The sequence below is a fragment of the Cohnella hongkongensis genome, assembly GCF_042654645.1.
In the GTDB taxonomy this organism is placed as follows: Bacteria; Bacillota; Bacilli; order Paenibacillales; family Paenibacillaceae; genus Cohnella; species Cohnella hongkongensis.
Map to the genome: position 1 here is coordinate 1 of NZ_JBHSEP010000020.1, position 57,671 is coordinate 57,671.

General features: G+C 57.9%; 48 protein-coding genes (1 of these 48 running past the window's edge). 25 read left to right on the forward strand and 23 right to left on the reverse strand.

All coding sequences use genetic code 11. The annotated features are described in order from the left end of the window. Nucleotides 1-209: 209 nt before the first annotated feature. Entirely contained in the window at nt 210-1,487 is a 1,278-nt protein-coding gene (locus ACFO3S_RS21550; RefSeq protein ID WP_465251410.1) for an IS110 family RNA-guided transposase, read from the reverse strand. Between the two features lie 455 nt (nt 1,488-1,942). Between ACFO3S_RS21550 and ACFO3S_RS21555 the strand changes: the two genes are divergently transcribed. From ACFO3S_RS21555 to ACFO3S_RS21595, 9 genes are all read left to right on the forward strand, one after another. Then, the gene (locus tag ACFO3S_RS21555; RefSeq protein WP_378100302.1) at nt 1,943-2,386 is read left to right on the forward strand and encodes a MarR family winged helix-turn-helix transcriptional regulator; all 444 of its coding nucleotides are present in this window, start codon (nt 1,943-1,945) and stop codon (nt 2,384-2,386) included. Nucleotide 2,387: 1 nt separating this feature from the next. Further along, nucleotides 2,388-3,773: an MFS transporter gene (locus ACFO3S_RS21560; protein WP_378100304.1), complete on the forward strand. Its 1,386-nt coding sequence runs from the start codon at nt 2,388-2,390 to the stop codon at nt 3,771-3,773. 59 nt (nt 3,774-3,832) lie between these two features. Further along, nucleotides 3,833-5,596, forward strand: a complete 1,764-nt coding sequence (locus ACFO3S_RS21565) for a sensor histidine kinase (RefSeq protein ID WP_378100306.1) — start codon at nt 3,833-3,835, stop codon at nt 5,594-5,596. Nucleotides 5,597-5,616: 20 nt separating this feature from the next. After that, the gene (locus tag ACFO3S_RS21570; protein WP_378100308.1) at nt 5,617-7,242 is read left to right on the forward strand and encodes a response regulator; all 1,626 of its coding nucleotides are present in this window, start codon (nt 5,617-5,619) and stop codon (nt 7,240-7,242) included. A gap of 207 nt (nt 7,243-7,449) precedes the next feature. After that, a complete protein-coding gene (locus ACFO3S_RS21575) occupies nt 7,450-8,358 on the forward strand; it encodes an ABC transporter permease (protein WP_378100310.1) in 909 nt (302 codons plus the stop codon). Between the two features lie 16 nt (nt 8,359-8,374). Continuing rightward, entirely contained in the window at nt 8,375-9,280 is a 906-nt protein-coding gene (locus ACFO3S_RS21580) for a carbohydrate ABC transporter permease (protein ID WP_378100311.1), read from the forward strand. A gap of 109 nt (nt 9,281-9,389) precedes the next feature. Beyond that, entirely contained in the window at nt 9,390-11,171 is a 1,782-nt protein-coding gene (locus ACFO3S_RS21585) for a hypothetical protein (RefSeq protein WP_378100313.1), read from the forward strand. A gap of 20 nt (nt 11,172-11,191) precedes the next feature. Continuing rightward, on the forward strand, nt 11,192-12,790 hold the full coding sequence (locus tag ACFO3S_RS21590) for a hypothetical protein (protein ID WP_378100315.1): 1,599 nt from the start codon (nt 11,192-11,194) through the stop codon (nt 12,788-12,790). A gap of 107 nt (nt 12,791-12,897) precedes the next feature. Continuing rightward, a complete protein-coding gene (locus ACFO3S_RS21595) occupies nt 12,898-16,056 on the forward strand; it encodes a glycosyl hydrolase (protein WP_378100317.1) in 3,159 nt (1,052 codons plus the stop codon). 213 nt (nt 16,057-16,269) lie between these two features. On the opposite strand, the gene lspA is transcribed toward ACFO3S_RS21595, so the two are convergent. From lspA to ACFO3S_RS21635, 8 genes are all read right to left on the reverse strand, one after another. Next, on the reverse strand, nt 16,270-16,764 hold the full coding sequence (gene lspA, locus ACFO3S_RS21600; protein WP_378100319.1) for a signal peptidase II: 495 nt from the start codon (nt 16,762-16,764) through the stop codon (nt 16,270-16,272). 120 nt (nt 16,765-16,884) lie between these two features. Next, complete coding sequence (locus ACFO3S_RS21605) at nt 16,885-17,607, reverse strand: amino acid ABC transporter ATP-binding protein (protein ID WP_378100321.1); 723 nt, start codon at nt 17,605-17,607, stop codon at nt 16,885-16,887. Then, nucleotides 17,600-19,063: an ABC transporter substrate-binding protein/permease gene (locus ACFO3S_RS21610; RefSeq protein ID WP_378100323.1), complete on the reverse strand. Its 1,464-nt coding sequence runs from the start codon at nt 19,061-19,063 to the stop codon at nt 17,600-17,602. The genes ACFO3S_RS21605 and ACFO3S_RS21610 overlap by 8 nt, the downstream gene beginning before the upstream one ends. 228 nt (nt 19,064-19,291) lie before the next feature. Continuing rightward, nucleotides 19,292-20,500: a trans-sulfuration enzyme family protein gene (locus tag ACFO3S_RS21615; protein WP_378100325.1), complete on the reverse strand. Its 1,209-nt coding sequence runs from the start codon at nt 20,498-20,500 to the stop codon at nt 19,292-19,294. A 60-nt stretch (nt 20,501-20,560) separates the two neighbouring features. Next, entirely contained in the window at nt 20,561-21,388 is an 828-nt protein-coding gene (locus tag ACFO3S_RS21620) for a carbohydrate ABC transporter permease (protein WP_378100327.1), read from the reverse strand. Between the two features lies 1 nt (nt 21,389). Further along, nucleotides 21,390-22,319, reverse strand: coding sequence for a carbohydrate ABC transporter permease (locus tag ACFO3S_RS21625; RefSeq protein ID WP_378100329.1), 930 nt, complete (start codon nt 22,317-22,319; stop codon nt 21,390-21,392). Between the two features lie 72 nt (nt 22,320-22,391). Next, the gene (locus ACFO3S_RS21630) at nt 22,392-23,738 is read right to left on the reverse strand and encodes an ABC transporter substrate-binding protein (RefSeq protein ID WP_378100330.1); all 1,347 of its coding nucleotides are present in this window, start codon (nt 23,736-23,738) and stop codon (nt 22,392-22,394) included. 162 nt (nt 23,739-23,900) lie between these two features. After that, entirely contained in the window at nt 23,901-24,578 is a 678-nt protein-coding gene (locus tag ACFO3S_RS21635) for a FadR/GntR family transcriptional regulator (protein ID WP_378100332.1), read from the reverse strand. 187 nt (nt 24,579-24,765) lie between these two features. Here ACFO3S_RS21635 and ACFO3S_RS21640 point away from each other — a divergent pair, with 187 nt between their 5' ends. Next, complete coding sequence (locus tag ACFO3S_RS21640) at nt 24,766-25,443, forward strand: aquaporin (RefSeq protein WP_378100334.1); 678 nt, start codon at nt 24,766-24,768, stop codon at nt 25,441-25,443. A 235-nt stretch (nt 25,444-25,678) separates the two neighbouring features. Here the strand turns inward: ACFO3S_RS21640 and ACFO3S_RS21645 are convergent, their stop codons facing one another. The 6 genes from ACFO3S_RS21645 to ACFO3S_RS21670 form a co-directional block, all read right to left on the reverse strand. Then, nucleotides 25,679-26,533 carry a helix-turn-helix transcriptional regulator gene (locus tag ACFO3S_RS21645; RefSeq protein ID WP_378100336.1) on the reverse strand — a complete coding sequence of 285 codons (855 nt, stop codon included), beginning with the start codon at nt 26,531-26,533 and terminating at the stop codon, nt 25,679-25,681. A gap of 138 nt (nt 26,534-26,671) precedes the next feature. Next, nucleotides 26,672-27,802, reverse strand: a complete 1,131-nt coding sequence (locus ACFO3S_RS21650; protein ID WP_378100338.1) for a glycoside hydrolase family 88 protein — start codon at nt 27,800-27,802, stop codon at nt 26,672-26,674. Nucleotides 27,803-27,907: 105 nt separating this feature from the next. After that, nucleotides 27,908-29,503 (reverse strand): hypothetical protein, encoded by a 1,596-nt coding sequence (locus tag ACFO3S_RS21655; protein WP_378100340.1) that lies wholly within the window; start codon nt 29,501-29,503, stop codon nt 27,908-27,910. Further along, a complete protein-coding gene (locus tag ACFO3S_RS21660; protein ID WP_378100342.1) occupies nt 29,496-30,209 on the reverse strand; it encodes an ABC transporter ATP-binding protein in 714 nt (237 codons plus the stop codon). Before ACFO3S_RS21660 ends, ACFO3S_RS21655 begins: the two co-directional genes overlap by 8 nt. Nucleotides 30,210-30,284: 75 nt before the next feature. Continuing rightward, nucleotides 30,285-30,599 carry a hypothetical protein gene (locus ACFO3S_RS21665; protein ID WP_378100344.1) on the reverse strand — a complete coding sequence of 105 codons (315 nt, stop codon included), beginning with the start codon at nt 30,597-30,599 and terminating at the stop codon, nt 30,285-30,287. Next, entirely contained in the window at nt 30,592-30,960 is a 369-nt protein-coding gene (locus ACFO3S_RS21670) for a DUF6864 domain-containing function (protein ID WP_378100346.1), read from the reverse strand. The genes ACFO3S_RS21665 and ACFO3S_RS21670 overlap by 8 nt, the downstream gene beginning before the upstream one ends. Nucleotides 30,961-31,389: 429 nt before the next feature. On the opposite strand from ACFO3S_RS21670, the gene ACFO3S_RS21675 reads away from it, so the two are divergent. Then, a complete protein-coding gene (locus tag ACFO3S_RS21675; RefSeq protein ID WP_378100348.1) occupies nt 31,390-31,893 on the forward strand; it encodes a CYTH domain-containing protein in 504 nt (167 codons plus the stop codon). A 112-nt stretch (nt 31,894-32,005) separates the two neighbouring features. On the opposite strand, the gene ACFO3S_RS21680 is transcribed toward ACFO3S_RS21675, so the two are convergent. The 6 genes from ACFO3S_RS21680 to ACFO3S_RS21705 all read right to left on the reverse strand — a co-directional run bounded on the left by ACFO3S_RS21680 (nt 32,006) and on the right by ACFO3S_RS21705 (nt 41,250). Continuing rightward, on the reverse strand, nt 32,006-32,995 hold the full coding sequence (locus ACFO3S_RS21680; RefSeq protein ID WP_378100350.1) for an ABC transporter substrate-binding protein: 990 nt from the start codon (nt 32,993-32,995) through the stop codon (nt 32,006-32,008). A 92-nt stretch (nt 32,996-33,087) separates the two neighbouring features. After that, nucleotides 33,088-34,701 (reverse strand): ABC transporter substrate-binding protein, encoded by a 1,614-nt coding sequence (locus tag ACFO3S_RS21685; RefSeq protein WP_378100352.1) that lies wholly within the window; start codon nt 34,699-34,701, stop codon nt 33,088-33,090. 529 nt (nt 34,702-35,230) lie between these two features. Continuing rightward, nucleotides 35,231-36,457 carry an MFS transporter gene (locus tag ACFO3S_RS21690; protein ID WP_378100355.1) on the reverse strand — a complete coding sequence of 409 codons (1,227 nt, stop codon included), beginning with the start codon at nt 36,455-36,457 and terminating at the stop codon, nt 35,231-35,233. Between the two features lie 428 nt (nt 36,458-36,885). After that, nucleotides 36,886-37,668: a TerC family protein gene (locus tag ACFO3S_RS21695; protein ID WP_378100357.1), complete on the reverse strand. Its 783-nt coding sequence runs from the start codon at nt 37,666-37,668 to the stop codon at nt 36,886-36,888. Nucleotides 37,669-37,947: 279 nt separating this feature from the next. Further along, entirely contained in the window at nt 37,948-39,477 is a 1,530-nt protein-coding gene (locus ACFO3S_RS21700) for a response regulator transcription factor (protein ID WP_378100359.1), read from the reverse strand. After that, nucleotides 39,478-41,250: a sensor histidine kinase gene (locus ACFO3S_RS21705; RefSeq protein ID WP_378100361.1), complete on the reverse strand. Its 1,773-nt coding sequence runs from the start codon at nt 41,248-41,250 to the stop codon at nt 39,478-39,480. Nucleotides 41,251-41,414: 164 nt separating this feature from the next. Between ACFO3S_RS21705 and ACFO3S_RS21710 the strand changes: the two genes are divergently transcribed. The 11 genes from ACFO3S_RS21710 to ACFO3S_RS21760 all read left to right on the forward strand — a co-directional run bounded on the left by ACFO3S_RS21710 (nt 41,415) and on the right by ACFO3S_RS21760 (nt 52,029). Then, on the forward strand, nt 41,415-42,773 hold the full coding sequence (locus ACFO3S_RS21710) for an ABC transporter substrate-binding protein (RefSeq protein WP_378100363.1): 1,359 nt from the start codon (nt 41,415-41,417) through the stop codon (nt 42,771-42,773). A 54-nt stretch (nt 42,774-42,827) separates the two neighbouring features. Beyond that, nucleotides 42,828-43,697 carry a carbohydrate ABC transporter permease gene (locus tag ACFO3S_RS21715; protein ID WP_378100365.1) on the forward strand — a complete coding sequence of 290 codons (870 nt, stop codon included), beginning with the start codon at nt 42,828-42,830 and terminating at the stop codon, nt 43,695-43,697. A gap of 5 nt (nt 43,698-43,702) precedes the next feature. Further along, entirely contained in the window at nt 43,703-44,521 is an 819-nt protein-coding gene (locus ACFO3S_RS21720) for a carbohydrate ABC transporter permease (RefSeq protein WP_378100367.1), read from the forward strand. 197 nt (nt 44,522-44,718) lie between these two features. Beyond that, entirely contained in the window at nt 44,719-45,621 is a 903-nt protein-coding gene (locus ACFO3S_RS21725) for an aldo/keto reductase (protein ID WP_378100369.1), read from the forward strand. Between the two features lie 259 nt (nt 45,622-45,880). Next, on the forward strand, nt 45,881-46,933 hold the full coding sequence (locus tag ACFO3S_RS21730) for an NAD(P)/FAD-dependent oxidoreductase (protein ID WP_378100371.1): 1,053 nt from the start codon (nt 45,881-45,883) through the stop codon (nt 46,931-46,933). 647 nt (nt 46,934-47,580) lie between these two features. Continuing rightward, the gene (locus ACFO3S_RS21735) at nt 47,581-48,417 is read left to right on the forward strand and encodes a helix-turn-helix transcriptional regulator (RefSeq protein WP_378100373.1); all 837 of its coding nucleotides are present in this window, start codon (nt 47,581-47,583) and stop codon (nt 48,415-48,417) included. Nucleotides 48,418-48,526: 109 nt separating this feature from the next. Continuing rightward, nucleotides 48,527-49,555: an ABC transporter substrate-binding protein gene (locus tag ACFO3S_RS21740; RefSeq protein WP_378100375.1), complete on the forward strand. Its 1,029-nt coding sequence runs from the start codon at nt 48,527-48,529 to the stop codon at nt 49,553-49,555. 98 nt (nt 49,556-49,653) lie between these two features. Further along, the gene (locus ACFO3S_RS21745; RefSeq protein WP_378100377.1) at nt 49,654-49,929 is read left to right on the forward strand and encodes a DUF2277 domain-containing protein; all 276 of its coding nucleotides are present in this window, start codon (nt 49,654-49,656) and stop codon (nt 49,927-49,929) included. A 251-nt stretch (nt 49,930-50,180) separates the two neighbouring features. Then, nucleotides 50,181-50,678: a DinB family protein gene (locus tag ACFO3S_RS21750; protein WP_378100379.1), complete on the forward strand. Its 498-nt coding sequence runs from the start codon at nt 50,181-50,183 to the stop codon at nt 50,676-50,678. Nucleotides 50,679-50,734: 56 nt separating this feature from the next. Next, nucleotides 50,735-51,730 carry a helix-turn-helix transcriptional regulator gene (locus ACFO3S_RS21755; protein ID WP_378100381.1) on the forward strand — a complete coding sequence of 332 codons (996 nt, stop codon included), beginning with the start codon at nt 50,735-50,737 and terminating at the stop codon, nt 51,728-51,730. Then, nucleotides 51,727-52,029: a putative quinol monooxygenase gene (locus tag ACFO3S_RS21760; protein ID WP_378100383.1), complete on the forward strand. Its 303-nt coding sequence runs from the start codon at nt 51,727-51,729 to the stop codon at nt 52,027-52,029. Before ACFO3S_RS21755 ends, ACFO3S_RS21760 begins: the two co-directional genes overlap by 4 nt. Before the next feature lie 125 nt (nt 52,030-52,154). On the opposite strand, the gene ACFO3S_RS21765 is transcribed toward ACFO3S_RS21760, so the two are convergent. Both ACFO3S_RS21765 and ACFO3S_RS21770 read right to left on the reverse strand, forming a co-directional pair. Further along, entirely contained in the window at nt 52,155-52,979 is an 825-nt protein-coding gene (locus ACFO3S_RS21765; protein WP_378100385.1) for an ABC transporter permease, read from the reverse strand. Continuing rightward, entirely contained in the window at nt 52,960-53,967 is a 1,008-nt protein-coding gene (locus ACFO3S_RS21770; protein WP_378100386.1) for an ATP-binding cassette domain-containing protein, read from the reverse strand. The genes ACFO3S_RS21765 and ACFO3S_RS21770 overlap by 20 nt, the downstream gene beginning before the upstream one ends. A 282-nt stretch (nt 53,968-54,249) precedes the next feature. On the opposite strand from ACFO3S_RS21770, the gene ACFO3S_RS21775 reads away from it, so the two are divergent. The 3 genes in view from ACFO3S_RS21775 to ACFO3S_RS21785 are tightly spaced (at most 37 nt apart) and all read left to right on the forward strand, a layout consistent with a single transcriptional unit that may run on beyond the window. Further along, nucleotides 54,250-55,269, forward strand: coding sequence for an ABC transporter substrate-binding protein (locus ACFO3S_RS21775; RefSeq protein WP_378100388.1), 1,020 nt, complete (start codon nt 54,250-54,252; stop codon nt 55,267-55,269). 37 nt (nt 55,270-55,306) lie between these two features. After that, nucleotides 55,307-56,419, forward strand: a complete 1,113-nt coding sequence (locus ACFO3S_RS21780) for an ABC transporter ATP-binding protein (protein ID WP_378100390.1) — start codon at nt 55,307-55,309, stop codon at nt 56,417-56,419. Then, nucleotides 56,416-57,671, forward strand: partial view of an ABC transporter permease gene (locus ACFO3S_RS21785; RefSeq protein ID WP_378100392.1) — the 5' portion only. 400 nt of this gene lie beyond the right edge of the window; only the first 1,256 of its 1,656 coding nucleotides appear in the window; the start codon lies at nt 56,416-56,418; its stop codon lies off the right edge, out of view. The genes ACFO3S_RS21780 and ACFO3S_RS21785 overlap by 4 nt, the downstream gene beginning before the upstream one ends.

A 57,671-nucleotide genomic window follows, 5' to 3' on the forward strand; every position in this document is an offset into this window, starting at 1 on the left:
CTTAATCTGACTGCTTCTTCTTTGAATGCTTTGTCGTACCGTTTCATTGTCTCCCGTCCCCTCGTTAGCTTTCATTTTATTTCATATGAGGGTGTTTTTCGACTGCATTTTTATCGTAGCACTCCAGTGCTTTCTTTGTCTGAATCCTGCGAATGAGTCAATCCTCGTAAGTTCGGGTTAGGCTAGGTCTGGCATCAAAACCGGCAACATTAGTCGGCTGCCGGGCTTTGCTCTTCGGAGCGATACAGTTCCCCATGCTGAACCATCCCCACCAAGATTCGAGCCAGCTTGCCGATCAGCTTGAAGAGGGATGCCTGCTTCTTCATGCCCCTTTTCTGGTTGCGTTCGTGCCATTGCTTGAAGTCTGGATGCTGCCCCACCAAATTCAACATGCCGAAATACAGATGCTTTCGCAATGCGCTGTCGCCGCGCTTGGAGAGCTTGATCTGCCCCTTGTACTTGCCGGAGGCGCACTCGGCCAGATTCAGCCCGGCGCGGCGCAGCAACTGCCGTCCATGCTTGTAATGGCGCAGGTCCCCTGCGAAGCCCAAAATGGCCGCCAGGGTGATCGTCCCCAGTCCGTGAATACTTCGCAGTTGCTTCGCCTGCGGGAGCTCGCCCAGCAGCGCCTCGATCTCTCGCTGCATCTCATCCAGCACCGTCACGTTGTGTTCATACGTGTCCAGCAGACGCTGCAAATCCCGGCGAGCCTCTTCGGTTGCACGGCTATCGCCGATGCTGCTTGCAGCTGTCCTCAACAACTCCACCGCTTTCGCTTTCCCGCTTACGCCCCCGCAGCGTCTCATCCCTTGCTGGCGCCACTGCTCAATGACCTCATCGGCTGTCAAACCCCTTAGATCGCAGGGCAGCGGAAATGCCCGCAGCGACGCCAGCGAACGCAGCACGGTCCAATCCGGGAACACCTTTTGAAACTCCGGAAAGTACTGATCGATCCAGCGAACGATTCGATTGCTCAAGCTACCGTTTTGCTTCACCCAGTACTCCCGGTTGCTCATGATCGTCTTTAATCGTTCGAAAACCGCTGTTTGCGGACTGTATTCGGTGTAGAGGCCGTTGTTGACCAGATCGGCAATCGTGAGCGCGTCTTTGGAATCGTTCTTGGACGGGCTGTTGTCGCGATTTTCCTTGTTTCGATGGGTCAGCACCGGATTGATCAGCACGACCTCTATGCCTTGCTGCAAAAGCCAATTGGCCAGATTGAACCAATAGTGTCCGGTGGGCTCCATGCCGATCAGCAGCGAGGTCAGATGATGTCGGGATTGAACGTCTTGAGTCCAGCGTCGGAGTCTGCCGAAGCCTTCCTCGGTATTGGAAATGGTCAGCGACCGCGGCGTGAGCACGCGTTTGCGATAATCCGTCACTTGCGCAACGTGATTGTCTTTGGCAATGTCGATCCCCACTACCGCATGCATCGATGTAATTTTTTCAATCCGTTGATTTGTTTTCTCCGTTCGAGTAGACTTCATGGTAGGCGCCTCCTGATGGGTTTTTAGGGCATTGACCCGTGACACCCCCATCATACGAGGCGCTCCTGTTTTTGTCCAAGGCCGTTTTTTAGCCCCTACAGGAATGTTTAGCTTTTTCTTTTTCGAGAAAACGATCGATTAAGCGCCACTGCAACCGTTAGAAGTTACAGGCATAATGCACGCCGTCGATCGCATAACATCGACCGCATAACATCGATCGAACACCATCGACCGCACACCATCGACCGCATACGACAACGGAGTAACCTGACAACATCCCTCGGGTCTTTCTCACGAATGCCCAGCCATTCGCAGGATTTGGGGGCGCTCAACCGAAAAAAACGCATTGTTGACAAATCAACTAATATCGCTTATCGTTGACAAATCAACCGAATTCGAATATTGTTGACTAATCAACGATATGGCCCAAACGATAGGACTTGGAGGTGGATTCCGTGCCAGGAGAAAGAGAAAGCGTCGCTCGATGGGTTTCCGTCCTGCACCGGCAATTCCAGATTTATTTGAACCGAGAGCTGCGCGACTGCGACATCCAGTCCTCGGAGTATATTTTTCTGGTTAACCTGTACGACAAGGACGGCATCTCCCAGGAGCGGCTGTCAAGCAATCTGTTCATCGATAAAGCGGCGACCGCGCGCGCGCTTCAGCGATTGGAGAAGCTCGGTTACGTGAAGAGAGCCCGGGATCCGGCGGACAGCCGGGCATATGTGGTGACGCTGACGGAGCGGGGCAGGGAGATCCGCGATTTCATCAAGAGCAAGCTCCGCTATTGGACCGACCTCCTCACGGGAGAATTCACGGACGAAGAACACAGCGACCTGCTGAACAAGCTCAAGCGAATGAGCGTCCTTGCGATTGGCGAGACGAAGGGGGATGACTGAGATGGAAGCGGATCAGGCTTTTCGAGAAAAAACGGGCATCAAGCTGATGCGCTTCATGCTGGCGACCGTGGCGCTGTCCTCTATGAGCGTGCTGATGTTCAGCATCGTCATTCCCGAAATCGCCCGCGAACTGGAGCTCTCGCTGGCCCAGGTGAGTTGGCTGTCCTCGGGTTATATTCTGGTCTACGCCTTCGGGACGGTCACTTACGGCAAGCTGGCCGATCGGTTCCAACTGAAGAATATTCTCACCTTCGGCTTGATTCTGTTCGCGACAGGCTCCTTGATCGGCCTGTTCTCGCCCTCCTTTGCCGCCGCGCTGGCCGGAAGGTTGATCCAGGCGGCCGGAGCGTCGGTGGTGCCTGCGATGGCGATGCTGATTCCGGTCCGGTATTTCGCACCCGAGCGCAGAGCCTCCGCCATGAGCATGACCGCCATCGGGCTGGCGCTGGGCAACGTGCTGGGCCCCGTCGTCTCGGCGATGATTGTCAGCTTCGCGGGCTGGCGATGGCTGTTCGTGCCGCCGATGCTTCTGCTGGTTCTGCTGCCCTTCTTCCGCAAATATTTGGATCTCCCCGCAAGCGCCCCTTCGGCCCGCTTCGACGGATGGGGAGGAGCGCTTCTGTTGGCGGCCATGTCGCTGCTGCTCCTGGGCATCACCTACGGATCGTGGGAGCTGATCGTCCTCGGCGTGCTGACCTTGCCCGCTTTTTACCTCCGGATCCGCTATTCGCGGCATCCGTTTATTCAGCCCCAGCTGTTCCGGAACGCCGGCTACCGGACGGGGCTGCTGATGACGATCCTGGTGGCCGGAATCGCCAACGGCCTGTTCTACTTGTCGCCGATCATGTTCGCCGGCGTCTACGAGATGAAGGCGGAGTGGATCGGCTACGCGCTGGTTCCCGCCGCGTTCGCTTCGGCGCTGCTGGGTAAGAAGGGAGGCAAGCTGGCCGACCGGAAGGGAAGCTTCGCCCTATATTCGCTGGCCGCCGGCCTGATGATCGCTTGCTTCGTCCTGCTGTCGGTGTCGGTGGGCGAGATCGGGATGTGGTTCATTCCGTTCATTCTTATCCTCGGCAACGTCGGGCAAACCTTCATGCAAGTCGCCATCGCGAACGCGGTATCGACGACGCTGCCTCCGGATCAGGTCGGCGTCGGGATGGGCCTGTTCTCGATGTCCAATTTCATTGCGTTAGGCATGTCGACCGGCCTTTACAGCCTTCTCGTCGAAGGGGGCGCGCTCGGCTGGAGCCTGCTTCACGACGATCCGCTCTCGTCGATGTTCGGCAACCTGTATCTCATTCTGGCGCTTATGCACGCGCTTCTCCTTGGATACTACTACCGCTCGCAAGTGAAGAGAAAGACCCTTTCGTCCGTTGTGCTAAAATAACGGGGAAGGATCGCTACTGGAGACGCGGGCACCTCGGTAAGCGCAAGGAGGCCGATAGGATGCTATTCAAATCTTGGCGCAGAGTTCGGTTGCTGCACAAGTTAATTTTGGTCGTCATCTTTTTTCTGATCTTCCCGGTTCTGGTTTTCGGATATTATTTATTTTCTACCAGTCTGCCTCTCGCCCAGAAGGAGAGCCGCGAAATGCTGGAGAAGGTCGCCTACCAACTGAACGAGAATATCGAATACCGGGTGATTGGCTACCAGAACATTCTGATGCAGATCGCGCTTGATCCTAGAATAACGACAGCCCTGATCCAGCCGTATCATTCTCTTCAAGAAGAAATCGTGGCGATCCAGCAGATCAATTCGGTCGTCAACCGTATCGGGGCGTACTTTCCGATGAGGAAAATTCAATTTTATAAAAACAATACTAACCTGCATGAGGACGGCGGCACGATCTTAAACCTGGACAAGGCCGAGTCGGAGATCTGGTATCCCGCCATGGAGGAAGGAGATCGGCAGTTTTACTGGCACTTCCAGAAGCGGGGAGAGAGCGGCCAGCCCACTCTGCACTTGAGCATATGGCTTGTGGATTATTTGACCAACGAAAAATTCGGCATCATCCACATGGAAGTGACGAACCGGGCGCTGTTCGATCAGTTGTCCAATCCGATGGAGTTCAAGAAAGGCTGGATTGCGGTCGCGGACGAACAGGGGAACCTCTTGACCGACTTCATTGACCAGCAGGCGGGCAATACGATCGGACAAGCTCCCGAATGGAATCGGGTCTATGAAGAGCCGCGAGGCTGGTATCCGACGAAGGTCAACGGAAGGCAGAGCATGGTCGTATACGAAACGAATCGACTCGGGTGGAAGATCATTACGGTCGTCAGTCAGGAGGAGCTGTGGCAGAAGCTGCGATCGATCCAAAATGCGGCGCTGGCCGTCAGCATCGTGTTCGTTTTATTGACGTTCTCCGTGCTGACCAGCTTCGGCCTTAAGGTGTCCAACCGTCTTAATTCGCTGATCCGAAGAATGAAAAGGGTGCGGGACGGCGATATGGGCCTTACCGTCAAAGTATACGGCAACGATGAATTGGCCGACGTCGAAGAAGAGTTTAACAACATGTCCAGCCGGTTGGAGAAGTCGCTTCAAGACATCTCCGAGGCCAGGAGCGCGGCCGAGATCGAGAAGCTGAAGCTGCTGCAGGCGCAGATCAATCCTCACTTCCTGTATAACACGCTGGCGCTTGTGAAAAGCATGGCCATGGACGTCGGCTCGTCCGAAATTAGCGGCACGGTGGATGCCTTGGCCAGGTTCTATCGACTCGCTCTTAACCGGGGCGTGGACATTTTGCCGTTGCGGGACGAGCTGGAGCATGTTCGCGCCTATTTGGATATTCACGAAGCGAGATTTCCGGGCAGATTAACGACTCGCTTCGATGTCGAGGAAGAAGCCCTGTCCTGCGAAATCGTTAAAATTACGCTGCAGCCCCTCGTCGAGAACGCATGTTTGCACGCGTTTGTTCATACCGGAGGTCGAGGCAAGCTGATCATCGAAGCGAGATTGCGCGATCACGCGCTTTACCTTACAATCACGGATAACGGATGCGGGATGACGCCGGAAAAATTGCAGGTGCTGCTGATCAACGCCGACGAAGCGGAGCAGCGCGCGGGATTCGGGATCTACAACGTAAGCGAACGGCTGAAAAGGCACTACGGCGAGTCGTTCGAGTTCAGCATCCGCAGCGCCTCCGGCGCGGGCACTTCGATTCAATTGCGAATTCCTCAGCCGGGCGGCCTTCAAGCTTCGCCGGGGTGATTCCATTGGAGGTAGCGGAGATGGATATTAAAGTGTTTGTCGTAGACGATGAGGAGCGCCAGCGGAACGCGATCATTCGGCATGTGGATTGGAAACGGTATCATATGCGCGTCACCGGACAAGCGGAGGACGCGGGGGCGGCGATCGAGCTGGCCCGGCAGAACGTGCCCGATCTGCTCGTCACGGATATTCGAATGCATGGAGTCAGCGGGCTTGAGCTGTCCGCCAGAATGAGAGAGCTGAACGCCAGGCTGCGCGTCATCGTCGTTACCGGCTACGAAGAGTTCGAGTACGCCAAGTCGGCGCTCGACATCGGCGTCGATGCGTTCCTGGTCAAACCGATCAGGTTTGAAGAATTGGCGGCGATTCTGGAGCGGATCTCCCAATCGGAGCAGCAGGAATTGTCGAGGATGAGAGAGGATATGCGGATCAAGGAGCAGCTCGACGCTTTCAAGCCGATCGCTCGCGAGCAGCTGCTTCAAGAAGCGATGCATGGGCTAATTATCGGAGAAGAGGCGATTCGGGCCCGGGCCGATGCGCTCGGGATGTTCGCGCGGAAGGGCTTGCGGCGAGTGTTCGTCATCGTGATCGACCCGGATACGGACGCGACCTGCTCGAGAGAGGAGCAGATTGCCCGCGTCGGACAAGCGTTCGGAAAGACGGCCTCGCACGTGTGCGGTCCGCTGTTGGAGGAGCGGATGACGACGCAGCGGGGCAATATCGTTCTCATTTTGCAGCAGCAGCAGGATGGAGCCGATTTCGAGCGCGAAACGGAGCTCCTCCTTGGCCGCCTCGGCCATGAAGCGGCCCGGATCGAGGGCTGCATAATCAGCCTTGGAGCCGGGCCAGTCGTCGATACGCTAAGCCAGTTGAGCAGAAGCTTCCTGCTGGCGCAAAGAGCGGTGAACCGGAGGCTTCTCGGCAACGGGGAGCGCACCTTCAGCTGGCGCGATCTTCATGAGACCGGGCATAGCCCCGATAAAAGCGCGGAAGAGCTGATCGGCGATTTCTTCGAGGTGTTCGCGGCGGGAGACAGTCAAAGCAGTCTCAGCCTGCTGGGGGAGATCGTGCGCAGAATTGCCGGCAACCTGCAGATCGACGAGACCGGGCTTAGAAGCTTATGTCTCCAACTGATCAGCGGAGCCAACCGCATCGCGGCGGAGATCGGCGACGTCAGCAGCCGGGTCGGCCCCGAGAAGAAGCTGTGGGAGCAGATTCTGGCCTGCAGGGAAGAGCCGGAGCTTCTGCAGGAGACGGTGCGCATTATCACCGGCTTGTGCGATTTCGTTGCGGACAAGAAAAAAAGTCCCTCCCAGGTCGTCGTCCAGAATGCGCTGGACTATATGCATAAGCATTATTCAGAGAACCTGTCCCTGCGCTCGGTGGCCGATTCGGTCTTCCTGAGTCCGAATTACTTGGGGGCGTTGTTCCGTTCCGAGCTGGGCGTGTCCTTCACCGACCAGCTCATTCAAATCCGGGTGAACAAGGCCAAGGAACTGCTGCGCCAGCCGCAGCTGAAGCTGTATGAGGTGGCGGAGAGCGTCGGCTACCAAAACATCGGCTATTTTACGAATCTGTTCAAGCGTATGACGGGATTCAGTCCCAAGGAGTACAGGGCGTACCTGGGAATCTCCCAGCAAGATTAATCCATCGGAGCGGCGGGCGAGGAATGCCTGCCGTTTCTTTTCTTTTTGGTCCGATCGTAAAAAAGCGTCATAGCGCAATTAATCGTGCATTGCGATTATTGTAAGCGCTTCTACCGTTACCTATAATGAGATTCACGCGCGGAACAAACACAGCATTATGACCGGCCGGTAAGGCTTATTCAGCTGAAGAAAGGGGAATCTCCGCAAGTGAATTCACTCCATGCCGTCGCAAGGAAAGGCTTGCTGCCGCTCTACGCCTTTGTCTTGCCAGGTATTGCGCTAATCGTGCTATTCAACTACATTCCGATGCTGGGGCTGCAGATCGCTTTCAAGGACTACAGCTTTCGCGACGGGATCTGGGGAAGCACCTGGATCGGGTTGCAAAACTTCGAAGAGTTCACTGCCAGCGCAGACTTCTGGAGAGCGACGGGAAACACCTTCCTGTTAACGCTGCTCCGGCTGGTGTTCGTCTTTCCGACGACGATTCTGGTTGCGCTGCTGATCAACGAAGTCAGAGCGATGCGGTTCAAGCGCTTCGTCCAGTCGCTCAGCTATTTGCCGCATTTTATTTCCTGGATCGTCGTCATCGGCTTTCTCGACGCGTTCCTGTCGATTGACGGCGGCGGGGCCAACTCGCTGCTGAGAGCCTTCGGCGTCGAACCGATCGCCTTTATGGGATCGGAAGGGTGGTTTCGTCCGATCTTCGTACTCAGCAGCATGTGGAAGGAAATCGGATGGGGGACGATTCTATATTTGGCGGCGATCGCCGGCATTAATCCGGTGCTCTATGAAGCCGCTGTCATGGACGGAGCCGGCCGCTTCGCCCAGATGCGCTATATTACGCTTCCGAGTCTGGTTCCGATCATCTCGATCGTGCTTATTCTGACCGTCCCCAGCTTGTTGAGCGTCGGGATCGACCAGATTTATGCGATGATCAATCCGGCCAACATCGGCGTGGCCGAAGTGATCGACACCTATGTGCTGAGAATGGGGATCGGGCAGGCCCAATATTCCCAGACGACGGCCATCGGGCTTGTGATGAGCGTGATCTCGACCATTCTGCTTCTGCTCAGCAATGCAATATCCAAGCGCATCGGGGGCGAAGGGATATGGTAGGAAAGCGGGTGAGCGTATGGGACGGTTAACGCTGGCGGATCGCACTTTTAACGTCTTGAACGGCTTGTTTCTAACTCTCTTTGCGTTTGTATGCGCCTACCCTCTGTGGTACATTCTGATTCTTTCGTTGAACGAAGGAAGAGACGCGAGCCTGGGCGGGATTTACTGGCTGCCGAGAGCGTTTACGCTGGATAACTTTCGGGTCATCCTGTTCGACGATACGATTATCAACGCGTTCTGGATCACGGTCGCGCGCACGGCCATCGGGACGATCGGCTCGCTGCTGGTCACGTCGATGGTCGCCTACGCCTTGTCCAGGAAGGAACTGCCTGGGCGGCATCCCTTGCTGCTGCTGTTCCTGTTCGTGATGTTGTTCAACGGCGGCCTGATCCCCTACTACCTGCAGTTGATGAATTTGGGCCTGATCAACAGCTTTTGGGTTTACGTTATTCCGGGGATGTTCAGCATCTGGAATATGTTCGTCATGAAGACGTCTTTTCAGAACAACATTCCCGAAAGCGTGGTCGAATCGGCCAAGCTGGACGGGGCAGGCTATACGCGCATTTATTTTCATATCGTGCTGCCGTTCTCCATGCCCTTGTTCGCGGCGCTCGGCTTATTCACCGCCGTCGGGCAGTGGAACGACTGGTTCACGGGCGCCTTCTTTGTCAACGATCTTTCCTTGCAGCCGCTGCCCACTTATTTGCAGCGGGTCATGAGCACCATAGAAGCGAGCAATATGATCAGCGCCAGCCAAGTAGCCAATGCGAATTCAACCAGCATGTACAATCCGGACGCGATCACTTCCAAGTCTGTTCGCATGGCGACGACGGTCATTACGATATTGCCGATCCTATTCGTCTACCCTTTCGTACAGCGATTTTTCGTCAAGGGCGTGCTGATCGGCTCGGTCAAGGAGTAGCGCTGACAGGCGCCCGCAAGAAAGGAACGCCGGAAGAGAAGCCGAAGGTCGGCCAAGAGTCTGCCTGGCGTTCAGCTTATCCAACGATCATATGAGGGGGAAATTCAGTATGAAAATCAAATGGAAGAAGAGCGCGATAACGACATTGTCATTGGTCTTGACGGCATCCCTGATTGCGGCCTGCAGCGGAAAAGACGGTGCGTCTCCTACAGCAAGCGAGGGCGGGAAGGAGAGCGCGTCGGCTCAGCAGCCGAAATATTCTTTATACGCGCCGGCCCTCACGACGCCTGTCAATCTGGAGGGGCGGATTACGCAGGAGGTCATGAAGAGATCGGGGATTGCTTGGGACAAAGTGGAGATCGGCAACGGAGGAGACCTGACTCAGCAGATCAACCTGAAGCTGGTGGCCAGCGATTTTCCGGACGCGATTATTCTGCCCTCCGACAGCCTGATTTGGTCGAGACTAATCGACGAGGACAAGCTGCTTCCGCTGGACGAATACTTCGAGAACGAAGCCGAGTATCCGAATCTGGCCAAGATTGACGACCGGATCATCGATAACTGGCGGGCGGCGGACGGTCATATTTACTTCGTGCCGTCGGCGTACGAGCAGGTGGTGGACGAGCCTTCCGCTTGGCAGGGCAACGCGCAGGGGCTGTGGGTTCAGCATACGCTGCTGGAGAAAGTCGGCATGACCTCTGAAGAGCTGCAGACCCTCGAAGGCTTTGAGAACTATCTAAACGCGATCAAGGGGATGAAAGACGAGCAAGGACGAGACGTCATTCCGTTGTCGCTCGGCGGCGAGAACTTTGCGGGCCTCGAGGTGGTCATGTCGATGTTCGGCGTCAGCAGCTCCGGCAACGGCTGGAATGAGCAGGAAGACGGTACGGTCATTCAGGATTACAAGCTTCCCGGATTCAAAGAGGCGTTCCAATGGCTGAATCGTCTGTACTTGAACGGCCTTCTCGATAAGGAAACGGCCTTCCAAAAGAAGGATCTGTTCCTGGAGAAAGTGAATAATGTGCGGTTTGGCGCTATGCTCTCCGGAGGCTGGGACAATCCGAACCTGACGCTGCTTAGAAACAACAAGATTCCGGAAGCGATCTCGTACAAGGAGCTTGAAGCCCAGGGCTTCCCGGCCGGCTGGTTTTTCCCGACGAAGCTTCCGGCTCTGCCCGGCGTCAAGCCGGCGCAGTATGCCAACTTTAATCCGTTCGGCAACAACGGAGCGGGAATCAGCGCGACCGCAGAGGATCCGGATCGCCTGATGAAAGGAATCGACTGGATGCAGACGGAGGAAGCCTTCATCCTGATGGAGTACGGAATGGAAGAGATGGGCGCTTATCGTATGGAGAACGGCGCTGTCGTCGTCAACGAAGAGGTGTTCAGAGGCCCTCAATTCTGGGGAGGAGACGCAGGCGGCATGGCCAACGTCACGGAGCACGGATTCTGGTGGTGGAAAAACTTCGCAAGCGTCGGCAACACGCACATCAAGACGATGGAATCGCCATGGCCCGCTTACAATGCCATGCTCTACCAGGCGGAGGAGCTGAACCACGAGCAAGGAACGTTCGGCCTGATCCCGAAGGCCTCCCGGATTAAGCCGATTATCGGAGGCCAGGTCGAGAAATACACTCCGGTGCAAGCCGACATCCGGCTGCAATATTATGCGAAGATGCTGGTGGCCAAGAACGATCAGGACTTCGAGACGGCTTACAACCAGTTCCTGAACGAAATGAAGGTTCGCGGCCACGACGAAGAGACGTACGAGGAATTCAACGAGCAATTTAAAGCCTACAGCGATACGCCGGCGGGCAAGATCGAGATTTCGGTCAAGCGTACCCTGCCTCGCAACGTATACAATGACAAGCCGATGATCGTCGGGGAATAACAGAAGTGGAGCGTGAAATCTTGAATTCAACGCCAATGGTCGCACCGAATCATGTCAACATCATCAATTTTATTCGCGGCGTGGAACCGAGAGAGCCGATCGACCTGATCGAGCCGGTGAGGGAGCAGCTGGCGCTGGTTCAGAAGCACGGCTTGCGGGGGACGTGGCTGCTGCAGTACGACGCGTTGATTCAACCCGCCTTTACCGATCTGCTGCTTCGCGAGGCGAACGCCTCCCAGGAGATCGGCGTATGGTTTGAAGTCGTTCAGCCTTTGGCGGAGAAGGCCGGCATTCCGTGGAGAGGCCGATTCGCCTGGGACTGGCACGCGCATGTCGCCTTCTCCGTCGGCTACACGCCTCGGGAGAGAGAACGGATGGCGGACGTGCTGATGGAGGACTTCCGGCAGGCGTTCGGTCATTATCCGCAGTCGGTCGGCTCCTGGTTCCTGGATGCGCATCTTCTCGGATATTTGTCGGACAAGTATCAGATTGTCGCTTCCTGCAACTGCAAGGACCAATGGGGAACGGACGGCTACACGCTATGGGGAGGCTACTACAATCAAGCCTACTACCCCAGCCGGAGGAACGGGTTCATGCCCGCGCAGACGGCGGAAGGCCAGATCCCGGTTCCCGTGTTCCGCATGCTGGGCAGCGATCCGATCTACCAATACGACGCCAAGCTCGGCGGAAACGGACAGAGCGTCATTACGCTGGAGCCGGTCTATTCGGGCGAGGAAGGCGGCGGCGGCATACCGGAGTGGGTCAGATGGTTCTTTGACGTCCAGTTTCGCCCCGAGCAAGTGTCCTTCGGCTACACGCAGGTCGGACAAGAAAACTCGTTCGGTTGGGCGCTGATGAAGGACGGCTTAATCGACCAGGTGGAGCTGCTCGCCGCCAAGCAGGCGGAGGGAGTGCTGACCGTTCAGACGTTGGCGGAGTCGGGCCGATGGTTCAGACGCCGATATCCGGTTACTCCGGCCGCGTCCATCTGCGCGCTCTCGGATTGGCGGAACGAGGGGCGTCAGTCCGTTTGGTACTATAATCGGTTTTATCGGATGAATTTGCTGAATGACGGCGGCGAGCTCTCGATTCGAGACATTCACCTGTTCGACGAGAGCTACGAAGAGAGATACTTGCAGGAAGTATGTTCGGACCGGAACAGCCATTACGATACGCTCCCCGTTATGGACAGCGCCCGTTGGAGCGACGAGTCCGTATTCGCCGGCATTCGTCCGGTCGCGTTCGACAGCGACGGCGAAGCGCTGCCGATCGCGGTGAAAGCGATCGACACGGACGAGTCGACCGACGGCGAGCTCGCGCTGCGCATTCGACTGGAAGACGAGCGCTCGCTTCACATTCGCTGCTCGGAGCAGGGCGTCGCCTTCACGGCCGACTGGCCGGATTGGGGGCTCCGCCTCGTCTGGGGCGATACTCCCGAGCTGCCGGAGATGAAGCTGGAGCAGGCAGGCGTCGCCTACGCGTTCCTGGGCCATCCGTACCGGATCGGAACGGAAGGGGCGCGGCCGCCGGTTCTCCTCTCCGAAGGGACGCGAGACTCGGGAAGCGGAATCGAGCTTCGCGCTGCGGGCAGTGAACTGAAGTTGAGGTTGAGCCGATAATCCAATAAACGGGACACGAGGCACCGGAGCGCAGGAGCGAGCCGGCTGTCTCGTTGTTCTCTTTGGTCGTCCTTGTCCATCGTTCGAATACAGAAAGGGGCGTTATCGTGAGCTTGTTCGAAGGCATTAAACGGCAGTTCTCCGATCCTTCTCCGGAGTACCGGCCGCAGCCGTTCTGGTTCTTGAATCACGAGTACAAGAAAGACGAGCTGGCGTGGCAGCTCGAGGAGATGAAACGGCAGGGCGTCGGCGGAGTCGTGCTCCATTCGAGGCACGGCAAGAGCGCGGAGTATATGTCTCGAGAATACTTGGATATGCTGGCCTTCTGCACGGAAGAGTGCAGGAAGCGGGAAATGGTCGTATGGCTGTACGATGAGGACAATTGGCCGAGCGGCACCTTCGGCGGTAAGCTGACGAGGCGGCATCCGGAGTACCGGATGCGCTATTTGCGTCTGGAGGAGAGGCGGCACGAAGGCGGAGAGGCGGCTCAGCTCGATTTTCGGGACGAGGAGAATAACGAGCTGATCGCGATTCTCGCTTACCGCGTGCTGCGGGAGGAAGGGGAGCGGATCGTTCTGGCGAAGGAGCCGCACGAGATTACGCACTTGCGGTCGCAGGGCTGGACGCCCCCTCAGTCCGGGAAGTATGTGATCTTGGCTTGCTGGGAGTGCGAGATTGCCGAGAAGGTTACCTTCGGAGCGGGCTACTATCTGGATACGATGAATCCCGAGGCGGTGCAAGCCTTCGTTAACGTCGGTTACGAGCCGTTTCTTGAGCTGCGGGAGCATTTCGGCCGCACGATACAGGGCGTCTTCACAGACGAACCGGGTTTGATGATTCATGACGGCTTCTTCGGCACGGAAGCCATCCGGACGTCCGTTCGAACGTTGAACGACAACTTGCCGGGGTACGTTCTGGGCTGGACGCGGAACATGCTCTCCAGGTTCGAAGCGGAAGAAGGCTATTCGCTTCGTCCATTGTTAGGCGCTCTTCTCTACGAGCTTGACGATGTCAGCCATACCGTGCGCGAGCATTACTACGGCGCATTGACACGTTGGTACGTTGAAGCGTACCACGGCACGCTGAGCCGGTGGTGCGAGACACGGGGGCTGGCCTATATCGGCCATACGTTGGAGGAGCCGCTTTGGGGACAGGCGCGCTCTCAGGGGAACCAGACGAGGGTACTGCAGCAATTCCACTATCCGGGCGTGGATTATTTAACGAAGGGGATTGGGACGAAGGAGAATCCTTACCGCATCCTGTCCGTGAAATGCGCTTCTTCCGTCGCTCGTCTGGAGGGCAAGCGGCGAGTGGTGTGCGAGGCGTTCGGAGCGAGCGACCACGGGTATTCGATGCGGGATAGACGGATGGACGCCAATTTTATGGCCTTCCTGGGCGTCAATTTATTCATTCCCCATGCCTTCTATTATTCGTTCGAGGGGTATCGCAAAACCGATTTCCCGCAAACCGAGTTCTACCATGCGCCGCATTGGGACCACTATCGCAGCTTCGCCGACTATACCGGCCGATTGTGCATGCTGGGCAGTCTGGGCGTATCCGTATCGAAGATTCTGCTGCTGTCGCCGATCCACACCGTGTACCAGGAGATGTTCCGGGACGGGAAGGCCTTCAGGAGCCTGCCTGCGGACGAGTGGTTCTCCTTCCTGTCAGATAGGCTGATTCGCAATCGGCTGGATTTCGAGTATGCCGACGAATGGCAGATTGAGGGCGGAGAAGTCTCGGAGGCAGGGCTCGCTTTCCCAAACTGCGAGGGCGAATTTCCGATTGTAATCTTGCCGGCCATGAAGGTCATGAAGCTGGATACGGCACGGAGGCTGAAGGCCTTCGTCCGATCCGGAGGGCTGCTGGTCGCCCTGGCGGAGCTTCCCGCACACAGCGCGTCAGTCGCGAACGATCCCGAGCTGGGGAAGGAGATCGACGCTTTGTTTCCGGACTCCGTCAGGGAGGGGGGCTGGCATGCATACGGAGACGGCCGAACGCTCTTCATGACATCCGAGCAGATTCGCGGCGACGATACAGCCGGGCTGTGCGAAGCGCTGCGCCGTCGGCTGGACGACGGGGATCCGGACAAGCTGTGGATTGTTCCTCCCTCAAGCGCGGAGCAGGTCGTCATTACGGGCAAGCGGATGGCGGATAGGCTGTTTACGTGGATTTTCAATTGGTCGGATCTTCCCGTTCAGCTTCAGTATCGTTCGCCGTCCGGTGAAAGAATGCAGGAATGGGAGCTGGAGACGGGACAAGTTCGCCCGCTGGACGAGCAGGAGCTGCTGACCTTCGAGCTGGCTCCGGGGCAATTGCGCATCGTAGCTCCGGCATTCGAGGAGGCGCCGCAAGAGTCGGCATCCGGACACCGGCCGAACGTCTTGCGAACGATCGAGCTTTCGCGGGAATGGGGCTTCGATCCGGAGGAGGGCAACGCGCTAATACTCGATCGCTGGGAAGTGACGATGAACGACCGCCAGGCCAGAATGCCGGTCCGGATGCCCGGTCAGGTCAACACCTTCCGGAAGACGATTCAAGTCAGGGACGAGTGGGTCGAAGCGCAGAAGGGAATCGATCGCGGACAGGCGGAGCCCAGCGGACGAAAGCGCGGCGTCTATCTCGTGCTTGACGACTTGAAGCAGGAGATCCAATCGCATATCGGTTTTCTGTCGCGTCGCCGCAGCGTGGAAATATTCGTGAACGGGGAGAGGCTTCCCGCGCTTGAGCCGGCGCAATGGCAGGATCGGTTCTATCGTTGGGCGGAGATTTCCGCTTTGCTCCGAAGCGGGGACAATACGATTGAAATTTTAATCTTCTCTCTGCTCGAACCGATGCCCAACTTCGCCTTTCCCGCTTTCCTGACGGGCGACTTCTCGGTGACGGACGATGGAGCGCTGACGGTCCCGGCTGCTCGTCTTTCGGGCTATTGGACAAATGGCGGATATCCTTATCTGTCAGGAAAAGGCGTATATCGCCAAGCCTTCGAATGGGAGCCGGAGCCAGCGGCGGAAGGAAGCGGCGGCCAGCCGATCTCCGTTGAACTGGAGGTTGAGGACGTTCGGGAGACGGCGCGGCTAAGGGTGAACGGGCAGGACGCCGGCGTCCGGTTATGGCCTCCGTACCGTTGGGACGTCACGCCATGGATCGTTTCCGGCACGAACCGCATCGAGCTTCAGGTCGCCAACACGTTGGAAAATATTTATGGCAAGAGGGCGCTTCCTTCGGGAATCGGAGGGCGAGCCCGTCTGACGGTTAAGGCTTAAAGACATACGAAAGCTCCCCGAACGAAGCAGGCTTTCCGCCTGCCGGACGTAAGGGGAGCTTTGTTCGTGACTCAGAAAGGATCTAATTCGCTATCCTGATCTGAATCACCTCCGACAAAACGCGATTCTGCGTCAAGAGCTCCGAAGACGTTTTTGTTTGTTAAGCTGCCCAGGACGTACAACGATCACGTAAAGGCTCAGGCTCTGTCCTCCCTACGAGCGGAAAGAGCGGACGATCTGCTGGACGATCAGCAGCAGAACCCCCGCGAACACCCAGATGTCCGCGAAATTCATCGTCGCCATCTCGGAGAAGTAGAGGAAGTCGGTGACCTGATTGTACAACAGCCGATCGATGGCGTTGCCGAGCCCGCCGCCGATCATCAGGGCCACGCAGACTTGCGCGAACGTTCCGCGAATCTTCCCTTTTTGACGCATATAGATCGCTGCCGCCGCCAGCACGAGGACGAGAACGGCAAGCGCTCTCCCCCACCCGTGAAAAAGGTTCCCGGTGGAGCCCGTATTGACGAGATGGATCAGCCGAAATCCGATGACCGGAACTTCCGCTGTCTGCCCGAGCTCCAGCTGCATGCGGATCGCGACCTTGGTTGCGATATCGACGACCAGCGCCGCCGCAATAATCAAGTAGAAGTACATCGCCGTCTCCTTGTCCCGAACGACTTGTCCAATGCCGATTCTTGTTATATCCATTAACGTACTCTATTTTCCGGGATCTTTCAATGAAGAATCCCGCAGACTCCGGCAGCGGCGGCGCTGGACCGGAAGAGGCCCTTATTCCGCGCCGCAGGGCGGGAGCAAGGGCCTCGGTCGTTAGAGCACCTGTTCCAGGAAACGTCTTGCCCGTTCGCTCTGCGGCCCGGCGAAGAACTGCTCCGGAGCTGCCCGTTCGACGAGCTTTCCTTCATCGAGGAAATAGATCGTGTCGGCGGCCTCCCGGGCGAACTTCATCTCGTGAGTGACGATCAGCATCGTCATTCCGCTCTGGGCCAGTCCCCGGATGACGTTCAGAACCTCCTTGACCATCTCGGGATCGAGGGCGGAGGTCGGCTCGTCGAACAGCATAATCTCCGGCTCCATCGCCAGGCTTCGCGCAATTGCGACGCGCTGCTTCTGTCCGCCCGACAGCCGGGAAGGATAGCTGTCGGCCTTATCGGCCAGGCCGACGCGGGAGAGAAGCTCGCTCGCTTTGGCCCGGGCGTCCTGCAAGGACATGCCCTTCACCTCGACGGGCGCGAAGGTCACGTTGTCGAGCACCGTCATGTGAGGGAACAGGTGAAAATGCTGGAACACCATACCGATTCGCTGCCGGACGCGGGCGACGTCGGTTCTCGGATCGGTCAGCTCGACGCCGCCGACGACGATCGTGCCGGAGGTGGGGGTCTCGAGCAGGTTCAGGCAGCGCAGGAAGGTGGATTTGCCGGATCCGGACGGTCCGATCAATGCGACAACCTCCCCGGGCTCGACCCGGGTCGAGATGCCCTTGAGCACCTGTGTCTTGCCGAAGCTTTTCGTCAGATCGGTTACGCTAATCACTTCGGCGCAGCCTCCTTTCCAGCATGCGGGCGAGAGAGGTCAGAATCAGCACGAGCACGTAATAGATGGCGGCGACGAGCAGCAGCGCCTCGAAGGAGCGGAAGGTGGAGGCTCGCACGACGTCCGCCCGGCGCATCAGCTCGGTGACGCCGATGACCGAGACGAGCGAGGACTCCTTCAGCAGCGCAACGAACTCGTTGACGAGCGCGGGCAGAATATGACGGAGAGCCTGGGGGAAAATAATGCGCACCATCATTTTCCGATAGGGGACCCCGAGAGCGATCGCGGCTTCGCGCTGGCCCTTGTCGACGGCCATGATGCCTCCGCGGATCGTCTCGGACAAGTAGGCGGCGGAATTCAGCCCGAACGTAAGGCCGGCCGCCATCAGCGCCGGGATATCGAAGCCGAGCAACTGCGGAGTGGCGTAGTAGATCAGCGTCAGCTGGACGAGCAGCGGAGTTCCGCGGAACACCGAGGTGTAGACGGTGGCGAATGCGATCAGCGGCTTCACGCCCGAGATTTTGAACAGAGACAGAATCGTGCCCCAGATCAGCCCGAACAAAGCCGAAACCAGCGTGAACAGCAGCGTAACGTAGACGCCCTTCAGAATGTACGGAACGTAGCCGTCCAGCACCCGGAAGTCGACGTTCAGGAAGCCGGTCCTCCGCCCGGGAGCCTCCTCTTCTTTCTCCCCGAACCACTTGTCGACGATGCTTTGCAGCTCTCCGTCCGCTCTCATCTCCTCAAGCACGCGGTTGAACTCCCCGACCAGCTGCGTCTGCTTGGGGAAGGCGATGGCGTAGCCGTTATCGTCGTCCGAGACGGGCAGGAAGTTCATGACGAGTCCGGGATTCGCGTCCACCATCTCGAGCGCGACGGCATCCTCGACGATCGCGGCATCGATGCGCCGGGTATTCAGCTCCTGAATCAGATCGGCAATCTTGTTCAGCTTCTTCTGTCTGGCTCCAGGGATCGTCTCGGCGAATTGATCCTGAGTCGATCCGAGCTGCGAACCGACAAGCTTGCCCGAGAGCTGCTCCGCCGTCTCGTAGGCGTCGCTCTCGCGGGAGACGATCGTATTGCGCGCCATGTAATAGCTGTCGGAGAAGGTCACGCTTTGCTGGCGCTCCTCCGTTACCGACATTCCGGACATGACAAAGTCGACGCGTCCGGTCTGAAGGGCCGCGATCAATCCGTTGAAGTCCATGCCGGCAATTTCCAGCTCATAGCCGAGCCGACTCGTAATATGCTTGGCGATATCGATATCCATGCCGACGATTTCGCCGTTGTTTTTCGCGTCCACGCTTTCGTAAGGCGGATAGTCCGGCGATGTGCCCATAACGAGCTTCCGGGCCGCCGGCTCCTCCGCCCCCCTTACGGCTGGCCCCAGCGACAGCAGCAGGAGCACCGTCGCCGCTAGCGTGACGAACAGCGCTCGCAGTAGGGTTTTGCTCATAGCATCCTCTCTTCTTGCAGGTCTATGCTGTCATCATCTCCAAAATATCGGCCGTCCATGAATGGATGGGAAGAAAGAGCCCGGATCATCAGGGCGCCAAATTTATCCTGCCCGCTGCTGCGCCGGCGCCGGTTTCGTGCGCCCAGGAAACCGAAAGAGCGCAGCCCCGGTCCCGGATTCGGTCAGGCGGGGCTGCTTGGTTATACGGCGAGCGAAGGGGGAACGACTTTAGTTTTGGGCGGAGGGGCGGGGAAGGCTTACCGCTTCGGCTGCCACTTGCGCCCAAGCTTCATCGAGGTCGCGGATCAGATCGGCGGCGCTTTCCAGACCGACGTGAAGCCGCACGAGACTGCGGGCGCCCGCAGCGGAGTAGGCTTCCGGGGCGGGGCCGGCGGTCACCAGCGATTCGAAGCCGCCCCAGCTGACTCCGATCTTGAAGTAGCGCAGTCGATCGGCCCAGGCCCTCATCGTCTCGGGCGATTCGCCGGACTCGAAGGAGAAGAGGCCGCTCGAGCCGCTCATCTGCCGCTTCGCCAGCTCGTGCTGCGGATGCGCGGGCAGACCGGGATGGTTTACGCGCAGCACGTACGGCTGTCGGCTGAGATGCTCCGCCACCTGCAGGCCGCTTCGTTCGTGGCGTTCAAGGCGGAGCGGCAGCGTGCGCAAGCCGCGCTCGACTTGAGCGGCCGTATACGCCGTCATAATGCCTCCGAGCAGCATATACTCCGCTTCGGCGATTCGGCCGACGAGCGCCTTCGAGCCGCTGACGACGCCGCCTATGCTGTCGCTCTGGCCGGAGATGTATTTCGTGATCGAGTGAACGACCAGATCGATTCCGAAGGCCAGCGGCTGCTGAAGCACCGGAGTCGCCCAGGTGCCGTCGATCACGGTGACGATGCCGCGGCTGCGGGCCAGCTTGGCGCATGCGGCCAGATCCTGCAGCTGAAACAGCATCGTGGAGGGACTCTCCAGATAGAGCAGCCGGGTATTCGGCCGGATCGCGGCTTCGATCGCTTCCGGCGAGCTGCCGTTCACGAACGTCGCCGATACCTGAAACCGGGACACATAATGCTGCAGGAACTGGCGCGTCGGTCCGTACGCCTGATCGATGCAGACAACATGATCGCCCGCGCCCACGTTCGACAGAATCGTCGCCGAGATTGCCGCCATGCCGGACGCGAAGCATTTGGACATTTCCGCTCCCTCCAGCTCGGCGAGCTTGTCTTCCAGATAACGGACGGTCGGATTGTTGCCCCGGGAGTAGACGTGCCGCTGCTGTTCGTCCGTGTGGGCCTGCACGAACTCTTCGTAAGTGTCGAAGGAAAACAAGCTGGTCTGATAAATCGGAATATGGATCGATCCGTGATGCCGGCTGTCGAACGGGTCGTGCGCGACCGACGTATGGAGCCTTTCACGATGGTTATCCTTGAGCATCATACGCATACCTCTTTCTCCAAACAGTTCCGCTCTTGGCGCCGCAGCTCGGCTAGGCAGGGATTATCCTTTGACGGCGCCCTGCGTCAGCCCCTCGACGATAAAGCGCTGGGCGACCGCGAACAGCACGACGGTCGGGATGACGGACATCATCGTGCCCGCCGACATCGCGCCCCAATCGATATCGAACTTCATGACGAAAGAGTTCATCGCCACGGGCAACGTCTTCAACGCTTCATTGTCGATAAACATGACGGCCATGAACAGTTCGTTCCAGTTTTGGACGAACGCGAAGATGAACGTCGCCGCAATCCCGTTCATCATTACGGGCAGGATGACGCGCACGAGCGCCGACAGCCGCGAGCAGCCGTCGATCATCGCCGCTTCCTCGAGGCTTTTCGGAATGCGCTCGAAAAAGCCCTTAAGCAGCAGGGTCGAGAACGGGATCAACCCAACAGTGTACATGAGAATGAGCGAGAAACGCGTGTTGATCAGGTCCAGACGGGTCATCATCATATAGAGCGGCCCCAGCGAGATAAAGCCGGGCAGCATCTGGGTCAGGAAAAAGCCAAGCATGACCTGGCTGTGTCCGCGGAACGTAAACCGGGCCATCACATAGGCGCTGAGTACGGAGATGGCGGCGACGATCAGCGCGGCCGTCAATGCCACGAGCAGGCTGTTGCCGATATACACCTGAAATTTCGACACCCGAATGATGTCCGCGTAGTTTTGCCAAGTCAGCGTTTCCGGCCAATATCGAATCGGATACGTGAAAATGTCCTTTTGCGGCTTGAGAGACGTGATGGCGATCCATGCGAGAGGGAACACCATCAGCACCAGATAAACGGCCAGGGAGACGACTTTAAGCCCTCTTAACGAATATCGCTTCATGCTAGAAATCCCCCAGTTTCCCGGCTTTCGTTACCGTTAAATAGAAGATCGTATACAGCAGCAGCAGGACGATCATGACGATGCCGATCGCGGAAGCCGCTCCGTAATCGCCGCCGTACATAATCCGGTCGAGCATGAGCGAGGACAAAATATGGGTCGTGCCTGCCGGACCGCCGTTCGTCAGTCCGTAAATGATCGAGGGGTCGTTGAAAATCCAGATCGCCCGCAGCAGCGTGGTCGTCAGGACCGTCGGCATAATATAAGGAAGCGTAATGTTGAACAGCTTGCGCACTCCGCCTGCGCCGTCCATACTGCCCGCCTCGTAGAGCTCGGAAGGCACCGATTGCAGCGCGGCCAACAGCATAATCGCGAAGAAGGCGATACCGTACCAGACGTTGGCGACGATGACGGAGAACATCGCCCATTGCGGGTCGGACAGAAAGCCGATCCGCTCGTCGATCAGGCCGGCTCTCAGCAGCAGATCGTTAATGACGCCGATCTGGGAATTGAACAGCCACTTCCAGATCAGGCCGATCAGGAACCCGGACAGCGCCCACGGATAGAATACGAAGCCCTGGAACAGGCCGCGTCCGCGAAACCTTTTGTTCAGCATCAGGGCGATCGTCAGCCCGATCGTAAACTGCGAGATAAGCGACAGGAACACCCAGGAGGCGCTGTTGGAGAGCGCTCCGACGAACTTGGGATCGCTGAAGATGCCTTTGAAGTTGTCGAAGCCGATAAAACGAACGTTCGTCAGATCGAACAGCTGATAGTTCTGGAAAGCCATGACGATTCCGCGAGAGAACGGGTAATACGTAAAGAGGAGTACCAGCAGCAGAGCCGGCAGCAAGCTTAGCGCGATGAACCAGCGAGACGAATTGCGCGAGCTTATCAGCCGCCGGCCCGACAGGAAAGACAGCCGACCGTTCATGAAGCTCACCACCTTTGATCAAGAAAGGTGACGATGGGCGGCAGCCGCCGCCCATCGCCGTCGAGCAAAACCTTATTTTGCGTTGTAATTCTCTCGCTCATTGGCCCAGAACTCGTCCCACTTCTTCAGGGTGTCGTCGATGGAAGCGTTGCCGAGCAGCATCGCCTGACCGGTCTCCATCGCCACTTGTCCCCATTTGCCGGTGCCCGGATATTTCGTGTTCGCTTTCAGGTTGACGAACTCCTCCGGCTTGTCTCCCATCTCCAGCAGCGACTTGTACATCGTGTCCTGGAAGAACGGGTCTTCGCTCGCGCTAGCATGAATCGGAATGAGGCCCGTCGCCTTCGCGAAGCCCGTATTCTCCTCCGGACTGGACAGGAACTGGACCAGCTTGAACGCCGCTTCCTTATTCGGAGAGTAGCTGGTGACGCCCCAGCCGGCGCCGCCGGCGAAGACGAACGATTTGCCGCTCGGACCCTTCGGCATCGGAGCGGTGCCGACCGCGTTAACGTCCATCTTCTCCTTAAGCGACGGAATCGTATCCGGGTCTTGCAGGAGCATGGCGGTTACGCCGGACGTGAAGGCCTGAACCTGCTCTGAGAACCCCCAGTTGATCGAATCCTTCGGCGAGCCTTCCTTGAACAGCTTGACGTATAGCTCCAGCGCCTGCTTCGCCTCCGGCGTAGAGAACATCGTCTTGCCGTCCTTCAGGAAGTTCGGATCCTCATGGTCGATCTGGTCGAAGTTGTAGTTCTGTATGATCGCATCCGGAACGGAATTCGCCCCCGAGCCGCCGCGGAACGAGAAGCCGTAGCGGTTTTTGCTCGGATCGGTCAGCTTGATGGCGCTATCGACCAGCTCTTCGTAATTCGTCGGCGGAGTCAGCCCCGCTTCCTGGAACCAGTCGGCGCGGTAGAACAGCTGACGCTGGTACATGCCGTTCGGGATGAAGTAGAGCTTGTCGTTCAGCGAGCCGACCGACTTGGATACGTCCGTGATCGAGCTGTACTCCGGCCAGCTGGCCGCGTATTCATTCAGCGGCTCGATATAGCTGTTGTTGACGAACTCGGATACCGTCAAATCCCGCACTTCGAGCACGTCGAGATCCTGCTTGGCGGCCAGCATCGTTTTGATCTTGTTGTCGGCCTGGTCGAACGGGGGAGAGATCAGCTCGACCGTGATGTTCGGATTTTGCGACTGGAATCGGGCAATCATCTCGTTCAAATAAGCCGTGCGGTCCGGGCTGGTCAGGCTTTCGATCATCCGCAGCTTCACCTGCTTCTCTGTGCCGCCGCTGCTCGCGCCTCCGCTGCCGGCTGTGTCCGTCTTGTCTCCGCCGCCGCAGCCGGCCAGAACGCTGAAGAGCATGACCCCCGCCACCGTACCGGATAAAGCTTTTGCCGTTCTCTTTACCGCCATCTTTTTCGGCCTCCTTTTTCCTAATCGACCTCAAATGTACAGCAATCTGACAGTCATCCTGTCTGATAGGTTATAGTGTAATGAAACGGCTTCAAGGCGTCAATACAAATTTCTTGTTTTGTCAAGCCTTGCTAGAATGCGGTCGGCGAGCGATCGGCTTCGTTAATAGGTTTTAATAATTTCCTCGATGCGGTTCATCATTTTATCGAATTCCGCCGTCGCCCGCTCGGGGTCGTGTGCGGCGATGCCCTCGAACATCGAACGGTGGAAAGGGTACGTCTCGTCGAACAGCCGCTTGTCGCCGAGCGGCTCGTTGAAGAACTTCTCGTACATGGCGGATATGGACTCCAGCACGCTGAACAGAATCGGGTTGGAGGCTGCCCGCATGACGCTGCGATGGAAGGCCAGATCGATCTTCGAGGTGTCGAGGTCCGCTTCTCTCCGCTTGTCGTATTCTCGCAGGATCTCCTCAAGCTCCGCGATCTGCGCCGGATTGATCCGCTTGGCGGCCAGCTCCACCGCCTTGCCTTCGAGCGCTCTCCGCACGTCCAGAATCGACAGCAGGAAACGCTTCTCGTTCTCGATCTTAACCTTGCCGGCAAAACGGTAAATGCCGACGTCGCGGACGAAAATGCCTTTGCCGTTTACGACCTTCACGATCTCGATCGCCTCCAGGTGCCGCAGCGCCTCTCTCAGCGAGGAACGGCCGACGCCGAACATCTTCGTCATCTCCTCAACCGAAGGCAGCTTGTCTCCCTCCTGCAGATTCTTCTCTTCGATATATTTCTGTATTTCCTCAGACACCAGTTCGTGCATCAGTTGTTTGTGGATTTTCGCCACCGACGGGTCACTCCTATCCGCAAGACATTATTTCCCCCGCTTTGATCACGTGAATCATAGATGATCGAAGCGCACATTGTCAAGATTGGGCAGGTTCCTGTGTCTGTTCAGAAATGCTTCAAGTCCGAAAGCTATAATGAAGCGAAATCTGTAGGGATTGATTTCACCTATCTAATGGAGGTTGGTTATGGGAGCTTCGTTAAAAAAGGGATTGGCGGAATTTATCGGTACGTTCGTGCTGGTCTTGTTCGGCTGCGGGAGCGCGGCGACGGCCGGGGGAAATTTGGGCAATCTGGGCATCGCGATGGCATTCGGGTTGTCTATCGTGGCGATGGCCTATGCCATCGGGCCGGTATCCGGCTGCCACATTAACCCTGCGGTCTCCTTGGCGATGTGGATGAGACGCAAGCTCTCGGGCGGCGACTTCCTTCTGTACGTCCTCTTCCAGATTGCCGGGGGCCTGGCGGGAGCGGCGGTTCTGTACGCGATCATCGACTCGACGGGCGCAGCCGTGACCGGTCTGGGAGCCAACGGCTTCGGGGAAGGCTACGGCATCGGGATTTCGCTGACGATGGCGATCGTCGTGGAGATCATTCTGACCTTCGTCTTCGTCTATACGATTCTAGGAGTCACCTCGGAGGAAGGCAACGGCAGAATTGCAGGGCTGGTGATCGGGCTGACGCTTGCGTTCGTTCATATTCTCGGCATCGCCCTGACCGGAACCTCGGTCAATCCGGCCAGAAGCCTCGCCCCGGCCGTTCTGCTGGGAGGCACCGCCCTGGAGCAAGTGTGGGTGTTCCTTGCCGCTCCGCTGGTTGGAGCCGCGCTCGCGGCTGTCGTTCACCGGGCATTAAATCGGAAGTAAGCGCAGCTGTAGATTCAGACCGAACGGTTACTTGGCGCGAAGTCCCCGTAACGCGTTCTGTTCGCAAGCGCTAAGCGAGCCTCGCGCCTGCAGGGGCATGCTCCTTCGGCGAAGGAGAGAACGACCTGGTCCGGACCGGAGCAGCGAGAGCTCCCGGCCGACGGGCGTCCCTCTGTCCTGTGCCGGGCCGGCCACACGGGGAATCCCGTCGCCGCGGGCCGCCGATGAAGACGAGCTAACGAATGCTCCTCCGATATTGGTCGGGCGATACGCCCTTCGCCTTCTTGAACATCTCGCAGAAATAAGAGGCGGACAGCCCTCCGAGCTCCGATGCGATCTCCTGAATCGATAGCGACGTATTGCCTAGAAGGATGCACGCTTCCCGGACGCGGCGCCGCATTAAATATTCGGACGGCGTCATCCCGGTCGCTTTCTTGAAGACGCGGGAGATATGGTAGGGAGACAGATGAAGGCCGGACGCCAGCTGCTCCAGCCTAAAGGGCTGCTTGTATCGGCCGTCCAGCCACTCGGCGATTCGCTCCGCATGCGAGCGGGCGCGCGAAGGGACGGCCTCGACGAGGGCTTCGTCTGCGAAGACATGCGCTTTAAGCGAACGGATCAGCGAGATCAGCAGAAAGCCCAGCTCCTCGTCGCGGTGCGGCGAAGGGCGGGAGGCCGCCGCATGCCATTCCCGCAATTGCTCGGCCAGAGGCGTGTCCTTCAGCGAGGGGAAGCATTGCCGGCGGAGATGGCCGTTCTGAAGCAAGCGAAAAAAACGCTCCAGCGCAGGAAACGGGGCCAGGTAACGGTCCGCGAACGACGGATCGAACGTCAGAATGGTCCGAATGTAGGAGCGGTTCGGCACCGGAGGGACGGCAACCCGGTGGAGCTGGTAGGGCTGGAACCAGACCAGGGAGTGGTTCTCGATCGGGTAGATGCGGTTGTCCACCCGGATTTCGCCGTGGCCCTCGTAAATATATAGAAGCTCGATGCCCCGATGCGCATGGTGAAAGTACGATTCCGGGTCCTGCTTGCGGTAGTTGAACGTGAACGAGCCGGGCTCAGGCCCGAACTCTTGAGGCTGGATCATGTCGCCATGGGCTCCTTGTCCGTGCGATTACGGTGCTTTCATTTGCTTTCATTATACGGAGCCGACGCGAACGAGCGCAACTCCACAGGAGAGAGAAGCCTTGTCGGCTGCAGCCGACAAGGCTTCTCTTGGCGCAAGCTATCTCTCGTACCAGTAGCCCGGCGCTCCCCGATCAAGACGGAGCAGCGCTTCGAGATAGAAGTAGTCGCCCCAGATGACGAAGTCGTCCGGAGAGACGCGATCTCTGACCGAATAGGAGCCGTGTCGGAGAAAGCCCTCCTCCTCGAGGGAGCCCGCCGTGAAGTAGCGGTCCGTCAAGGAGGCCATCGAGCGGTTCGCCGCATCGAGCAGCAGCTCCCGATCGGGGTCGCCCGAAGGCAGATGCTCCGCAGCCTCCAGCATGCCGCACGCGGCGATGGCCGAAGCCGAGCTGTCCCGCGGCGTGCCTTCCTTCTGAGGCACGTCGAAGTCCCAATAAGCGACATGGTCCTCCGGCAGCCGGGCGATAAAGTGGCGGGCCAGCCGCCGGGCCGCCTCCAGATACCGGGGCTCTCGCAAATACCGGTAAGCGAGCGCGAAGCCGTAGACGCCCCAAGCCTGTCCCCTCGTCCACGTAGATCCGTCCCGCGCCCCTTGGTGGGTGCTGCCGCGAATGGCATCGCCCGTCTGCTGGTCGAAGCTGAACGTGTGGTAGGAGGAATCGTCTCCTCTGACAAGGTAGCGCAGGCTTCGATCCGCATGAATCCGGGCTCTCTCGGCATAGATCGGGTTGCTGGTCTGTTCGGTCGCCCAATACAACAGCGGGAGGTTCATCAGGCAGTCGATAATGATCCGGCCGCCGTTCAGAGGATCGTTCTCGGGTCCCCAGGCCTGGAACAGCTGAGATCGTTCTCTCCATCTTCTCATGAGGGCGTCGGCCGCCTGAAGAGCGAGGGCTCTGGCCTGCTCGTCCTTCTCCAGCATCCATTGCGCCATGGCGGACGGGGAATACAGAAATCCGATATCGTGATGGTCCATGTGGATGTTCCGCTCCAGCCGCCGCCTTAAGGACGCGACGGTGTTCGCCGCAGCCTCCCGGAAGACCGGCTCCTGGGAATATTCGAAGGACAGCCACAGAATGCCTGACCAGAAGCCTTCCGTCCAGGACGTGTGGTCGTCCAGGACGTATTTTCCGTTGCCTTTGCTGACGATCGGAAACCGGTCTCCGAAGCGGGAGAGGTTCGCCTTCGTCGTGCGCAGCGTCTGTACGATCGCCGACTGCCAATTCATAGCCGCATGCCTCCTCAGGGGTAGGTTCGCACTCTCGATTCCCATTATAGAGGGACGGCGCTTAGGTATGTTGTGCATCTATATCGCTGGATTGCGGCATTTCCGCTACTTCAGCCGGAAGGCGTTCGGTCCGTAGCGGCGCACGAGCAGAAGCGCGGCGGCCGAGTACACAGCCGCCAGAACCGCCGTTCCCGCAGCGATCTCCACGGGGCCCGGCTTGGCGACCAGCGTTATCCAGCAGAGAGCGGACACGGCGATGTTGAGCGTGAAGAACAGCGGATTTTTGGCGTTCATCTCCGGCGTGTAGGGCTGCAGCAAGTAGTACAGCAGAAGATGATGAACGGAGAACAGCCAGCAAAGCGCCAGTACGGCGATCCACATCGGCAGCAGCAGGCCGGCGTCAAGCGGCCAGCCCGCCGCCGCGGCCACCGCCGTCAGCGCAGCGCCAAGCGCCGTTCCGAGCAGCAGGTTCATGCCTCCGAGCCGCTTCAGCCGGATGGCGAAGTGCCGGACCGCCGCCTCCCGGTAGAAGGCGTAGCGCAGAAGCGGCAGATCGCAGTTGTAGAAGATCGCCCGGCAGAACCGCTCGCCGATCGCCAGCGAGTACAGCCCGAACGGCAGAAAAGGAAGCAGCGTGGACAGCGTCCAGCCTTCCGGCGCGCCGACGGACGCCGCCAACAGGGCCGCCGCCGCCGCGGCTCCGCAGATGCCGATGAGCCGGTTGACGAGCGGCTTGCGGATAAACCGGCGATGCCTTTGGAAGAACAGGGCGTTCAGCCGGGCGTAGCCGCGCAGCCGTTCCCCGATCGCGCTCTGCGGAGCCTCCTCGATGTCCGCCGACTTGTAGTCGCCGGCCTTGACGACTACGTCCGCCTTTCTCGCGTCGCTCATAACCTGCCCGAGATTCAGCAGCGGGTCGTCCCGCTTAACTGCGGCGTCGACCGCTTCGGCATAATCGGGGTAACGGGCCAGCAGTACGGCGGCGCCCGCGCCAAGCAGAGCAAGCGCCAGGACGAACGGATAAGCCGTCAGCACGATGCCGAAGCGGGGAGCGTCGTCCAGCAGCAGCGGACCGTAGGCGAGCGCGACGCCCGCCAGGAGGCTTAGCCAGACGAAGAGGTTTTGTTTGATCAGCACGATTCCGGTCTTCTGGAAGACGAGCAGGTGAACGAATTCGGCGACGACTCTCCAGCCGACCAGAGCGAGCGCGATTAGAGCGCCGTCCAGCGGCGATCCGCCGGCCAGAGGCACGAAGAGGACGAGCGCCGGTACGAATGCCATGAAGAAGACGGTGTAGCGGTAGGCCAACGTCGACCGCATGTAAGTCGCCGGCGGCAGGCGCAGAAGCTTGACCGCCACGAACTTGCTGCGCTTCGTCTCCATCACCCTGGCGTTCACGATCGGGCCGACCAGGAAGCTGAGGACGAGCAGGACGGACAGAAACGCGGGCAGCGTCTCGACGCCCGAAGCCTTCACCGGCCAATAGACGAACAGGCCGACGTAGGCCAGTTGAACCGCCGCGGACCAGACGATGCCCAGCAGCAGGCCCGCGACGGCCGCTCCCCGCTTCCAGGAGAGGCCGGCGTACAGGCTCTCCGGCACCTTCGGGCCGATCAGCGGCAGGCGGCGAATATAATAGACGAGCCGGTTGACGAAGGACGATACGGCAATGGCCAGCAGAAGCCGCTGCATCCTAAGCATGGGAGGGATCATCCTTCAGCAGCTCGATCACCGACTGCTCGAATTCGGGACTGTGCAGCAGATCGGACGGCACGCTGGACAGCAGGCCGTTGTTCAGCACGACCAACTCGTCGCACAAGTCGGTCGCCAGCTGCAGGATGTGGGTCGAGAAAATCAGAATATGATCCCGCTTCATCTCCCGCAGCATCTGCTTCATCTCCAGCGCCACGATGACGTCGAACGAGGTCAGAGGCTCGTCCAGCAGAATGACGGGCGGCTGGGCGATCAGGAAGAGCAGCATCTGCAGCTTGTTCTTCATGCCGTGAGAGTACCCTTTAATCAACCGGTGACGATCGTCCCGGTCGAACCGCAGACGCTCGAACCAGCCGTCCAGATCGACATCCTCCCGGATTTTGTCCGGATTAGCCTCCAAGTAAAACCGAACGAACTCGTATCCGGTCAGAAAATCCGGCAGAATCGGGGTCGAGTAGACGTAGCCGATATCGCTTTCCTTCAGTTCGGCTCTGTCTCCGTCGTCCCGTTCCAGCCACGCTTTACCGCCGTCCATTCGCAGCTCTCGGCTCAGGCAGTTGAACAGTGTCGTTTTGCCTGCGCCGTTGCGCCCGAGAAGCCCGTAAATCTTGCCTTGCTCGAAGCGGAAATCCGCTCCCCGCAGCACCTTCTTGTTGTCGAAGGTTTTTTCCACCTTTTCCAGAACGAGCCTCATTCGGCAACCTCCTAGTTACGTATCCTCTATGTATTCATACGCAGAACGGAGATCGGAGGTCGCGTTTCAACCCATTCAGCCGCCGCCCTCCTTCGACCGCGACCCGATCAAATAGCCGATAATCGTCGATTCGACCGGCAGGACGACCAGCGTCCACAATTCCTTAAGTCCGAAGTCCGGAGAGCGATACTTCTCTGGCGTCAGCGTGTAGACCAGCGCGATCAGAAGAACGGCCAGCGAGATCGTGCCGACGATGTACAAGCGGACATTGTCGCCCGAGCCGAAAAACTTGCCCAGAAAGCCGAGCTCCGCTTTTCTTTTCTCGCTTTCCGAGTTCGCGGCGATAATCTTGCTGGCCACCTTCGGGTCTTGTATTTCAATTTTATTCACGTCCGGGCCCCCCCTCTCCCGCGAAAAAGGTGAATGTCAGCGACCAATAAGTCGCTTCGTAGTTGATCGTAACCTCGTAACGGAGCGAGAGCGGACGATTGTTCAGAACGCCGAGATGGATCAGGTCGTGATTGCCGGTCGGCTTGCCGCGAGGGAAGTTGACGCAGGCGATACGCACTTCGTTGTAGCGGACGAGGCGGATATCGGTCGTGAAATCGTTCCTCTCCGGCTCGTATTCGATGCAGAAGACGAAGGTCAGCGGATCGCGCTCCTCCGACAGCACGATCTCGATCGGATTCATTCCGTATGCGAACACTCGGCCGTAGTAGACGGCCTCGAAGCCTCCGGACGTAATTTTCATTCCGTGTTCCTCCCCGAATCGGATGGGCGTACGAGCTTCCTTGATCTATTTTACGACGGGGGCGACTGCGGCATGACAACGATTCCCTGCTGCGAGGACGACCGCTCTTCCGGGGCTGAAGCGGCGGGCAGGAAACCTGGCGCGGTCGGATCGGCAGGATCTCAGCGTTTTCTCGTGCAAGCGCAGGATCGGAGTTTTCATTCTCATTCCGGTGTCGATCGCGGTCAAGATCGTGTCTGTGTTCGGCCTGCCGATCGAGCAGGTGTTTTACATCGACAAGAGGGTGGAAAGGGTCAGGTTCCCCTGTAGAGGATCGCTTCGCGCGCTGCCATTCGATCCTGAAGGGGACGGGCTTCTTAGAGCTCGAGGGACGATTATGGTAAAATGAAGCAAAGGTACAGGATCAGAATTAGGATGGAGGCTCGGCGGATGGGGACGGAGATTGAAAGAAAGTTTCTGCTTGCGGAATTCCCGGATTCCGTTGTGCGGGAAGGCAAGCTGACTCCGATTAAGGAGCAGAGAATTGAGCAGACCTACCTCGCGATAGACGAGGCTCAGGAGCTGAGAGTCAGGAAAATTCAGGATTTGGCCACCGGGGAGCTGGAGTACACGCATACGTTCAAGAACGGCCGCGGGCTCGTTCGCGAGGAGATCGAATATTCGATCTCGGCCGGTCTGTACGACCAGCTTATTCGGGCTTTGGGGGCGGTCCCCCTGACGAAAGTGCGGACGACGGCCGAATGGGACGGCACACTCGTCGAGATCGACACGTACGACCAGATCCAGCTTCGAGTGCTGGAGGTCGAGTTCGAGTCGGAGGAGGCGGCGCTGCGGTTCCAGGCGCCCGAATGGTTCGGTCCCGACATCAGCTCGTCGAAGGAATACAGCAACAAGACGGTGTGGAAAAAGCTGCAGGAGGGACGCTCGAAATAAAAGATGCGAGCCTATTAAGAGCACGGCGTTTCCGACTTGATATGAAGAGAGCCCCTGTGCAACGAGTTAACGCGCACAGGGGTTCTTCGCATTCACAGGGCCAGCCGGAAAGCTACGGTTCTTTCGTGAGCCAGGCTACCAGCTCCTCCGTCTGGGCGAGCACCGCGATCGGGTCGTAATACCAAGAGCGCTCCTCCGGCCAGACGTACAGGCGGTCGTTCTTCACCGCCTGGATGCTGCTCCAGACCGGATCCTTCTTAAAGTCTTCCGCAGTGCGGCCGTTAGCCGTCAATACGATATAGTCTCCGGCGTAATCGCTAATCAACTCCGCAGAGATTTCCGCCCATTGCTTCTCCATAATTTGCTCGGCGACTGCAGCCGGAGGCTTGCGACCGAGAGCCTGATAGACCGGCTGCCCGCCTCTGCCGAAGTTATCTCCGTATACGTAGATCGATTTGTCGGTACTTTCTATGATAGAGAAAGAGGCATCTGCCGGAATCGCCGCATCGACTTTGGCCTTGGCTTCCGCGATCCGGCGGTCGTACTCCGCCAACCACTCTTTGGCCTCTTTTTCCTTGCCGAGTATTTTACCGAAGAAGATGAGCTCTTCATGGGCGTTTTTCAATTGTCCGTAGGGGATTTCCAGAGTCGGAGCGATCTTGCTCAGCGTCGAATACACATCCTTGTTGCCCGTAATGATGAGATCCGGGTTTAAGCTCGTGATCGCTTCGGGGGAAGGAGAGCCGTACGTTCCCGAATCGGCCACGCCGTTAAGAGCCTCCTTAAAATAATAATTTTGCAGCGTCAGCCCGGGAGCGCCGACAGGAATAACGTCCAAAGCGATCAGACTGCCCAAATACTCTTCCGCGACGATGCGCTGCGGATGCGCCGGGATTTGAATCGGGCCGTTCACGGTGTCGATCATCCGGAATTCCGGCTCCGCAGACGGACTGTCCGAAGCGGAGGGCTTGGCCGATTCGAAGGCCGGCGGAGAAGATGCGGCGGGAGCGGCATTGTTCGATCCGCAGGCGGCGAGAAGCGAGAGACAGAGTGCGGCTGCGACAACGGTAAGTTTACGCGAGGTTAAAAGGCGATGTAGCAAGGTGAATACCTCCAATATGCAATCGATAATGATTCTCAATGAAACTATACAAGGTATTCGGTCATACGACTACGTACAGAAATGATATTCGCTCATGCAAATTTGTGATTAGGCAACAGTCGACGCGTCAATATTTTCAATTGCGCCTGCGTGGAGAGCGGATCATACCCGCAGAAAAGATCGGGCTCATGCAGCCAATAAAGCTTCTTGTTGCGAACGGCCTCCATCTCCGACCATCGACGCGATTGGAACAGACGTTGAAGGTAGGGACGGGATCCGGGAGAGGAGGGGGTTCCGGTTATGAAAATATGATCGGCCTTGTGCAAGTAAAGCTCCTCGACCGACGCCTCTACGTAGCCGTGAGCGGTCCAGTGCGGACTTGGTGGCCGGAATCCGAGATCCCCGTAAAGAATGTGCGCGCCTCTTCCGTAGCTGCCGCTGCATGCGTACGCCTTGCCGTGCGCTATCTCCCATACGATGGCGGTTCCCCTGTCTCCCAGCTTCTCGTCCAGTGCTTGATTGATCCGATCGATTTGTTCGTCGTAACCGGCCAGCCACTGCTCGGCTTCTTTTGCTTTATTCAGCATATTGGCGATCACAAGCAGCTGATCTCGCCAGCTCATCGTACGGAACGGCAGTGCGACGATGGGAGCAAGCGGAAGCAAGCTCGTATTCTCCGTCGCGGTGTTGTAATGAATGATCATGTCCGGCCGGGCTTCGGACACCGCATCGTATAAGGTGGAGGCGGTGTGCCCGTCGGGGTTCAGCGCAGTTCCGGACCTCGCATGCATCCGGGCTTTGTTCTTCTCCAGCCAGGAAGTATAGACGCCAAGCTCCGGCGTTTGGCCGAGCGCCATCAGAATGCCGGTATGATTCAGATTCAGCGCGGCTATCCGCTTAGGCTTGTGCCGGAAGGCAGTTGGAGACATCCCGACGACCTCCTTGAATTTGCGGCTTAAATACGGACCTTCTTTGAAGCCGACTTGATGCGCCAGCGCATTCAGCCTGGTATTGTCCACGAGCATGCGGCTTTGGGCATTGCGAATCCGCAGCATCGTCAAGTAGTCCATGAAGGTGCGGCCGGTATGCTTGCGAAACGCGCGGGAAAAATGCTCCGGACTGACGTTCGCCCTCTCCGCCAGTTGCTCCCTCGTCAGATCCTCGTTGTAATTGGCTTCGATAAACTGCACCGCCTGAGCCAGCCAACCTTCGGCTGATGCCCGTTCCGCTGCCAGATCCTGATAGAGCCCGGCCAGCAGACGGCTGAACAGCAATTGCACCCGATAAGGCTGATCCTCATCCGGCAGATCCTGCCAGGCGATATGCAACTCGGCGGCCAGCCTCAAGCTGCCGACCGAGCAGTGGCGCACCGTCTCGAATTCCGTACCGGAGCAGCGATCGGCGGCGCTTGACGGATAGTGGACGAATTCAATATAGAGCCCCTGTAAGGAAGTGCTCGGATCGACGGCGACAGCTTGCGAAGAGGGGCGGCCAAGCAGCGTAAATCCGCGAGTCGCATGATGCTGCTGATCGCAAATATACAGAGGTCCCTGCCCTCCCCAAACGAGGAGAAGCTGGGAGCGGCCCGGAAGCGGTTCTAGGGGGCCTGAAGCAGCATATTCGGCAAGCCCGTCAATCCGCATAGGGATGGCATTAGGATGCGGGAAAGAGGACTCGGGAGAAGGGATTAAAGGACTAAGCGGCATCGTATTCTGCACTCCTCTAGCGAATAATCTTTATGGCCATAGATCCGGAAGCAGCTCCAGCGTCAATCGACTCGTAAACGCGTCGTCCGAATGCCAGAACGAATCCATAATTTATGATAATGATAATCATTGTCTTTCTCTCTATTTTAGAATACACCGGGTTCTTCAGGAACGGCAATGGACGAGATTGCTGAGAGTGAACTTAGATGCGGGGGTGAACGGGGTGGGAGCGATCCGTTTCCCTGGGGACGCGATTCATGCGGGAGGGACCTCTCCGTAAAACTTGGATTTCTACCGTCAACAGGGCGTCATCATACGCGCGGCCAATGAAAAAGGTGGCATTCCAATAAGCAGCGTTGCTGGACAAAGAAAAGGGGATGTGCCTCCTGAAGACTGCTCATACGCTCCTGAAGGGTTTACTCATTCAGGTTTCAGGAGCGTATTGCATCGGAGGAGGCACATCCCCTGTCATTTATCATCGCCACTTGAAGTACTTATGGGAGAGCCCCGAGACCGACAAGGGGCATATTTACGGCTGGGGATCGGGATCGGGATCGGAAACCTGCAGTTTCTTGAAGCCGGCCAAGAGTAACGCTCCGGTCAGCACGGTCGCCACCCCCGACCAGAAAAACCACGTTTGAATCCCGTATTTGTCCACGATCGGACCGGCCATCAGCAGCCCGACCGGGGAAGCGAGCAGCATGACGCTGGTGACGAGCGAGATGACGCGGCCCAGCATTTCCGGCTCGTACGCTTTCTGAATCATCGCCATGTAAGGCCCGTTGAAGAACGGGGAGGCCGCTCCCATCAGGAACGACATTACGGCGAACAGCAAGAAGGCGCCCGGTCCGATCGCCCCGCTGATCAGGCAGGTCAGGCCGATGACGAACAGACTCCAGCAGATATAGGTGATATCCTTCCACTTCGAGGCCAGAACGGCCAGCAGCAATCCGCCGAGAATCATCCCGATGCTGAATATCGCTTCGATCAGACTGGCGCTGTATCCGCCTCGGCCGAAGTGGGACAGCGTCATGAAGGGAAACAGCGTGGCCAGCGGCATGAACGCGATGCCGAAGACTGCGGCAGCCGCAGTAACGACGACGATGGCCCGCGCTTGAATGAAGGTCCGCCATCCCAGCTTGAACTCCTGCAGAAAATGAGGCGCTTGCCGAGACTCCGGCTTCGGTTGGCGGATGGGAACGTACAGGAGCATAAGATTCGCCAGCACCGCGCCGGCGACATCCAGAAACAGCACGACGCCCAGGGAGGTCGCCGAGTATACGGCGATGCCGAGCGCGGGGCCGATGACGGTCGATACCGAGAACACCATCTGATGCCAGCCCGCTACCCGGGTCAATTGATCCTCGGGAGCCAGAAGCGGTATGGCCGCTTGCAGGGCCGGGGCGTGAAAGGCGGAGGCGATGGAACGCACGAGCAGGATCAAGTAGACGAATCCGAGGCTGGGTTCGCCGAAATAGGCATACACGCCCAGAATCAGACTGAACAGGGCGATGGCGCTATCGGCCGCGATCATCGTCAGCTTGCGGTTCCATCTGTCGAGCCATACGCCGATGAAAGGGCCGAGAAGCGCTTGCGGCAGAAGACCGACCAGACCGGCCGTAGTCAGCACAACGGCTGATTGCGTCGTTGCCGTCAAATGCCAGATGATCGAGAACTGCACCATGGTGCTCGTCAAGATAGAGAAGATCTGTCCGGTGAACAGAATCGCGAACGTTTTTTTCCAATGGGTCGACACCAAAAAAACCATCCCTTCGTTATAAAAGATAAAGCCATAAAATGGAACACAAATAAGCCCACTCCGTTTTTGCGAAAAAAAACGGCCGAGCAGCCCGGTTCATTCTAGCCTTACCTTAAACGCATGGAATGGATCACCAAGTCCGACACCTCCAAGAAAGCTAATGTCAGTGTATCAGCCGCGGAGCGTCGTTTCAACAGGGAAAAGATAGAGGGTTGCCGTTGCGGCGAAGGAGACTGAAAGACAAGCGCGCCGGGCGGGAGGTTGAACGACAGCGGAAAAGTCGGGATAATACAGTGGGGAGGTGGGGACATGAATCCCGAGATCGTTACCCTTGTGACAGGGGGAAACATGAAAACGGTCGACCAGGATAAAGCCTCCTGACCGACCGTTTTCATTTGTTTAACTGTGTCAGCTCTCTGTCGGCGTTACGCCGCCCGGACGGATTCGTTATCTTTATTTTTCTTGCCCGACAGAAACCAGCCGCTCAAGGCGATAATCAGCAGTACGGCGTAGAAGGTGAGCTTCCAGCCGGTCGATTCCGCGAAATCGTGCGGGATGACGTGCAGTGAAGGATGCGCGAGCGTATGAACCGCCAGCTTGACGCCGACCCAGCCGACGATGACGAACGCGGCAATCTCCAGGGAAGGTCGGGCCTCGAGCAGCTTGACGAACAGATTCGCGGCGAACCGCATAATGAGGAGGCCGATGAAGCCGCCGAGAAAAATGACGATGAAGTGTCCGCCGTCCATTCCCCCGATCTTGGGCAGGTTCGTCGTCGGCAGAGCGACGGCGAGCGCGACGGCGGCCAGGATGGAGTCGATCGCGAAGGCGATATCCGCCACCTCGACCTTAAACACCGTCATCCAGAAGCCGGACTGCTTTTTCCCCTCCTTGGCCTCGACGCTCTTCTCTTCCTTTTTCACGATAACTTTACGGAAGATGTGGTTCAGCGCGATAAACAGCAGATAAAGCGCTCCGAGCGCCTGGACCTGCCATACATCCACCAGGAACGAAATGGCGAACAAAGAGGCGAAACGAAATACGAACGCGCCGGCCAGACCGTAGAACAAAGCCTTCTTTCGCTGATTCTCGGGCAAGTGCTTCACCATAATCGCCAGCACGAGCGCATTGTCGGCAGCCAGCAAGCCCTCCAGCGCAATCAATACGAGCAGAACCCATCCGTACTCCAGCAGCAATTCGAAACCCATGTCTACTCCTCCTTGAACGAATAAGATGAGCCTACCGTTTTTTCTTCCCAAGAACGCGAAGAGACCTTCGCCTCATTGGACAAAGGTCTCGCTAACAGCACCATGACGGCAATGCCAATAAAGCCGGAGAGCGGACGCTCTCGTATTGACGACTTTTATTGTACAGCTACTCCCCTTTGGAGTCGATCTATTCAGTTTCGGCAAGCTTCAGGAGAATAATACGTGCGGCTGGATTCAAGGTTTCAGATGATGAGCGGACAATTTCTGTCGAATTGTCCTTCAGCATGAGCTTCGGTACTCTGTAGGCGTTAAGCCTACGGAGGCTTTAAACACCTTCGAGAAATAATGCCGATCCGCATAGCCGACGATGTCCGCAATATCCTTGATCGGAATTTCGGGCTGCATCGCAAGCAGCTCCATAGATTTGCTCACCCTAAGCTCCGTCAGGTATTCCACGAACGAGCAGCCCTTGTAAATACGGAAAAGGTTGCAGAGATAGGTGCTCGAGATGCCGAACTCCTCCGTCAGCGTCGGCAGGCCCAGCGGCTCGTCGAGTCGTGCGGCGATATATTGCAGAATACGGTTGAACAAGGCTTCGCTCTTTTTCTCGCTGGACGAGCCGGTCGGCTTGACAGCGGACTGCAACCAGTCGGAGAACGCTTCGCCGGCTTCCGCGTAGCCGGAGGAAGCGTATAGCAGATCCCGGATAGCCGCTTCCGTCTTCAGCCGTGCGAGCGGTTGCGGCGTTTCTTCATTTGCCCTCGCCGTCTCTGCGATTTTCCTCAGAACCATCTCCGCGAATTCGGAAGGGCAAGCCTCGTTGTCCCATTGTTCGCACAATCGAAGCACGGCTTCCCGGAAGCCGGTCCACTCGCCCCTCCTGATTTTGTACTCCAGCATTTTCTCCTGAGCGTCCGTCGGCCAGCGGCCAATGAAGCCGCTTGGGCCGTCGCCTTCTTCGGGCGGCACCAGAATGCTTCTGCCGATCACTTGGCGGCTGTCGATTCGCCGCGACAGCTCTCTGGCTGCGCGCCCGATCTTCGAAGGGCCGTCCAGGGGGCCGCAGACCGCGACGATGGAGAAGGCGTCGGACTTGGAATAACGGCTTAACAGGCGTTGGCCAAAGTCGATCAGCCTATCCCGGCCACAGCGCTCCAGGGAGCAGACGAAGAGCAGTCCGCGTTTGTTCGTACCGGGAAATACCCATATGTTCTCGCCGGAGCCGAGATGCGGGGTCAGGCTTTCCAGATGCTCGGAGCCGCTCAGCAGCAGATTGTCGTATAGCAGCGGATTGAAGTGCATGTCTCTGCTGTTCGCGGCGAGCAGCCCGATTGCTCCCGGGAAGCCGGGGCGCTCGTGCTGACCGTCTTCGATATAGCTTTGCACGACGTTTCTCAATTGAAGATAAGTCTGCTCTTTCATCTGCTTGAGCGTTTCCCTGAGAATGTCGTCGACCGCCTCCCGCTCGATCGGTTTGATCAAATAATCGGCGACTTGAGCGCGCAGCGCCGTGCGCGCGTAGTCGAATGAGGGGTAGCCGCTTACGATAATCACCGTGATCTGCGGCTGCTTGTCGTGGATAGCCTGTGCGAGCTGAAGACCGTCCATTCCGCTCATGCGAATATCCGTAAAAATGAGATCGGGGGCAGCTTCCTCCAGGAGGGAGAGCGCCTCCTCCGCATCGTAGCACTCCGCGACGAATTCCGCAGAGCAGCCGATTCGCTCGCACCTTTCCGTCACGATTTCCTTCAGATGATAGAGGAAAACGGGCTCGTCGTCGACGAGCATGATTCGGATCGGACGATTCATTTATAACTCCTCCAATCTTGAAATCAGCGCACCCCGGAGGATGACCCTCGCTCCCCCTTCGGGAGCGTTGCCGACATCGTAGGAAAACCCTGCCCTCCGGCTCAGCCTTAGCCGAACCAGCGCGCTGGTCAACCCCATTCCTCCAAGCTCGAGAGCCGGCGGGGCTTCCGGTTGGCTGGTCTGCAACCGGTTCATATAATCTTCGATGGTGCGCTGCAGCTCCCGGAGCGAGCCGTCCGGAAACCCTCGACCGTTGTCGCGGATTTCCAGCTCCCAGCGGTCGCGCTCCAGCCTCCCCAGAACCTCGATTCGCATCCGCTTGATATCGTTTCCGAACCCGTGCTGCAGGCAATTCTCGACGATCGGCTGCACGGTGAGCTTGGGGACGGTCAGCTCCATTATTTCGGCTGGAACGTCGAACCTGTACTCCAGTCTGTGCAGATAGCGGAATTTCATCAGATTCAAGTAATTTTCCGTAAAATCCAGTTCCTCCCTCAGGGAAGCGCTCAGAGAGTCCGTCGAGACGGCATATCTCAAAAACCGGGAGAGCTTGCGGCTAATGACGGCGGCCGAACCCGAACCGGAGCCTTCCTTGTCCGCCATAATAGCGATAACGCCAAGCATGTTGAACAGGAAGTGGGGATTGATCTGCGCCTGAAGCGTTTGGAAGTGGGACTGCAGCTGCAGCGTTCGAAAGCGAAGCTTATCTTCCATCGCCAGCTTGATCCGATCGTTCATTTTCTGGAACGAGCGGCGCAAGGATTCGATTTCGTTCATTCTGTATTTGTTCTCGATATGAACCTCCTGCTGGTCGTCGTCCAGCTTGACGGCATCCATAACCTGCTTCAAGGATGTGATCGGACGGCTGAGCAGCTTGGCCAAAAAATAATAAAAAGCGACAGAAACCGCGATCAGAAGCAGCACGCTCAAAATCATCACGTTGCGAAAAATAAGCAGGGGAGCGAACAGTTGCTTCTCGGGGACGGCGGTAACGACGGAGAACGCCGGGAAGTCGGTCGCTTGCTTGACCGCGAACACTCCCTGCTCCTGTAGCGGATTCTTTTTGTCGGAGATTAAGCTCTCCGGCAGCGATTCTACGGCCATTGAACCTTCGCTGGAATAGACGACCCGGCCCTGACGGAGAATGAAGACGGAGGCTCCGGGCATATTTCCCGCTTTCTCCTGATCGACTATCGCATTCGGCTTAAGCACAGCCTCCAGATAGCCCAGTCCGCGGCCCTCCCACTGCAGCTTGCGGATGAGGGAGAACGAAGGCGGGGCGCCACCGGCTAGAAGAATGGGCCCGCCTTTCGCCTCATCGGCTTCGTCGTAGAAGTCGGAGAAGCCGCCGGGAACGGCAGAAGGCGTAAAGGCGGCCTGCTTGGAGAACAGCTCGCCGTCCGCCGTATAAAGATTCAACCGGTCGATGCTTTTATAGGCGTTGATCGAGATCAGCATAAAGTTGTTGATCGATTTTCTGGCTTCCAGATCGGCTTTTGTATTCGCGGCCTCTCTTTTGAGCATCAAGTAGTCCGCCAGAGTCGAACGGGTCTGGTCGTAGCTGTTGTAGAGCAGGAAGCTCATGTTGTCGAACATGTTCAGCTGCGAGGAGAGATTGCTGGCCACGCTGCCGGTCAGCTGTTCCACGCTGGTGATAATATTGCGCTCGATGCTCTTCTTGAAATAGAAATACATCGGAAAACTGACGGACAGCATAAGCGCGATCAACGTTAACGAATAAACGAGAAAGAGCTTGGTTCGGAAGCTTCTCATGCGATTCACTCTCCTCACCTGTCATCATAACAAAATAGCTGGACGAAATCGTTTAATATTTTCCCCCGTTCTTGTGTCAGAATCACCATTTACTCGCTTCATGTGAAAGGACTATCATGACAGTGCAAGTGATCATTACTACACTTCACAGGGGGGAATGCAGCATGACGCACTTGAAAGCGGGCAAGCTGTTCGCGGCGGCTACGATGCTCGCTGTGACGGCTGCCCTGACGGCGTGCGGAGGCGGCGACGGGGGCAGTAACGCGGTGTCGACGGGAGGGGAAGCAAGCCCGAGCGGAGGTTCGGGTGAGACTGCGCCTGAAACGGTACAGATCAAAATGCTCGGACATGCCACCTGGTTTGTGCAGGGAATGGAGGCCATTATTCCGGAGGCCAAGAAGAACGGCTTCGATCTGGTGATCGAGAAGGTGCCGGAAGGCGACGACGGGGCCAATCTGATGAAAACCCGCTTTGCCACGAACGATAAGCCGGATATTTTGTTCTACCAGAACGGGATATCGATCAACCATGGCTTCGGCGTGCCGGGCGACGTGTTCGTCGCCCAGGACGACCAGCCCTGGATGGAGAACTTCGACAAGGACGCCTGGAAAAATTTGATGGACACGCTGGAGGACGGCCATTGGTACGGCGCTCCGTACGGTGGAACCGACATGGGAATGGTTCTCTATAACAAAAAGCTGTTCCAGGAACTGAATCTTCAGGTTCCGACGACAATGGACGAGTTTTGGAAGGTGGCTGAAGCGCTCAAGGCGGCAGGCAAAACGCCGGTCTACTTCTCCGGTCAGGATGCCTGGACGGTTCAACTTCCGATTCTGCTGTCCGGCGCTTCCCGTCAAGGAGCGGAGCTCATTCCGCTCATGAACGAGAACAAGGCGAAGATGACGGAGTGGACGGATCGCAAGGTCGGCATGCAATTCATCAAAGAGGCGGTCGAAAAAGGCTTCGCCAATGCCGACATTCTGTCCTCCACCTATGACAACGCTCAGAAGGCGCTCGCCAGCGGAGAGGCGGGCATGTACCATATGGCGACTTGGGTCATGAACGAGATCGTCACGAAATATCCGGAAGGCGTGGAGGACATCGGAGCGTTCGTCATGCCTTACAAAGGGGGAGGGCAGGACCTGGCCGCCATCTGGGCGCCGAAGGCGATGTATATCGTTAAGGGAGAGAACCAGAACGACGCGCAGCGCTTCGTGAACTGGTTCGAGCAGCCGGCCGTCCAGGACGTTTTCTTCGCGAAGCAGGGCGGTATCCCTGCCATCAAGGGCGTTAAGCAAACAAGCCTGACGCCGGCCGAGCTGGATGCGAAGAAATATTTGGACGAAGGCCGAGCGATCGCCAACGTGCCCTACCCGATCAAGTTCAACTCCGACGCGAACCTGCCGACATACGCTCAAGAACTGTTTGTCGAAGGCGGCAAGACGCCCGATCAGGCGCTCGAAGCGCTGCAGAAGGATATGGAAGCGGATGCGAAGGCGAAAGGCGACCCGAACTTCAAATAATCGAAGGGGAGCTTCTTCCGGTGAAGAAGCTCCCTTCCGTTCCAAGGAGCGCTTATGTTAAAGAAACAATATTACTCCTACTGGCTGATGTCTCCGGGGCTGCTCATTTTTTTCGTCTTTTTCATCGTGCCCGCCTTAATGGGCTTTTACTTCGCGTTTACCGACCTGAATGCCTCGTTCAAGGTAACCCGATTCGTCGGATTCGCTAACTTCATCGCCCTGTACGAGAACTCCAGCCATCTGTTGGCATTTAAAAACACTTTTATTTTCGCGGTTGTCACGACCGTCTTTAAGATCGGCCTCGGGCTGCTCCTTGCCATTCTGGCGAACCAGCATCTGAAGAGCCGTCTCCTGCTTCGTTCGGTTCTGTTCTTTCCGGTCGTGCTGAGCACGATCGCTGTCGCGATCGCATTTAAAGCGATCTACCATCCCAGCACGGGGATATTGAACGTTTTTTTGCGCGCCGTCGGACTCGATTCTCTGGCTATGAGCTGGCTGACCGACCCCGCTCTTGTCATGTATTCGATCTCCTTCGTAGAAATTTGGAAATGGACCGGCTTTTCGATGATGCTTTTCCTGGCCGCTCTGCAATCGATGCCGCAGGAAGTAACCGAAGCCGCCAAAATAGACGGAGCAACCTCCTGGCAGCACTTCCGCTACATTACGCTTCCGATGGTGACCCCGGTCATGAATACGAATGTCATTCTTAGCGTGATCGGGGGCTTGAAGGTGTTCGACATCGTCTACGCGCTGACTGGGGGAGGGCCGGGCAACGCTTCGAACGTCATCAACACCGCCGTGTTCAAGGCTTTCGCGGCCGGGCGCAACGGAGAGGCGACGGCGGCGAACCTGGTTCTGTTCGTCGTGATCCTGATCGCGGTTCTAAGCTTGAACAAAGTGATAAATCGAGAAGCAAGCAGGTGAAGAAAATGAGAAGAGGCGCACAGGCCGCATGGGAGCTTGTATCCCTCGTTTGCATTGCCATCGTCGGAATCCCGCTGTATTTCGTCATCGTTAACGCCTTCAAGACGAAGGCCGAAGCCGCTGAGATGAGTCTCGCCCTTCCCGGGCAATGGAACATCGCGGACAATTTAAGAGACGTATTCGCGGCGGCCAGAATTCCCCAAGCCTTCTGGAATACGTTCGTCATTACCGCCATAGGGGTCGTTCTGATCGTCGTTCTGTGCTCGGTGTCGGCGTTCGTGATTCAGAGAAGGGATACGAGACTGACGAGGCTGGTGCAGCAGATTCTGGTTGTCGGCCTCATTCTTCCAACTATGATCATTACCACGTATTACGTGGTCGACTTTTTCGAGCTGGTGCGCACGTATGCCGGCGTCATTTTGCTGTTCATTGCGGGTAATTACGCCTTTTTCACCTACCTGTATGTTTCGTTTATGCACGGCATACCGAGGGATCTGGACGAGGCGGCGATTATTGACGGGGTCGGAAAGCTTAGGCTGTTCTTTGTCGTTCTTTTTCCGCTGCTCCTTCCGGTCAACGCGTCCGTGCTGATTCTGGCATCGATGAACATCTGGAACGACTTTACGATCCCGTTCTACTTCCTTAATACGGCGGATCGGTATACGCTGAGCCTGCTGATTTATTTCTTTTTCGGGCAGAAGGCGGCCGACTGGAACCTCGTGTTTATGACGATTCTGATCGTCTCGCTCCCCGTCGTGCTGCTGTATCTGTTCCTGCAGCGCTATATCGTTGCCGGGATGACGGCGGGATCGGTAAAAAGCTGATTGACGGCGGAGCACATGATCGCGGGAGCCCCCCCCCATTGCCGAGCTGTTGCGCGCCGGATTAGCGGCAATCTAGGCTTTTATCGCGATGTATCGGATTATTTTGCGATAACCGGAAAGAATCTCGTTTATAATGAGATCAGGAACGAGAGTGCTGCAGTCGGCGCGAATGGCTGGAAGAAAGGAATGAGCACGCGATGAAAATGAACCGATTGGGCGCTTCGGAACTGCTCGTCGGCGAGATCGGGCTCGGGTGCATGTCCTTGGGCACGGAGGAGCAGAAGGCGATCGGACTTATCCACGAGGCGCTGGATCGCGGCGTCAACCTGCTGGACACGGCTGACCTGTACGACGAGGGACGCAACGAGGAAATCGTCGGCAAGGCGATTCGAGGAAGGCGAGACCAGGTCGTGCTCGCCACGAAGGTCGGCAACCGGCGGATCCCCGGGCGGGAGGGATGGATCTGGGATCCTTCCCGGGAATATGTGATGTCCGCGGTTAAGGAAAGCTTGAGAAGACTCGGCACGGACTATATCGACTTGTACCAGCTGCACGGGGGCACACTGGACGATCCCATAGACGAGACGATCGAAGCTTTCGAACGGCTGAAGCGGGAAGGGGTGATCCGCGAGTACGGCATCTCCTCGATTCGTCCCAACGTCATCCGGGAGTATGCGGCCCGATCCTCCATCGTCAGCGTGATGAATGCGTACAGCATCGTCGACCGCCGGGCGGAGGAAGCGGTACTGCCCCTTCTTCAGGAGCGGGGAATCAGCGTCGTGGCCAGGGGGCCTCTGGCCAGAGGGGCGCTGGCGGCGAATCGGGAGCCTTCCCGAAGCGTCCCCGACTACGAGCTGGAGGAGCTTAAGGCGCTTCGCGAGCGGCTGCGGGCTCTGGAGACGCCCGGGCGTAGCCTTACCCAGCTGGCGATCCGTTATTCGCTCGCTCATCCTGCGGTCGCTGTCGCCATTCCCGGAGCAAGCTCGCGGGAGCAGCTGCTGCAGAATATCGCGGCAGCGCAGACGCCGGAGCTGTCGCCGGAAGAGGTTGCGGCGATCCGCGGCTTCAGCAAGCCGAACGTATACGCCGATCATCGCTGATCGGCAGACCAAGCACGTCCGGAACGCCCCCGGACGTGCTTGTTCGCGTGTCGGGGAAACGGTGGAAATTATTCCAATAATGATTTTCATTCTCAATGATAATATGATACAATGAATCCCGAAGAGGATCGAACGGAGAGCTGCGCCGCCGGCCGCCAAGCCGCAAACGAACGGAGGAGCAGCGCCGCCGGCCGCCAAGCCGGCAAACGTTCGGTCGGCGTGTCTGCAACGATAGACGATGAGGGAGAGAGAGACGGATATGAGCATGAGAGATCTCTACGATGTCACCATTATCGGAGGAGGCCCGGCCGGGCTGTTCTCCGCTTTCTATAGCGGGTTGCGCGGGATGAAGACGAAGATCATCGAGTTCCAGACGTTCCTGGGCGGGAAGGTGAACGTCTACCCGGAGAAGATGATCTGGGATGTCGGCGGCTTAACGCCGATTCCGGGAGAGAAGCTGATCGAGCAGCTGATCGCACAGGGGACGACCTTCCACCCGGAGGTCGTGCTGGGAGAGAAGGTGACCTCCATCTCCAGAGGCGAGGACGGCATTTTTACGCTGCATACGGCGTCGGGAGCCGCGCATCATTCCAGAACGGTCATATTGGCCGTCGGGGGCGGCATTCTGAAGCCGACGAAGCTGGAGCTCGAGGGCGCCGAGCGGTACGAAGTGACGAACCTGCATTATACGGTCAAATCGCTGGCCCGATTCAAGGGGAAGACCGTGCTCATCTCCGGCGGCGGCAACTCGGCGGTCGACTGGGCGAACGAGCTGGAGCCGATTGCGAAGCGGGTCTACTTGACCTACCGCAAGGACTCGCTGAAGGGACACGAGGCGGAAGTGGAGAAGCTGCTCTCCGGCTCGGTCGTCTGCCTGCTCAACACCGAGATCGAGAAGCTGATCGCAACGCCCGGTCAGGAGGCGATCGAGCGCGTCTTGCTGCGCAACAAGGACGACGGAGCGCAGGTCGAGCTGCCCGTGGACGAAGTGATTATCAATCACGGATACGAGAGAGACAAGGACTTGCTTGCGAACAGCCAGATCAACATCGAGATGAAGAACGAATGGTCGGTCGCGGGAACCCCGATGAGCGAGACGTCCGTTCCGGGCGTATTCGCCGCAGGCGACATTCTCGGCCATGAGGGCAAGCTCCACCTGATCGCCGGTGCGTTCCAGGATGCGGCCAACGCGGTGAACAGAGCGAAACAGTTCATCACCCCGGAAGCGGAAGCCTGGGGAATGGTCTCCTCGCATAACGAGGTCTTCATGGAGAGGAATCGGGAATTGAAGAAGCAGCTGTTCGCGAATTGAGGAAGCAGCTGTTCCGAATAAAGGAGAAGCGAGTTCGAATTTGTCGTCTCCGGGCGCTTTGGCCTTGACGAAGCGCGCATAAAAGCGGATACGCTTGAAAATCTACACTTAATCGTCGCCAATTCGGGTAGTCAGCGTCCGTATCGGCGACGGACGATCATCGCGAACAAAGGCCAACTCTCGCCAACCTACGTGAGCCTATGTGAGCCTATGTCACTCTTTGTGAGCCTACGTGATCCTACGTGAACATACGTGAGCCTAGGTGAACCTATGTCACCCTACGTGAACCTATGTGAACCCGCCAATCTACGTCAACCTATGTCACCCACGTCAACCTGCGTCAACCCGCGAACCTACGCCAATCCAGGCCACCCCCGCCACCCCGCTAACGTAACGGTTGCCAGAGCCGCTAATCGTGCCGTTTTCGCAATGCGGGGATTGTAACGGTTGCAGCAGCGGCTATTTCAGCTGAAAACGCGCCATTTCGCTCGAAACTCCGAAATAAGCGCGACGGCAACCGTTAGCTTTTCTTTTTTCGGAAAAACGATCGATTAAGCGCCACTGTAACCGTTAGACGTTGCCGGCAGGATGCGCGCCGTCGATCGTATACGACAACGGCTTAAGCTGACAACATTGGGAGGAAGGACATGGACGGTTCATACGAGGAGTTGGCGCGCGACTTCGCGAGCGTTCCTCTGGATGTGTACGGCGTATATCGGACGGAGTTGGAGGGCAACCGAGTCTACAGCGGGCATGTCGCCCGGCCGACGACTCGCTGCGGCGTCGTCCTTGCGCTGAGAGGGCGCGCCGACTTCGTATTCGGCGGATCGGAACGCTACGGGCTCGAGCCGGGCAAGGTGCTGCTGGGCGGCCTGGGACAGAGGCTGGAAATCTATCCGGACGAGGGCGGCTTCGAATACGGCCTTGTTCATTACTTGCCGGTACCGCCCGAGCGGGAGGACGCGCGGCGGCTTGTCGAGGCTTCGCTGCTGGAGGCCGCGCTCGACCCGGAGCTTCTGCACGTGCTCGATCGCTTGCTCGAAGCCGCCGCGTCGCCGGACAGCATGGGCATGCTGGAGAAGAAGGCTCTTTTCTATCAACTGATTAACCGCATCCTTCAGTCCGAGCGAATTCGTCGGAACAAGGAAAGCTATTCGTTGATCGACGAGGCGATTCAATATATCCGGGCGCATCATGCCCAGCCGCTTACGCTGGACATGCTGGCGGAGCGCTACCAGATCAAGGCGAAGTATTTCTCGTCCCTGTTTCGCAAGTATGCCGGAATCGGACCGATCGACTATTTGATCCAATACCGGATGAACCGGGCGAACGAGATGCTCATGACGGGACAATTCCCGGTGAGCGTCGTGGCCAAGAGCGTGGGCTATTCGGACGCTTATTATTTCAGCAGATTGTTCAAGAAGCACAAGGGCGTGTCTCCCGGCAAGGTCGGCATGCACCGAAGGCGAAATCATCCATTATAAGTTCGGGAATCTCTCCATTTTCAACAGATCAACAAGGTGTTATCGTTATATTCGACAATGAGAATCGTTATCAAATATAACCTGCGCTATTCTAGAAAGGATGCTCGACATGAGTAAACGTCAACTGCCCTGGGCGGCTATGCTAACGCTTCTGGTTTTGCTGCTGGCCGCCTGTTCGAATTCGGACTCGAAAGGCTCATCGGAGGCTTCCACGTCCCCCTCTCCAACTCCGAGCGAGTCCAGCTCCGCGCCGAGCGAATCGTCCGCTTCGGAGGCTGCCTTCCCCCGCACGATCCAAGCCGCCAACGGAGACGTCGTTATCGAGAAGCAGCCGCAGAGAGTCGCGGTCGTCCACTGGGGCTATACCGACTCGATTCTGCTGTTCGATCTGAAGTCCGTCGGGCTCGCGCTTCCGTTCACCGAGAAGCAATCCGTGCTGCATACGGAGACGTATCAGCCTTACACTGATCGTCTGGACGAGCTGGTCGTCGTCGGAGAGAACACGGCCGTTAATCTGGAGGCGTTGTTGGCTTACGCTCCTGACGTCATTATCGCGGGCAATGCCGTCAACAAGGACATCGTCGATTCCTTGACGAAAATCGCCACGACCGTCGTGCTGGACGAGCAGAAAACGGACGTATGGGGGGATTGGCCCTCCGTCGTGACCGAGTTCGGCCGCATTCTCGGCCAGGAGGAGACTGCCGCAAGCTATATCGCGGATTTCCAGGCCAAGCTGCAGGAGGCGAAGGAGAAGCTGTCCGGCCTCGAAGGCACGGTGGCGTTCCTTCAGATCCGCGCCAAGGAAAGCTGGCTGCAGGGCACGAACTACTTGCCGACCTATTATGAAGGGCTGGGATTGAAGGCGCCGGAATCCGCAGAGATGGCGGACGGCGCGCAGATCTCGCTGGAGGGACTGAGCCAGTTGGATCCGGATTACCTGTTCCTCGGTCAGTTCAACGTATCCGATCCTTCGCTTCCGGCTTTGTCGGACGAATGGCGGCAAAGCGAAGTATGGGCGAAGCTGAAGGCCGTTCAGAACGACCGCGTCTTCGACATCGACGGCCAGCTCGCGCTCGGCTACGGCCCTCTCGGAAGCTCGTACGGGGTTCAAGCCGTTCTGGACGCTTTAAGTCCGTAACCGAATATTCCTCCTTCCTCGGCTCCGCGCGGCTACTTGTTGCGCGGAGCCGATTGCTGGTTAATAATAGCTTTATAAAAAAAGGAAGGTGATCTGCGGTGTGCAGGAACATTAAGACGCTGTTCAATTTCGATCCTCCGGCAACGCCGGACGAGGTGCATGCGGCTTCGCTTCAATTTGTCCGCAAGCTGTCCGGGTTTAACGAGCCCTCCAAAGCGAACGAGGAGGCGTTTCATCTGGCGGTGCGGGAGGTCGGCGAGGCCGCTCAGAGGCTGCTCGATTCGCTGGTCACCCGCGCTCCGTCCCGCGACCGCGCGATCGAGCTTGAGCGTGCCCGCGCCAAGTCCGCCAAACGGTTCGGCACGCCCCGTTAAGCGCTCATTTCCCGTAAGATTCTGTCATCAATCGTGAAAGATGCATTCCTCATTATGATCGCTTTCTCACATCGGAACCAAGACAATGGCTTAGCGAGCCGCGATGCCCTCTCCCCTATTTCTGCTGCATTCCGTGCAGCTTTCATGAACCCGTCCTTAAAATTGTTCTGCTCCCGGAATGACTGACCGTTACTGTCAGGGATAGAAGCTTATACTGTAGCTGCAGTCAAAAAAACGAGGGGGTGTGGAGCATGTTTACGACAATCGAAGCTTTCGTCGCGGAATGGGAGAGCGAGGCGAGGTTAACCGAACGCGTACTGAACGTGCTGACCGACGAGTCGCTGCGGCAGGAGATCTCCCCAGGCCGCCGCACCCTGGGGGGGCTGGCCTGGCATCTGGTCGGCTCCCTCAGATTCATGGCTTCGCTGGGTTTGCCGATTGAAGGAGCGGACGACGACCGGGAAGCGCCGACTCGTGCCTCCGGGATCGCGGAGGCATACCGAAGCATGAGCGCGGCAGTGCTGCGGGCGGTCCGGTCCGAATGGAACGACGGTCGTCTGAGCGAGAAGCAGACGGTGATGGGAGCGGAGTGGAGGAACGGGGACTCCTTGCGGTTTTGCCTGATGCATCAGGCGCATCATCGCGGCCAGATGACGGTGCTGATGAGGCAGGCCGGATTGCGTCCTCCGGAGATCTACGGCCCGACCTATGAAGCATGGATCGACAGAGGCATGGCGCCGCTGGCCTGAAGTGGCGTACAATAGAGTCGATTTCTATTCGCGCGCCGCGAAAGAAGGGTTGAACCGTGACCAAAGCGGATAACATGTTATCGATTCTATGGATGCTTCGTTCCGGTAAGCGGATCACCGCCCGGAAGCTGGCCGAGGAGCTGGAGATCCACGTGCGGACCGTCTATCGGTGCATTGACTCGCTATGCGCGAGCGGAGTGCCGATCGTCGCCGATTCCGGACCGAACGGCGGCTATCGCATTCCGAGCGGGTTCGCCGACTCCCCGATGCTGTTCGATACGGACGAGCGGAAGGGGCTGATCCATGCCGCGGTGTTCGCGCAGGAAGCGGGTTATCCGCATTCGGACGCGCTGGCCAGGGCGGTGGACAAGCTGAAGCGGTACACGAACGAGAAACAGTCGGACCGCCTGCAGCGTCATGCCGGCGGCGTATCGGTCATCTATCCGCCCATGGAGGGCAAGTATCGCGTTTTCCTGCAGACGCTGGAGGAAGCGGCCGGTCAGGGACGAACGCTGGAGATGGAGTACGACCGGGGGAAGGAGCTGGCTTCTCCTCCCCGGCTGTTCGATCCTTACGGCATCGTATACTGGAAAGGATGCTGGTATGCGGTCGGGCATTGCGGCCGTCGGGGAGAACCGCGCAGCTTCCGGGTGGACCGGATTAAAGCGTTAAGAGAGACCAGGCGCCGCTTCGAACGGCCGGCCGATTTCTCCGCCAAAGACTTTCTCCTCGGGAGTCTGCTCCCGGGGGCCGGGTCGCCGGAGCTGGAGACGGTGCGCGTTAAAGCCAAGGAACAGGTGTTGAACGAGCTGTGCCGCCACTGGCTGTTCGGACACGCGCTGACCGAACGCAAGCCGGAGGAGGCCGTGTTCCGCCTGGAACGGTCCACGCTGCACACTTACGTTCCCTATTTTCTGATGCCTTACGGCACGTCGTTGAAGATCGAGTCGGAGCTTCTCGTCAGGAGAATGGCGGAGGCGGGCTCCCGAATCGCCGCGCATTACGAAGAGATGGCAATCGAATCCGAGAGAAGAAGGGAAGAACGCGAATGAGCAAATACGCCATGCTGGGTCAACTGATCGCTCACCCGGGCAAGCGCGACGAACTGGCGGGCCGGCTGCTGGAGTCTGCCGAGACGCTGCAGGGGATGGAGGGCTGCATCTATTACATTATCGGCGAGTCGGCGGACGAGCCGGACGCGCTCTGGGTGACGGAGCTGTGGGAGAGCGAAGAGGCCCATGCCGCCTCTCTGGAAAACGAAAGCGTGCTGGCCGTCATCCAGAGCTGCCGTCCCTTGATCGCAGGCGTCAAGCCCGTCAAGCTTCGTCCGCTGGGCGGCAAGGGCCTATAGCCTGAAGGCGCGTACTGAAGATGTTCGCGACAAACAGCAGCGCCTCCGGAGCCTCCGCGATCGCAATCGGCGTCGCCTGGAGGCTTCGAGAGGCGCTGCGCTTCGTTCATCTGCGAGCTGCTGCGCTATTTCTTGCGGTTATAGAAATACATCGTAAGAGGAGCGAACACGACAACAAGCGCCGCCGAGATCAGGAAGACGACGGTTAGGAGCCCGCTCTCGAGACCGCCGTGGGCGAGACCGCGAACCGCATCCACGACGAGCGTCACCGGGTTGACGTCAACCAGGCGCTGCAGCCAGCGCGGCATCGTCGAAGTGTCGACGAATACGCTGCTGAGGAACGTCAGGGGGAACAGCGCCATCATGCTGACGCCCATGAGCGCTTTCTCCGAGCGAACGATCAGACTGAGGAAGGTCCATATCCAAGAAAGGCTGAAGGCGAACAGCAAAAGAACGATAACGCCCAGCAGCAAGCCTCCCAAGCCGGCTTCGGGTCGGAAGCCCAGAATGTAACCGAGTCCGATCATAATGGCCGAAGCGAGTGAATAGCGCACCGCGTCCACCAGCAGCGCCCCGACGAGCGCCGCCGGACGCCAGAAGGGCAGCGTGCGGAACCGGTCGAAAATGCCCTTCTGAATATCCTTGTTCAGATCGAGGCCGGTATACATCGTGATCATCGAGACCGTCATCACCAGAATGCCCGGCAGCACGAAGTTCAGATATTCCCCGGTCGAGCCCGCGATCGCCCCTCCGAACAAATAGGTAAACATGAGCAGAAACATGATCGGGAAGGCCGTCACGTCGAACAGCTGCTCGGGTACGTACCTGATTTTCAGCAGCGCCCGCCAGCCGAAGGTCATAGAGGCGCCGATCGCCCCTGGGCGTCCCGGGGGTCTGGTCAGCGTTAACGCCCGCTGCAGATCGGTCGTATTATCCGGCTTGATGTACATTTTCCGATTTCTCTCCTTCCGGCTCCTGCGAGCTTGGCTTTTTTCCCGTTAACGTCAGGAAGACCTCGTCCAGACTGGGCTGGCCCATGGAGAAATCGCTGATCCGCAAGTTCTCTGTCACGAATCGGCTGATCCATGCGGCCGCGGCGCTGTGATCCGAGATCGGGACGACCAGCTTCAGCGCGCGTTCGTCCTTCTCGAGGGCCTCCTGCATCAGCGAGCCGAGAAGGACCGCCGCCCGCTCGAGGTCGTCCCCGGTCTGAAAATGAACGGTCAGCCTTCCCGCGCCAACGAGAGCTTTCAGCTCCGTGCTCGTTCCCTCCGCAATCAGCCGCCCGTGGTCGATGACGCCGATCCGGTCGGCGAGCTGATCGGCTTCTTCCAGGTATTGCGTCGTCAGGAAGACAGTCGTCCCGTTGCGGACGAGCGCCCGTATAATCTCCCACACCTGGTTGCGGCTTCTCGGATCGAGGCCGGTCGTCGGTTCGTCCAGGAACAGCAGATCGGGCGCCGCTACGATGCTGGCGGCGATATCGATCCGCCGCCGCATGCCTCCCGAGTAGTTCTTCACCTGGCGCTGCGCCGCTTCCTCGAGCTGGAACGCCTTCAGCAGATCGTCTGCCCGCGCTCGCGCATCCGTCCTGGAGAAGCCGACAAGCCGGGCGATCAGGATGAGATTCTCCCGGCCCGACAGATCCTCGTCCACGGAGGCGAACTGTCCCGTAAGGCTGATCCGACGCCGAACCTGCTCCGGTTCGCGGGCCAGATCGCAGCCCATCACCTTGGCGAAGCCCTCGTCAGGCTGAAGCAGCGTGGACAGCATGCGAATGGTCGTCGTTTTGCCGGCTCCGTTCGGTCCCAGGAAGCCGTAGATCGAACCTCTCGGCACCCGCAGCGAGATTCCGTCGACGACGCGCTGACCGCCGAACTTTTTGACCAGGCCGTCGGCCTCGATGGCGTATTCCGGTTGAGCGTTCCTGCCGTTCATTCTTAACGATCCCTCCAACTCTCCTTGTTATCGTGACAGCCGATCTCCGAGTGTCTCTATTATTGTAGTATAGCCAACGATAAATCATTTCTTCTCAATTGCTGAATTTATCCGCCGCTTTTTCATCCCCGAGAAGACGGGCGTCCCGCCGAACGCCGTCACAGACGCCCTCCAGTTGCGAATTTTAGACGATGTTCTCGAATCGTAGGATTAATTCTATCGAATAAGCCCGGTACAATGAAAGGGCATTCAAAACTAAATCCTCTACTGGAGTGAATACAAATGAGAAGGCTTTCTATCTTATTGTTGGTAGGCACGATGCTCGCGGCTGCGCTAAGCGCATGCGGGGGCGGCTCGAAGGCGTCCAAGGAAAACAAGCTGGTGGTTTACAGTCCGAACAGCGAAGAGATCGTCAAGACGATTATTCCGATGTTCGAGAAGCAGACGGGGATTACCGTCGAGCTCGTCACGGCCGGAACCGGAGAAATAATAAAGCGCATTCAGTCCGAAAAGTCGAACCCGTACGCGGACGTTATGTTCGGCGGATCGATGGCGGGTTATCTCAGCAACAAAGATCTGTACGAGCCTTACGTATCGCCTAACGACGAGTTTCTGCTGGAGGGTCACCGCAATACGAGCGGCTTCGCGACTCCGTACATCGGGGACGGAAGCGTGCTGCTTGTCAACACGAATCTGATCGGGGACATCAAGATCGACAGCTACGCCGATCTGCTGAACCCGCAGCTTAAGGGCAAGATCGCGTCGGCCGATCCGGCCAGCTCCAGCTCCGCGTTCGCTCAGTTGACGAATATGCTGAAGGCGATGGGCGGCGATTACGAGAGCGAGGCCGGCTGGAACTATGTCGGAGAGCTGATCCAAAACCTGGACGGCAAAATCGCCAGCGGCTCCGGCGCGGTCCACAAGAGCGTGGCGGACGGAGAATACGTCGTCGGCCTGACGTACGAGGATCCGGCCAGCACATACGTGCGCAACGGCGCTCCGGTCAAGGTCGTCTATCCGAAGGAAGGCGCGGTATTCCTCGATGCCGGCTCCGGCATCGTCAAGGGCGCTCCCCATCTGGACAACGCCAAGAAATTCATCGACTTCATTCTCTCGAAGGAAGCGCAGGACGCTTTCGGCAGCCAGCTGACGAACCGTCCGCTGCGCAAGGACGCGCAGCTCGGCGATTACATGACGCCTTACAGCGACATTCATATGATCGACGAGGACACGAATTACGTGAGCGAGAACAAAACGAAGATTATCGAGAAATATACCGATCTGTTCGCGAGCCTGCAATAATGGCCGCCATTCTGGATAAAAAGCGGGTGACAACAAGATGAGCGTGACGATATCCATCCGGGATCTGGTCAAAAAATACGGTGACGCCACCGTCATTCCGGAGTTGTCGCTGGAGATCGAGAAGGGCGAGTTTTTCACTCTTCTCGGTCCCTCGGGCTGCGGAAAAACGACGCTGCTGCGGATGATCGCGGGCTTCAACAGCATCGAGGGCGGCACGATCAAGTTCAACGAGAAGACGATCAACAACGTCGAGCCGGGCAAACGGAACATCGGCATGGTGTTTCAGAATTACGCGATCTTCCCGCATTTGTCGGTCACGGGGAACATCTCGTTCGGCCTGCAGAACCGCAAGCTGCCGAAAGCCGAGATCGCGGCCAAGGTCGAGGAGATTCTCAAGGTCGTTCAGATCGAGGCGTACAAGGACCGGATGCCCAAAAATCTGTCCGGCGGGCAGCAGCAGCGCGTCGCCCTGGCCAGAGCGATCGTCATTCGGCCGGACGTTCTGCTCATGGACGAGCCGCTGTCCAATCTGGACGCCAAGCTCCGCGTCGACATGCGCAACGCCATTAAGGAGCTGCAGAGGGACGTCGGCATCACGACGGTGTACGTGACTCACGACCAGGAGGAGGCGATGGCCGTCTCCGATCGGATCGCCGTCATGAAGTCGGGCGTCATCCAGCATCTGGGCACGCCCCAGGAGATTTATCAGCGGCCGGCCAATCTGTTCGTCGCGACGTTCATCGGCCGCACGAACGTGCTGGAGGCGGCGCTGACGAACAACCAAGGAACGTATATGCTGCGCTTCGGGGAAGGCGGTTATCAGGAGCCCGTCGATTCTCTGCGAATTCCCGGGGAGGATGCGGGCAAGCCGCTGCTGCCGGTGAAGGTGTCGATCCGTCCGGAGGAGTTCGTCCTTAGCGAGGACGGCGCAGGAATCCGGGCGAAGATCGTGCACAGCGTGTTCCTCGGACAGATGACGCATTATTTTGTCGCGCTGGAATCGGGCCAGAGCCTGGAGATCACCCAGGAATCGACCGCGGCCAGGCCGCTGTCTCCCGGCGAGACGATCTATCTGAAAGTCAAGAAGGATAAAATCAACATTTACGACGCTCGCGGAGAAACGAACTACACGGGGAGCGGACGCCTATGATCCAAGCGCGCAAAAGATTCGATGTCTGGACCAACCTCTCCCTGATCATATTCGTCTTCTATATTCTGTTTCTGGCGCTGCCCTTGTTTACGATGCTGTTCAAGAGCTTTTACGACGGCAACACGGGCGAGCTGTCGCTGGCCTATTTTGCCAAATTTTTCGGCAAGCCTTATTATTTGAACGCTTTGTGGAACAGTATGAAGGTAACGGTCTGCGTGACGCTTCTGGCCGCGCTGATCGCAACGCCTCTGGCGTACCTTATGTCCACCGTGAAAATTCGGGGCAGCTCGGCAATTCAAATTCTGATTCTGATCTCGTCCATGTCGGCTCCGTTCATCGGAGCGTACTCCTGGATTCTGCTGCTCGGCAGAAACGGCGTCATTACCCGGTTTTTCAGAGACACGCTCGGGATTGCCACGCCTGACATCTACGGATTTACCGGCATTCTGCTCGTCTTGACGCTCCAGATGGTGCCGCTGATCTTCATGTACGTCTCCGGAGCGCTCAAGAACGTGGACCAGTCGCTGATGGAAGCGGCCGAGAGCATGGGCTACAAGGGGTTCGCCAAGATGAGGAAGGTGCTGATGCCGCTCATTACGCCGACTCTGCTGGCCGGCGGCCTGCTCGTCTTCATGCGCGCTCTGGCCGACTTCGGAACGCCGATGCTGATCGGCGAGGGCTACAAGACGGTGCCCGTGCTCATCTTTACCGAGTTCATCAGCGAGGTCGGAGGAGACGACGGCTTCGCCGCCGCGATCAGCGTCATCGTCGTGCTGTTCGCCACCGCGGTGTTTCTGCTGCAGAAGTTCGTGGCCAACCGCAAGTCGTATACGATGAGCGCGCTTCATCCGATCGAGGCGAAGAAGAAGAAAGGGATCGGCAACGTCGCCGCCCATGTCGTCATTTACCTGTATACGCTGCTCGCTCTGCTGCCGCAGCTGTACGTTATTTATACGTCGTTCCAGAAAACGTCGGGGCGGATTTTCGTTCCGGGTTATTCGCTGGACAGCTACCGGCAGGCGTTCGACAACATCGGGGGCGTCATTCAGAACACGTTTATGCTGGCCGTCACCGCTATCGTCATCATTATTTTGCTGGCGGTGCTGATCGCTTACGTGACCGTTCGCAGAAGGAACGCCTTGACGAACACGCTGGACACGTTCACGATGTTTCCCTACATCGTGCCCGGCTCGATTCTGGGCATTGCCCTGCTGGTCACGTTTAACGACAAGCCTCTTGTTCTAAGCGGCAC

What these genes read in the sequence shown, in the direction of transcription:
- ACFO3S_RS21550 (WP_465251410.1), bottom strand. Translation starts at nt 1,487, where the DNA reads ATGAAGTCTACTCGAACGGAGAAAACAAATCAACGGATTGAAAAAATT.
- ACFO3S_RS21560 (WP_378100304.1), top strand. Translation starts at nt 2,388, where the DNA reads ATGGAAGCGGATCAGGCTTTTCGAGAAAAAACGGGCATCAAGCTGATG.
- ACFO3S_RS21565 (WP_378100306.1), top strand. Translation starts at nt 3,833, where the DNA reads ATGCTATTCAAATCTTGGCGCAGAGTTCGGTTGCTGCACAAGTTAATT.
- ACFO3S_RS21570 (WP_378100308.1), top strand. Translation starts at nt 5,617, where the DNA reads ATGGATATTAAAGTGTTTGTCGTAGACGATGAGGAGCGCCAGCGGAAC.
- ACFO3S_RS21580 (WP_378100311.1), top strand. Translation starts at nt 8,375, where the DNA reads ATGGGACGGTTAACGCTGGCGGATCGCACTTTTAACGTCTTGAACGGC.
- ACFO3S_RS21585 (WP_378100313.1), top strand. Translation starts at nt 9,390, where the DNA reads ATGAAAATCAAATGGAAGAAGAGCGCGATAACGACATTGTCATTGGTC.
- lspA (WP_378100319.1), bottom strand. Translation starts at nt 16,764, where the DNA reads ATGGATATAACAAGAATCGGCATTGGACAAGTCGTTCGGGACAAGGAG.
- ACFO3S_RS21610 (WP_378100323.1), bottom strand. Translation starts at nt 19,063, where the DNA reads ATGAGCAAAACCCTACTGCGAGCGCTGTTCGTCACGCTAGCGGCGACG.
- ACFO3S_RS21615 (WP_378100325.1), bottom strand. Translation starts at nt 20,500, where the DNA reads ATGATGCTCAAGGATAACCATCGTGAAAGGCTCCATACGTCGGTCGCG.
- ACFO3S_RS21620 (WP_378100327.1), bottom strand. Translation starts at nt 21,388, where the DNA reads ATGAAGCGATATTCGTTAAGAGGGCTTAAAGTCGTCTCCCTGGCCGTT.
- ACFO3S_RS21625 (WP_378100329.1), bottom strand. Translation starts at nt 22,319, where the DNA reads ATGAACGGTCGGCTGTCTTTCCTGTCGGGCCGGCGGCTGATAAGCTCG.
- ACFO3S_RS21630 (WP_378100330.1), bottom strand. Translation starts at nt 23,738, where the DNA reads ATGGCGGTAAAGAGAACGGCAAAAGCTTTATCCGGTACGGTGGCGGGG.
- ACFO3S_RS21640 (WP_378100334.1), top strand. Translation starts at nt 24,766, where the DNA reads ATGGGAGCTTCGTTAAAAAAGGGATTGGCGGAATTTATCGGTACGTTC.
- ACFO3S_RS21645 (WP_378100336.1), bottom strand. Translation starts at nt 26,533, where the DNA reads ATGATCCAGCCTCAAGAGTTCGGGCCTGAGCCCGGCTCGTTCACGTTC.
- ACFO3S_RS21650 (WP_378100338.1), bottom strand. Translation starts at nt 27,802, where the DNA reads ATGAATTGGCAGTCGGCGATCGTACAGACGCTGCGCACGACGAAGGCG.
- ACFO3S_RS21655 (WP_378100340.1), bottom strand. Translation starts at nt 29,503, where the DNA reads ATGCTTAGGATGCAGCGGCTTCTGCTGGCCATTGCCGTATCGTCCTTC.
- ACFO3S_RS21660 (WP_378100342.1), bottom strand. Translation starts at nt 30,209, where the DNA reads ATGAGGCTCGTTCTGGAAAAGGTGGAAAAAACCTTCGACAACAAGAAG.
- ACFO3S_RS21670 (WP_378100346.1), bottom strand. Translation starts at nt 30,960, where the DNA reads ATGAAAATTACGTCCGGAGGCTTCGAGGCCGTCTACTACGGCCGAGTG.
- ACFO3S_RS21675 (WP_378100348.1), top strand. Translation starts at nt 31,390, where the DNA reads ATGGGGACGGAGATTGAAAGAAAGTTTCTGCTTGCGGAATTCCCGGAT.
- ACFO3S_RS21685 (WP_378100352.1), bottom strand. Translation starts at nt 34,701, where the DNA reads ATGCCGCTTAGTCCTTTAATCCCTTCTCCCGAGTCCTCTTTCCCGCAT.
- ACFO3S_RS21695 (WP_378100357.1), bottom strand. Translation starts at nt 37,668, where the DNA reads ATGGGTTTCGAATTGCTGCTGGAGTACGGATGGGTTCTGCTCGTATTG.
- ACFO3S_RS21700 (WP_378100359.1), bottom strand. Translation starts at nt 39,477, where the DNA reads ATGAATCGTCCGATCCGAATCATGCTCGTCGACGACGAGCCCGTTTTC.
- ACFO3S_RS21705 (WP_378100361.1), bottom strand. Translation starts at nt 41,250, where the DNA reads ATGAGAAGCTTCCGAACCAAGCTCTTTCTCGTTTATTCGTTAACGTTG.
- ACFO3S_RS21710 (WP_378100363.1), top strand. Translation starts at nt 41,415, where the DNA reads ATGACGCACTTGAAAGCGGGCAAGCTGTTCGCGGCGGCTACGATGCTC.
- ACFO3S_RS21715 (WP_378100365.1), top strand. Translation starts at nt 42,828, where the DNA reads ATGTTAAAGAAACAATATTACTCCTACTGGCTGATGTCTCCGGGGCTG.
- ACFO3S_RS21720 (WP_378100367.1), top strand. Translation starts at nt 43,703, where the DNA reads ATGAGAAGAGGCGCACAGGCCGCATGGGAGCTTGTATCCCTCGTTTGC.
- ACFO3S_RS21725 (WP_378100369.1), top strand. Translation starts at nt 44,719, where the DNA reads ATGAAAATGAACCGATTGGGCGCTTCGGAACTGCTCGTCGGCGAGATC.
- ACFO3S_RS21730 (WP_378100371.1), top strand. Translation starts at nt 45,881, where the DNA reads ATGAGCATGAGAGATCTCTACGATGTCACCATTATCGGAGGAGGCCCG.
- ACFO3S_RS21735 (WP_378100373.1), top strand. Translation starts at nt 47,581, where the DNA reads ATGGACGGTTCATACGAGGAGTTGGCGCGCGACTTCGCGAGCGTTCCT.
- ACFO3S_RS21740 (WP_378100375.1), top strand. Translation starts at nt 48,527, where the DNA reads ATGAGTAAACGTCAACTGCCCTGGGCGGCTATGCTAACGCTTCTGGTT.
- ACFO3S_RS21750 (WP_378100379.1), top strand. Translation starts at nt 50,181, where the DNA reads ATGTTTACGACAATCGAAGCTTTCGTCGCGGAATGGGAGAGCGAGGCG.
- ACFO3S_RS21760 (WP_378100383.1), top strand. Translation starts at nt 51,727, where the DNA reads ATGAGCAAATACGCCATGCTGGGTCAACTGATCGCTCACCCGGGCAAG.
- ACFO3S_RS21765 (WP_378100385.1), bottom strand. Translation starts at nt 52,979, where the DNA reads ATGTACATCAAGCCGGATAATACGACCGATCTGCAGCGGGCGTTAACG.
- ACFO3S_RS21770 (WP_378100386.1), bottom strand. Translation starts at nt 53,967, where the DNA reads ATGAACGGCAGGAACGCTCAACCGGAATACGCCATCGAGGCCGACGGC.
- ACFO3S_RS21775 (WP_378100388.1), top strand. Translation starts at nt 54,250, where the DNA reads ATGAGAAGGCTTTCTATCTTATTGTTGGTAGGCACGATGCTCGCGGCT.
- ACFO3S_RS21780 (WP_378100390.1), top strand. Translation starts at nt 55,307, where the DNA reads ATGAGCGTGACGATATCCATCCGGGATCTGGTCAAAAAATACGGTGAC.